Genomic DNA, 56,599 nt, shown 5'->3' on the forward strand with positions numbered 1-56,599 from the left:
GCTCGGCATCCCCGTCGCGATCGTCAATCAGGGCCCGACCAGGGGCGACGGCTACGCGGAACTCACCGTCGACGGCCCTTTGGGCACGGTCCTTCCCGAGCTGGTCCGCCTCGTCGACACCGAGATCGACACCGAGACGGTGCCCACCGGCTCACCCCGCTGATCCGCCCGTCCGGTCCGACACGCCCAGCACGGCTCGTACGACGGCGTCGGTGTCGGCGAGGTCCTCCAGCACCAGCTCAGGCCCCGCCTCGCTCAGGATGTTCACGTCGTTGAAGCCGGTGGCGACCGCGATCACCCTCGCTCCACCCTCATGACCCGCGCGGACGTCGTTCGGCGTGTCACCGATCAGCACGGTGTTGCGCACGCTGAAGGAGTCCCCGTACTTGTCGGCGGCGCGTCGCTGCGCGCCGGCCACCAGCGCGGCGCGGTCCTCGTGGTCGGTGCCGTACGCGCCCACCTCGAAGTCCACGAAACCGTCCAGTCCGAAGACGGTGAGCTTGCCGATCGAGACCGCCTCGGTGTTGCCGGTGAGCACCGACTGCACCACGTCCTCGCGTTCCGCCAGCGCCGCGAGCACCTCGCGTGCCCCCGACAGGGCCCGGCCACGCTCCCGCATGACGGCCTCGCGCACGACGAACGCCTCGGCGAGGGCGACATAGAAGGAGTCGAGGAGCTCGTCCGACACCTCGACGCCGTGCGCCTGGAGGATCTCGGAGATGATCGCCCGCTCGGTCCGCCCCGCCACGCTCACCGGGTGTTCCATCCTGCGGCCGGTGGTGGCGTGCAGCGCGTGGTCGTAGGTGTCGGCGGTGACACCGCCGGCGTCGATCAGCGTGTGGTCGATGTCCCACAGTACGAGCGTTCTCGGGGAGCTCACCGCCCGAGCATAACCAAGCCCGGATCCCCCGGCCCTTCGGAAGGGCTCCGCGGCCGGGGGTCAGAGGTCGACGCGGGCCAGGAGCGGCAGGTGGTCGCTGCCGGTGGCGGGCAGGGTCCAGGCGGCGACGGGGACCGCCGTACGGGTCATGACGTGGTCGATCCCGGCGAGGGGGAGGGCCGCGGGCCAGCTGAAACCGAACCCCCTCCGCGCCGAGACCAGCCGCGAGGTGAGCGGGGCCAGGCCACGGTCGTCGACGGTGCCGTTGAGGTCGCCCAGCAGAATGACCCTGCCCAGCGTCTCCGAGGCGACGGCCGCACCCAGCGCGGCGGCGCTCTCGTCCCTGCGACCGGACCCGAAACCGTCCGACGGCCGGATACGGATCGAGGGAAGATGCGCGACGTACACGGCCACGTCCCCGTGCGGCGTCCGCGCGGTGACCCGCATCCCGCGGTTCCAGTCGGGTCCGACGTCCGCGGGCCTGATGTCCACCGGCCGCGCGTCCGCCAGCGGGAACCTGGACCACAGGCCGACGGTGCCCACGACCGCACGGTGGGGGTGGCCGGAGGCGAGAACGTCCTCGTAGAAGGGCCGGACGACAGGCGTCAGCTCCTCCAGGGCGATGAGGTCGGCCCCGGCCCCCGCCAGGGCGAGTGCCGTCCCCTCGTGGTCGGGATTCTCCTCGCCCACGTTGTGCTGGAGCACGGTCAGGTCACCCGCCGCCTCCCGGTCGGCGGGCAGCACCCGCCCGCCGAAGACCACGCCCCATACCGCCGCGGGCAGCACCAGGGACACCGTCGCGAGGACCGAGCGGCGCAGCAGCGCCAAACAGAGCAGCGCGGGAACGGCCAGGCCCGCCCACGGCAGGAAGGTCTCCAGCAGGCTGCCGAGATTGCCCACGCCGTTGGGCACGACGGCGGGGAACGCGAGCAGCACCGCCACCAGCACGGCGACCGACGCGAGAACCCGTCCCCGCGACCGCGTTCCCGAAGCCCCTGAGTACCTTGAAGACCCTGAGGAACCCGAGGATTCCCCGGATGCTCCGTCCGGCGCGTCCCGCCCCCGTCTCCCTCCCCACACCCGGAGCCCGGCCCGGCGAGCGTCCTTCTTCCCGCCCTCCCCGCCACCGGCCTTTCGATCTTCGATGCTCATGCGTCCGACCGTACGATCATCGCGGCCCGGCCGGGCCTCCTATCGCGAAACGGACATCTAGTCGGCTGAGAGACGTCCGGCGAGCCGGTCCAGGCCCTGCCTGATCATCTGTCCGTACCCGTCGTCATCGAGTGCGCCGACGGCGGCGCGTCCGCGTTCGAGGTGGTCGCGTGCCCGGTCGAGGTCGCCGAGCCTGCGGTAGGCGTCACCCAGGTTGAGGTGCAGGGATGGGTAGAAGCCGCTCACGGAACCGGCGACGCCCACCTGCCGGGCCCGCTCGTCGGTGACCAGGTCGGCCGCCTCCAGGGCGCGCAGGTCCCAGAGCAACTCCTCCTTCACCTCGTCCTGCACATCGGCCATCCAGTGAGCGAGAGCGCACCGGTGCAGAGGATCGCCCGTCACCCCGATCTCCTCCCACAACTCGGAGAACAGCCTCCGAGCGGCCTTCCGCTCACCCCGCCTGCCCAGATCGGCGGCATGGCCGATCCTGGCCATCATCACATCGGGTGTCACATCGGGCTCGGTCATGCGGTCTCCTCAGCGGAAGGTCAACGGCCAACAGTGCGGCGACTGTAGCGACGGCCACCGACACAAACCGCCGTGAACGTCCGGCACCGTGGCGGCGGTTCACGGTGACACGCACCCGCCACCGGAGACGGGGGCCTGCCGAGCGATTCACGTGTCCGACGGCCGGTGCGGCACACCCCAGTTCCACAGTGCCTGGAGGACGGGGCCGAGATCGCGCCCGCGGGGGGTGAGGCTGTAGCGCACCCGGGGCGGCCAGTCGGGGCGGCGGTGGCGATCCAGCACACCGGCCTCGGCCAGGTGCGCGAGCCGGTCGGACAGCACCTTGTCCGACAGCGCGGGCAGTGCCTGGCGAAGCTCGCTGAACGTACGGTCGCCCCGCAGCAGTTCACGGATGATCAGGGTCGTCCAGCGTCCGTGCAGGGCCGCCAGGGTGATCTCCACCGGACATGACGGGGTGGGTTCTGTGACGTTCGCATGGGGATGGTCGGGCAGGCCCGAACAACCAACCGTTTGGTGAGCCACGAAGGCGCCTCCTAGCGTTGCCGCGTCCGAGTTGTTTCTACCGAAACGGAGCGATGATGCGACAGCTTGCCGAACATCCGGAGGATGTGCCCACCGTCTTCGCCGAGCGGTTCAACGCCGGTGACGTCGAGGCGGTGGCGGAGATCTACGAGAGCGACGCCGTGTTCGTCTCGGAATCCGGCGCGCCGTTGACCGGAGAGCAGATCAACGCCGCCAACGGCCGCTTCCTGGACCTGGGACTGCCGATCACCGTCCGTCCGCGACACGTCCACACCACGGGCGACCTCGCCCTGCTGATCGTCGACTGGGTGATCGACGGCACGGACCGCGGGGGCCGGCCCGTGCACCTCCAGGGCACCGCCACCGACGTCGCCCGACGGGGACAGGACGGGTACTGGAGGTACGCCATCGACAACCCCTTCGGCGCGGCGGAGAAGGGGTGAGGGTCTTCTCGGTCGCCGGAGCGACCGAGGGATCCACCGCGCCAAGGGAAGTCGGCGAAGAGTCCGTCTCAGCTCAGGAGATCTGAACTCCCGCTGCCTCGGTCGTCGAGGACGAGGGCGGACCGCCCGTTGACCGTGTAGCGGATGTGCGTGACCTCGGGGGTGTGGATCACCCTGGTGGGGATGAGCTCGATCGCCTCCTTCTCCGCGAGGCCGAGGCCGAGGTCGGCGCCCGGCCTCGCGCCCGCGCCCAGCCCCGCGTCCAGGTCGGCCCCCGGACCCGCGCCCAGGCCCGCGCCGATGTCGGCGCCGAACAGGCTCATCCCCCTGCCGAGCACCACCGGGACGATGTGCAGCTCCAGCTCGTCCAGCAGACCGGCCTGGAACACCTGGCGCAGCAGGGTGCCGCCTCCGGCGATCGCCACGTTCTTGCTCCCCGCGACGGCGCGTGCCTGCTCCACCGCACTGGCGACGCCGTCGGTCACGTACGTGAAGCTCGTCCCGCCCTGACGCATCAGGGTCTCGCGGGAGCGGTGGGTCACGACGAACACCGGCGCACGGAACGGCGGCTCGTCGCCCCAGGGAACCTCGCCTCCGTCCGCCATGTTCCGTCCCATGACGTAGGCCCCCGCGGCCTCGAACGACTCGGCGATGATGTCGGAGTTGACGTCCTTCTCACCGCCCGCGAAGCCCTGCCGCTCGCGCCAGGCCATGGCGTCGATCACCCACCGGGTGACCCGGAAGAAGCCCGCGGCCTCCTCCGAGTGCAACCAGCCCGACCGCTCACCGGTGTGTCGCGGACCGGCGTAGTAGCCGTCGAGGGACACCGACATCTGTGCCGTCACCTTTGTCATATCGCTTCGCTCCTGTTCCGGCGGCCCCCCGCTGAGGCCCGCTCGGTGAAGGATCGGAGCCGCGAACCGGATTTCTACCTGCCCGCGCGAATATTTTTTGCGCGGCCTCGGCTCGGCTCTCACAGCGGATGACGCGATCTCGCGACCGGTCGGTCCGGCTCGCGCGACGGGTGGCGCGACCGCTGCCCGGGCTGGTTACCGGTGCACGCCACCGGACGACGCGATCTCGCGTCCGGTCCGACTCTCACAACGGACGACACGACCTCGCGGCCGGTCGGCTCAGCGCGCGCAGCGGGCGGCACGCAGCAGGAGGAACCGCTGCTCAGGACGACTACCGGCCAGACGCGCCGCCTCTCGGTACGCCGAGGACGCGGCAGCGGTCTCCCCCGCCCGGTCGAGCAGGTAGGCGCGGACGGCGAGCAGCCGGTGATGACCGGCGAGCACCCCGGATTCCAGCTCGTCCAGCAGCGCCAGCCCGGCACGCGGTCCGCGCGCCATCCCCAGCGCGACCGCCCGGTTGAGGGTGGTGACGGGGTTGGGGTGCAGGCGCTCCAGAATCTCGTACAGCTCCAGGATCTGCTTCCAGTCCGTCGCCTCGGCCGACGGCGCCTCGTCGTGTATCGCCGCGATGGCGGCCTGGACCTGGTACGGGCCGAGCCGGCGGGTCGCGAGCGTACGGGTGAGGATCTCGGTCCCCTCCGCGATCGCCTCGGCGTCCCAGCGGGACCGGTCCTGCTCCTCCAGCGGCACGAGCACTCCGTCGGGGCCCGTACGCGCCGCGCCGCGTGCCTCGGTGAGCAGCATCAACGCCAGCAGGCCGGCGACCTCGCCGGAGTCGGGCAACCGCGCGTACAGCCGCCGTACCAGGTTGACGGCCTGTCCGGTGAGGTCGGGCCGACGCAGATCCGAGCCGGAGCTGGCGCTGTAGCCCTCGTTGAACATCAGGTACAGCACGTGCAGCACGACCCGCAGCCGAGGCCCGTGCTCGGGATCCGGAGGCAGCTCGAACCGCGCCCCGGCCTCCCGCAGGCGCTGCTTGGCCCGCGAGACGCGCTGTCCCATCGTCTTCTCCGGCACCAGGAAGGCCGCCGCTATCTCGCCGGTGGTCAGTCCGGCGACCGCCCGCAGTGTGAGCGCCAGCTGCGACGAGACGGTCAACGCCGGGTGGCAGCACAGGAACAGCAACTCCAGCAGGTCGTCACGGGCCACCTCGGCGTCCGGCGGCGGCGCGACCAGCGCGTCGCGCGGCGTGGCGTCGAGAGCGGCCCTCTCCCGACGCTCCCGTGCGCTGTCGGCCCGGACCCGGTCGATGTACCGATTCGCCGCGACCTTGTTGAGCCAGCCCAGCGGGCGGGCCGGGACACCGTCGCGCGACCAGGCTTCGGCCGCGGTGATCAGCGCCTCCTGTACGGCGTCCTCGCAACGGTCGAAGTCCCCGTACCGGCGCACCAGCGAACCGAGCACCCGGGACGCCGACGACCTCAGCAGCTCCTCGACCGACTCAACCGAGTCGACCGGCTCGACCGAGTCGTCCAGCTCAGCCGCCCCAACCGACTCAGCCGACTCGTCCGCTTCAACCGGCTCGACCGGCTCATCCGGCTTGACCGACCCAGCCGGCTCAGCCGACTCAGCCGACTCGTCCGCTTTGATCGGCTGAACCGGCTCATCCGGCTTGACCGGCTCGAAAGGCTCGTCAGACCTCGTCACTCGCCCAGTCACGTCCCATCAGCGGCCACACTTCCAGGCCACCGCCGTACAACGTCCCCGGATAGGCCCGCGCGATCTCCATCGCCCGCTCCTCGTCGTCCACCTCGACCACGAAGTAGGAGCCGACGAACTCCTTCGCCTCGACGTACGGGCCGTCGGTGACGACCGCGTCACCGCCCACCCACCGAACCGATCGCGGCCGGGGCATCAGCCCTTCGGCCTCAAGGAGCTCTCCCGACTCGCGCAGCGTCTCGTTGAACCCGTCGACCTTGGCGATCAGACTCGCCATGTCCTCCGGCGCGAGAGCGTTCCAGATCTCCTCGTTGCCGTAGATCAGCATCAGATACTTCATCGTGCCGTCCTCCTTGTTGATAGCGGACCGTATCGTGACAGCACGACGATCCTTGGGGAAGCCACTCCATGGTCCGGGAAAATGCCCGGCCTCCGACTCGATGTGCCGCCCGTCGTCGGATTACCAGGCACTCATGCGGCCGGGTAGGCCGTTCCCCGGATGAGGAAGGACATCGGTGTACGCACCGCGGGCAGCAAGAAGCGCTCCAGAGCGGTGATGGTGAACCCGGCCTGCTGGATCACCAGCGCGCTGTCGCGACCGGTGTGACAGCCACCGGCCAGGCGCGGCCAGACGGTGGCGTCCAGCAGGTCCTGCACCCACCTCATCCCTGCCGAGTCGGCGCGTACGTGCTCCAGGAACCGCAGCTGCCCACCCGGAGCCAGCACCCGGCGCATCTGGCTCAACGCCGCGTGCGGGTCGGGCAGCGAGCACAGCACCAGTGAGGCCACCGCGGCGTCGAAAGTGCCATCGGCGGCCGGAAGGTGCTCGGCCAGGCCCTCGCGGACCTCGACAGGGACCGGTGCCCGTACAGCCGCGGCACGGGCCAGGTGACGCAGCCGCGGCTCCGGCTCGATCGCGAGCACGCGCGTGACGGTGGACGGGTAGTGGGCGAAGTTCAGCCCGTTTCCCGCACCCACCTCGATCACCTGACCGGACAGGCCCTCCAGCAGCGCCTGGCGATGTCCGGCCAGCCCTCGCTTCTCCACGACCCGGCTGATGCGGGCATAACAGCGGGCGAAGAGCGGATGGTCGACACTCGTGGCAGCCATGCCGTTCTTCTTCCCGCTCGTCACCGTCTCACCGGGTGAGGGCGGGAGCAGACGGTGTCCCCGTGGGGGAGTGACCGGTCCGCCGTCGCGCTCGGTTACCGCGGTCGTACGGTCCGGAAGAAGTGCCGAATGTCGGAGATCAGCAGGTCCGGGGCCTGCAGCGAGGCGAAGTGGCCACCTCGGGGGTGATGGGACCAGTGGGTGATCGTGTTCGACGACTCCGCCAGCCCGCGGATCGCCCGGTCGCCGGGAAAGTTCGCCACACCCGTCGGGACCGGTGAACGCTCGGGAGGCCGGCCCCACGTCTCCCCGGCTTCCAGGTAGAACCGGGCCGCCGATCCGGCGGTCGCGGTCAGCCAGAAGATCGTGACATTGGTCAGGATGGCGTCACGGTCGACGGAGGTCTGCTCGGTTCCGGCGGGGTCCCAGTCCACGAACCACTCCAGGTTCCAGGCGAGCTGACCGACCGGGGAGTCGTTGAGCGCGTACGCCAGGGTCTGCGGCCGAGTACCCATCTGCGTGGCGTAGCCGGAGCGGCCGTACCACCACATCTCGTTCTGCTCGGCCTGCTCCCTCTCCGCCTCCGAGAGCATGTCCAGCATGCCGGGATCGGCCGGGGTCGCGGCGTTGGCCAGCGCGTTCACGTGGATGCCGATGACGCGCTCGGAGTCCACCCGGCCGATCTCCGGGGAGACGACGCTGCCCCAGTCGCCGCCCTGGGCGCCGTAGCGCCGGTATCCCAGGCGTCGCATCAGCTCGGCCCAGGCCCGCGCGACGCGGGTGACGCCCCAGCCGGTCTCCCGCGTCGGCCCGGAGAACGCGAAGCCCGGCAGCGACGGGATGACGACGTGGAAGGCGTCCGCCGGGTCCCCGCCGTGTGACCGCGGGTCGGTCAACGGCCCGATGAGGTCCAGGAAGTCGTACACCGTGCTCGGCCACCCGTGGGTGATGATCAGCGGAGTGGCGTCGGGCTCGGGCGAGCGTACGTGCAGGAAATGGATGTTCTGCCCGTCGATCGTCGTGGTGAACTGCGGGACCTTGTTGAGGCGGGCCTCGTGCTCCCGCCAGTCGTAGCCGGTACGCCAGTGCTCGACCAGTTCGACGAGGTAGTCCTTGTTCACGCCGTAGGACCAGCCGACGCCGGGAAGTTCGTCCGGCCAGCGGGTACCGGTCAGGCGGTCTCGCAGGTCGTCGAGTTCGGTCTGCGGAATGTCGATACGGAAGGGCGTTTCTGTGCTCATGCCGCCCACCCTGTGCCCCGTGTAGGACAGCTCCGTTCCTATACAGGGGCGATAGTGGAGGAATGTTGGAAACACCCGCTCGACTGCTGCGACTACTGTCGTTGCTGCAGACGCACCGCGACTGGTCCGGTACGGAACTCGCCGAGCGGCTGGGAGTCACCACCAGGACGGTGCGGCGCGATGTCGACAGGCTTCGTGAGCTGGGCTACTCGATTCGCGCCTCGATGGGCCCGGTCGGCGGTTACCGGCTCGGAGCCGGTTCCTCGCTACCCCCGCTGTTGCTGGACGACGAGGAGGCGGTCGCGGTCACGGTCGGCCTGCACAGCGTGGCAGAGGTCGAAGAGGCTTCGCTGCGTGCCCTGACCAAGATCGAGCAGATGCTGCCGTCCCGGTTGCGACACCAGGTCATCGCGCTGAGAAGCGCGGTGGTCGCGATGTCTCCCGAGAGCGGCCCGCCGGTGAAGGCGGCGGTGCTCACCGCGATCTCGGCCGCGATCCACGCTTCCGAGGGGCTGCGTTTCGACTACGTCAGCCATCACGGGGCCGGGTCCCGCCGCGGCGTCGAGCCACATCGCCTCGTCTGCTGGGGACGGAAGTGGTATCTGGTCGGCTGGGACGTCGAACGGACCGACTGGCGCACCTTCCGGGTCGACCGGATCTCGCTGCGAACGCCCAACGGCCCCCGGTTCACCCACCGAGAACCACCCGACGGCGACGTCACGACCTACCTGTGCAGAAAGATGGGCTTCGAGATGTGGCCACTCCGCGCCAGGCTGCGGATGCACGCCTCCGCGGCGGACATCGCCGGACGCGTCAGTGGAATCGTGACACCCGTCGACGACCACACCTGCCTGCTGGAAATCGCCACGGACTCGTTCGATCTCGTCGCGTTCACCGTAGGCATGCTCGGCGTCGACTTCGAGGTCGAATCTCCCCCGGAACTCGCCCGGCATCTCCGCGAACTGTCCCACCGCTTCGCCAACGCGACCGCCCTCCCGTGACGAGGATTCCGCCCGTCAAGAGAACGTCCTGGACAGCGGCGACGCGCCTGCTCCCCGAAGCCGTAACCTCATCTCACCAGACGCTGTGCGAGATCGACCAGCTCGGGCAGGCGCAGCACCCGCTCACCGGCCCCGGGCAGCGGGACGTGCAGGGGTTCGGTCCAGCGTACGGGGATCGCGTCGGCTCCGTAGACGGCACCCGCGAGACCGCCGGTGACCGCGGCGACGGTGTCGGTGTCACCGCCCAGGTCGATCGCGGCGCGTACCGCGTCCGCGTAGCCGGAGGTGGTACGCAGTGCCCAGAGTGCCGAGCCGAGGCAGGGCCAGACGGCACCGTTGGGCTCGGTGGCGTCGTCAGGGTGCCAGTGTGACGCGAGAACGACGGAGTATCGCTCGCGCTGGTCGGGATCGACGAGGGCGAGGCTGTCCGGCAGCGCGGCGACGGGGTCGCCGCCCTCCAGCGCCACACGCAGCAGATCGTGGAAGATGGCCGTTCCCTCCCACGCCGCGGGGTCGCCGTGGGTGAGCGCGGCGATGCGGCGGGCGGCGTCCATGGTGGCGGTCTGCCCGTGCCGGGCGAAGTAGACCGCCGAGGTGGTGGCCCGCATCAGCGAGCCGTTTCCCGCGGCGCGGTGGTTGATCTGGAAGTGGGTCGCGGCCGCGCGGTCCCAGGGCATGCCGTTGGTCAGGACATCCTCGGTCTGCAGCCCGATGTCCTTGGGATCGGAGGCCGCCCAGCGCTGAAACCTGGCGAAGACATCCGGCAGGTCCAGCCCTTCGCGCTCCAGCAGCGACTCCGCCAGGTGCAGGGCCATCTGCGTGTCGTCGGTCGCCTCCCCGACGTCCCAGCCGCCGCCCCCGCACATCTCGTTCTCCTTGCCGGGAACGTCGCCGGGAGTGTTACCGGGAACGCTGTCTGGAACGTCGCCGGGAGCACTGCCTGGAACGCCGCCTGGAACGGGAAACCGGGCGGAGAACGCCCCGGCGGGACCGAATTCGAAGGGAGCGCCCAGCGCGTCGCCCACCGCCGAGCCCACGACGGCACCGATGGCACGGTGAGTACGGTTCATCGCGGCAGCCTACAGAAAGACATCTCCGGCACCGAGCCTCGAATCCTCCGACTTCGACGGGAGCGGCGGCGCATCCGTCGAAGGCTGCGGCACTCACCACGATCTTCGACCGCGTTCCGAGCCTCCGAGGGGCCGCGAAATTCGCTTCGCGTCGCGTGGGAGAGGCTCTACTGTGGCCGGGTGGCGACTCAGATGATCATCATCAACGGCGGCTCCAGTTCGGGGAAGTCCGGGATCGTACGGTGCCTGCAGGCCGTTCTTCCGGATCCGTGGCCGGCGTTCGGCGTCGACTCGTTCATCGAGGCGATGCCCGCGAGGATGCGGGCGTCGACCGAGGGGCTCGAAATCGCGGCGGACGGCGGGGTGAGCGTCGGGGCGGACTTCATGGAGCTGCAGACGGCCTGGATGCGGGGCGTCGTGGCCATGGCCCACGCCGGCGCCAGGGTCATCGTCGATGACGTCTTCCTCGGTGGAGCCGCCACCCAGCAGCGGTGGCAGAGGCTTCTGGGCGAGCTGGACGTGCTGTGGGTCGGTGTGAGGTGCGAGGGTGCGGTCGCCGCAGGCCGTGAGATCGCACGCGGTGATCGGGTCCAGGGGATGGCCGCGTCGCAGGCGGAGGTGGTTCACGACGGCGTGATCTATGACGTGGAGGTGGACACCACGCATACCGAGTCCCTGGCGTGCGCGCGGATCATCGCCGCCCGGGTCGGCTGATCGACGAACCGGCCCCGTAGAGCGACCATCTCCAAGATCAGAATTTGACCACGACCACCGGCCCGCCGAGCCCTCCCCGCCAGACACACCGACACCCTAATGCGACATAACACCCAATAAGCGGACATATAGGACGATTCCGAAGCGTCCAGGAACACAAACCGGTAACGGCTCGTGCCCGTGCGATCACAACGCTTGACAGGAAGGCCCGTTTGCAATGTTATGCACTTAACCGACTTATTAAGTAGGAATTAAGGAGTAACCCATGAAGGCTCGCAGGCTCCGGGGGACGGCAGTGGCACTGGCCGCGGTCACGGTGACAGCCCTCGCGGCGGCCTGCGGAGGAGGCGGGGGGTCCTCCGGCAGTGACAGTGCCACGGCGAAGACAGAGGTCCGCCTCGGCTTCTTCCCCAACATCACGCACTCCACGGCCCTGGTCGGGGTGCAGAAGGGGCTGTTCGCCAAGGCGCTCGGCAACGACGCGACGCTGAAGATCTCGACCTTCAACGCCGGCCCCGCCGCGACCGAGGCGATCTTCTCCGACGCCATCGACGCCACCTACATCGGACCGAACCCGGCCATCAACGCCTGGTCGAAGTCCAAGGGCGAGGCGATCAAGATCGTCGCAGGCGCGGCGTCCGGCGGCGTGTTCCTCGTGGTCAAGCCCGAGATCAACGGCGTCGAAGACCTCAAGGGCAAGAAGATCGCCACACCTCAGCTCGGCAACACCCAGGACGTCGCGCTGCGCTACTGGCTCCAGGAGAAGGGCATCAAGACCGACACCAAGGGCGGCGGCGAGGTCTCCATCCTCCCCCAGGAGAACGCCCAGACCCTGCAGACCTTCGCCACCGGCGACATCGACGGCGCCTGGGTGCCCGAGCCCTTCGCGAGCCGTCTGGTCCAGGAGAGCAAGGGCAAGATCCTCCTCGACGAGACCGACCTCTGGCCGGACAAGAAGTTCGTGATCACGCACCTGATCGTGCGGCAGCAGTTCCTCAAGGAGCACCCCGACTTGGTGAAGAAGCTCGTCGAGGCGCACGTCGAGGCCAACGACCTCATCCAGTCCGACCCGGCGGGCGCCAAGGAGTCGATCAACGCGGAGCTGAAGGAGCTGAGCGGCAAGCCGATCGCCCAGGAGGTCCTGGACAGCGCCTTCGGCAACATCACCTTCACCAACGACCCGATCGCGTCCTCCCTCGTCGGCAGCGCCGAGCACGCCCAGAAGGTCGGCCTGCTCGACCCGGTGGACCTGAACGGCATCTACGACCTCACGATCCTCAACGAGGTCCTGAAAGCCAAGAACCAGCCTGCCGTGAGCGACAAGTGACCGGCCCGAGCGAGCACCACAGAACAGAAGAGTCGAGGCGGCACCCCCGGTCACCATCCGGCGAGCCGCTGGTCAGGGAGGCGAAGTGACAGCTCCGATCCAGGAGCTGCGCCCCGGCCGGACCGACGGGCACGAGCCCGCGGTCCGGCTGGACGCGGTTTCCAAGGTGTACGGCAGGGAACTCCTGGCCCTGGACCAGGTGACGCTCTCGGTGGACAGGGGCGAGTTCGTCTGCCTGCTGGGAGCGTCCGGCTGCGGCAAGAGCACGCTGCTCAATCTCGTCGCGGGTCTCGACCGTCCCACCGCCGGGGAGATCGACACCAGGGAAGCCCGAATCGCGATGATGTTCCAGGAGCCCGCCCTGTTCCCCTGGCTCACGGTCTCGGGGAACATCGAGCTGGCGCTCCGGGTGACGAGTTCGGGCAAGACCACGAAGAAGGAGCGCCAGGCGCGGGCGAAGGAACTCCTGGAGATCGTCCACCTCGCCGACTTCGGCCACAAGCGCCCGCACGAGCTCTCCGGCGGCATGCGCCAGCGGGTCGCGCTCGCCAGGGCCCTCGCCCAGGAGGCCGACGTACTCCTCATGGACGAGCCCTTCGGCGCCCTCGACGCCATGACCCGTGACCTGCTCCACGACGAGCTGGAGCGGATCTGGCGGGAGCGGGAACTGGCCGTCCTGTTCGTCACCCACAACGTGCGCGAGGCCGTACGGCTCGGCGACCGGGTCGTCCTGCTGAGCAGCAGGCCCGGCACGGTGATCGAGGACTTCCCCGTGACGCTGCCGCGGCCCCGCCGTACCGACTCCGCCGAAGTGGCCGAACTCGCCTCCACCATCACCGACCGGTTGCGCCAGGAGGTGTTGCGCCACGCCCAGCCGGCGGCGCAGCGGCCCGCCGGCACCGGGACCGAGAAGTAGCGGGTGACCAATGACTGCTGATCTCTCCCAGCACATCGCCGGCCTGGACGCGCTGGAACTGTCCCACCGGGAACGACAGAGCCTCGCCTCCAGGATCTGGGCCAGAACCTGGCCGATGCTCTCGGCGATCGCCCTCGTCCTCGCCGTCTGGGAACTGGTCGTGCTCAGCGGCTGGCGCCCGGAGTACGTCCTGCCCGGCCCCTTCACCGTCCTGGCGGATCTGTGGAACCGCCTCGGTGAGGCCGAGTTCTACCAGGCCGTGGCCGTGACGATGCGCCGCGCGGTCACCGGGTTCGCGGTCGCGGTGCTGGTCGGGCTCGTGGTCGGCGCGGCCGTGTCACGGGTCAAGCCGCTGCGGGCCGCGCTCGGCTCCCTCATCACCGGTCTGCAGACCATGCCCTCCATCGCGTGGTTCCCGCTCGCGATCCTGTTCTTCAAGCTCAGCGAGAGCGCGATCCTGTTCGTGGTCGTCCTCGGGGCGGCACCGTCGATCGCGAACGGACTCATCGCCGGCGTGGACTACACCCCGCCGATCCTGCTCCGCGCCGGGCACATCCTCGGCCTGCGGCGCCTCGCGCTCTACCGGCACGTCATCCTGCCCGCGTCACTGCCGTCGTTCCTGTCGGGACTCAAGCAGGGCTGGGCGTTCGCGTGGCGGTCCCTGATGGCGGGCGAGCTGCTCGTGATCATCGCCCATCAGGCGTCGATCGGCGAGCAGCTCGACAACGCCAGGGAACTCTCCGACGCCCCCGGCCTCCTCGCCACGATGATCGTGATCCTGGTCATCGGCATCGTGGTGGACATGTGCTTCGGCGCGGCGGACAACGCCCTGCGGCGTCGCTGGGGACTCGACCAGGGCGTCGGCTGAGAGCGCGGCGACAGCGGCGGCAGCGGCGACAGCGGCGACACGGTCACCCGCGTTCGACCGGTCGCCGCTGCCGGACCACGACGGCGTCCCGCAGCCGTGGCGGACCGTACCGACGAACCACCCACGCGCCCGGACGGCGTCGTCGGCGCCACCGGAAGACCATCGACGTCACGGGCGAAACCGGCGGCCATTCCCAAGATCAGAATTTGACGACGATCGGTCGAAGGTGTTGTTCCGCCCTCTCCAACCGGGCTAAACAGGTTCACATGACAGAGACACCAGCAGCCGGACGCCCCCTGCCGCGGCCACCGGTCGCCGATCGGCGGACCTGGCAGAAACGGATCGACGAACTCCGGGCCAAGGAGAAGGCCCACACCAGGGCCGGAGACGCACTCGCCGCCGAACGCCGTCGGCTGCCGATGGTCGAAGTCGATCCGCGGACTCCGCTGATCGGAGCCGACGGTCCGGTGCCGTTGATCGACATCTTCGGCGGCCGGTCCCAACTGATCGCCTACTTCCAGATGTGGCACACCGGTAGGCCCGCGGCGGAGCAGTGCATGGGCTGCACCTTCTCCACGTCCCACATCAACGAGTTGTCCTACCTGCACTCGCGGGACGTCGGCTACGCGACCTTCTGCCAGGGGCCGTACGAGGAGAGCTCGCGCTACCGCGACTTCATGGGCTGGACGATTCCCTGGTATTCGGTGCCGCAGGACGCCGTGGACCGGTTGGTCGCGGACCGGTACTTCGGCATCCTGGTCACCTATCTCCGCGACGACGACAAGGTCTACGAGACCTACTGGACCACCGGCCGCGGCAACGAACTGATGGCACCGTCGTACGGACTGCTGGATCTGACCGTCTACGGCCGACAGGAGTTCTGGGAGGACTCGCCGGAGGGCTGGCCTCAGCGTTGGGACAGCCGAGGCGACCAGTTTCTGCTGGACGGTCGCCCGACCGCCCAGTGGTCACGGATCAGGGCCGGATACGACGACGACCTCGGCGCCTCATCCGGTGATCATCACCAACCGCACTGCCACTGAACGGGCATCCGTCAGGGGGGAGAATCCACTGCTCGCCGCGCCAGGAGCGACCTGAGCCGATCCACCGCGAGCGCCGCCGCCCAGATCAAGCAACCCTTCCACTGCCTCCTTGCCGCACGCGGCACGGGCCGCGGCCGGCGATCGCTCGACGACCTCGGGGTCGTCGCGCAGGCTGTCGTGCGCGACCACGCGTGGCACGCCCAGCGGCGCCGGCCCTCGGATCACCGCCGCGGGCAGGCCGAGGAGGAGCCGCCTCACACGTCGTCTCGCGCGAGGGCGCCGGCGCGGAGCAGTCGCCACAGGCCGGCGAAGGCCAGCGTGGCCGTCACCGCGCTCATCCCGAGCCGTCCCCAGTGACCGGTCTCGAACTCGAACGCGGTCTGCCGCAGCACCTCCACGGAATGAACGGCGGCGCCCTGCTCGAACATGATGTCGTTGCGCGGCCAGAAGTACAGGACCGAGAACAGGAACTCGCCCAGCAGCAGTGACAGCAGGCTGCCACCGGCCCACAACCGCGTGTCCCGGATGGGCCACGCCAGGATCAGGGTCGCCACGGAGGCGATCACGGTCACCGCGCCCATCGGCGGGAAGAAGTCGGCGGGACCGCTCACCGCGAAGAACTCCACCGACTCGGCCAGGGAGGCCGGCACGTCGTGGAACACGTTGGGGTAGATGACGATCGTCTCTACCGCGATACCCCCGAACGCCACCATGGCGATCCAGACGTACGCGGTAAGGGCGGCAAGAGAAAGTCGATGTCGCATCAGCAGGCTCACTTAACGGATGGGAAGCTCGGACCTGATCACGCTACGAGTCCGCCCCTCGCCCCGTCTTCGGCCTGAAAGCCCGATGCGCGTACGCGTTTCGACGTACCTGCTCGCGGCCGACGCTTGATGGTGCGGGTAACTTCCAGTCCTGGAAACGGTCGCCTCTGAGGTATGACGGACGACGTCAGGGCTCCTCGTAGGCGAGGCTTCCGCAGCGACGGGGTGAAGGATCTGCAGCTCCTTCACCCCTCATGTGACGAGGTTCAGCTCAACCGGGCGTGTGCGTACGCGGCCATGGCGTCGCGCATGTACGCGGCCAGGCCCTCGGCGATCCGCTCGTAGTTCGCCCTGAACCGCTCATCGTCGACCTGCATCCGGCCCAGATGCACGTACTCCGCCGCGCTCGGCGTCCAGAATCGGGTCATGTGCCGGTAGTGAGCGTCGAGTTCGGCGAAAACCGCGGGGTCGTCGGCCGGTGTGCCGGCGGCCATGAGCTCGGCCATCCGGATCATTCCCGCCGTCGCCTCCCGTTGCGTGCGGTCGATCTCCTGCGGAGTCAGGGTGTCCAGGAGCTCCTGCTGCCCGGATCGCTCCCACTGCCCCGGCCACCGCTCGCGGGCCTCCGCGCCGTACCGCGCCCCGTCGAACCCCTCGAACAGATTCTCCGGCCTACTGATTTTGGACATGCCATCCTTCCCTTCGTTCTCCTCAAGGTCGGTGATGGTGCGAGCCACCATGCGGGCCACCGCGTCCAGCCGGTCGCGCTCCCCCAGCAGCCGCCGGTGGTGCTCACGCAGTGCCGCCACCGGATCGGTGTGCCGGTCGATGACTTCCCTGATCTCGGCGAGACCGAGGTCGAGCTCCCGCAGTACCAGGATCTGCTGCAACCGCAGCAGCTGGTCCTCCTCGTAGTGGCGATAGCCGTTCCCGCCGACCCAGGCAGGTGTCAGCAGCCCGATCTCGTCATAGTGCCGCAGAGTCCTCGACGTCACTCCGGACATCCGCGCCACCTGTGCGATCGACCACGACATGGCCCGCCCACCCGCTCTTCCCACCATCACCGAGCCGGTTTCTTCCGGCTCGTTCACGACGCTAGATGTTGACGTAACGGCAGAGTCAAGCCGAGAACGCACGGCCGTCGCGCAAAGAGAAAGAGCCGCGAACGGAACTTCGAGCTTCCAACCGGGCGTCACCGAACCCAGCCACAGCAGGGCCTGCTCATCCAGCCGGGCGAAGCTCACTCAAAGGTCCGGTGGGGAGCGCGATCCATCCCTCGGAGCGCGCCGAGTGAGCTTGGTCCTGTGTCGGAACGGTCACGAGACCCTGAGCTGCGGCTCGGGCGGTGAGCGCGGCGATGACGGCGTCCGTCGCATGGTCGGACGTCCGGCAGATTCGCTCGTGTTCCCCCAGGTCCAGCCATGGCGCCGCTTCCTGGAGTTCATCGACCAACCGAGCGAGTCCCCCACGATTCGCCGGGCTTTTATAGCGGCCGTGGGGCAGGCCCCAGCATCTGAGCGAGGCCGCGGGGTAGACCTCCGCCACGACGCCGGTGCCGCTACGGTCGACCGGCTGCCCCTGCCGGGCAAGCTCGGTGAGCAGGGCCGCGCAACGCAGGGCCGTGCTGCCGATGAGATTCGCGGAAACACTCAGAGGATAGAAGTCCAGGACTTCCTTCACCTCGTAGTCGGTGACCCGCATGGTGAACTGCCTGCGCCAGGCGACGTCCGTACTGCCCCCGGGCACAGCGACATGTCCCGTGCGGTGAGCCGTGATGAAATCAACGAACTTGTCCGGCCAGCCGAGCGGACAGTCGACACCGGCCTTGTCCGCACCTTTGATCGCTTCGACGATCAGATCATCGTCCGCCACAGTCTCCAGCCTGCGGACGCGGGCCCCGTCGGCAGACCAATCAAGCCAGGCCACCGCCGTCTCTTTCGCCTCTGTCGCCAGGTCAACACCAACCGTGAGCACCGTTTCACGATAAAACACCAGCTGATCAACGGACAGGCGGTACTTCTACGGAATCGGCTCATACCGCCGGTGTCCAGCTAAGGGGGAGGCTCACAACCAGTACGCCACCACCCGGCAGCGTGTCCAAGAGCCCGCTGCTGCCCCCGCCCGCCTGTACGCCGCTCTCACCTCACCAGGACTTCCATGATGACCGCTGCCTCCACCGCCGGTGCGGAGGGTCGGTCTGGACCAGGGGCGGGCCGGACGTCGAGCGGCGCGCGGCGCGCAATCTCCGTGACGACCTCGCATCCGGCCGGTGGGCCGAACGCGACCGCGACCTCGTCGATCTCGACGCGGCAGAGCTCGGCCTTCGCCTGCTGGTCGCCTGAACCCTCGCCGCGGTCCTGTGTCGCGCTCAGGCGGGACACCCGGGGGTTTGGTTCGCGGCGTCGCGGACACGACACCGGCTATGACTGCATGATGAGCCGGTGAGCACTTCCTCCAGCGAATCCGGCTCGGACCGGCCATGAGATTCCTCATCGTCGGCGGCAGCGGGTTTCTCGGCGGCGAACTCGTCCGGCAGTGTCTGGTGGCCGGGCATGAGGTGGCCGCGACCTACCTGACCCGACCGGGAAAGACCGCGGGTGTCGAGTGGTCGCCGCTCGATGTGCGCCGACGAGACGACGTCGACACGCTGATCGGCGCGTTCCGGCCGGAGGCCGTCGTCAACGCCGCGTACCTGCAGACAGACTGGGCGACCACGGCGACCGGAGCCGCGAACGTGGCCCTCGCCGTCGCTGCGGCAGGTGGACGCCTGGTCCATGTGTCCAGCGACACGGTCTTCTCCGGCGCCGCGATTCGCTACGACGAGACGTGCCTCCCCGACCCGATCTCCCCGTACGGTGCGGCCAAGGCCGCCGCCGAGACAGCGGTGAGCGCGATCGCGCCGACCTCGGTGACAGCCCGGACATCCCTGATCATCGGCGACGGCGGTTCTCCGCACGAGGCGCTGGTGCATTCACTCGCCACCGGCAGGGCGCGCGGAGCGCTGTTCACCGACGACGTGCGATGCCCCGTGCATGTCGTCGATCTCGCCGCGGCGCTCCTCGAACTCGCCGTGTCCGAGTATCACGGCGTCCACCATGTCGCCGGCACCGATGCGATCAGCCGGTACGAGCTGGGACTGCTCATCGCCCGACGCGACGGGCTCGACGCGGACCGATTGCCCACAGGTCGGAGAGCGGACACCAACGTGCCCGGCCCACTGGATGTGCGCCTGGAGTGTGAGATGACTCAGCGACGACTTCGGACCAGGCTGCGTGGCGCGCGGCGGTTTCTGGAGTGACGTTTCCGTCACCGACGTCCGGCGTCGCGGAGTACGCCGGACGTCGGTGACCCTGTTCTCCACACGTGACCGATCTTCAGCGGAGACCTGGCGCCACCGGCCGATCGGTCGCCGCTCAAGCGCCGAATAAGCTCAGGCGCGTCACTTCATTCCGAGCACATCAGGGAGCCCCATAAGTGGTGATCATCGCTCAGGAGACGTCGTTCGACGAGGCCGAGATGTTCGAGCTCTACGACTCGGTCGGCTGGGGCCCGTGGACGCACGACGTCACCCGGGTATGCCGGAGCCTGGCCAACTCGCACCTGGTCATCACCGCCAGGGACGAGTCGGGCAAGCTGCTCGGCCTGGCGCGGACGGTATCCGACGACGAGATCGTCTGCTACGTGCAGGAACTGCTGGTCAACGCCCGACACCACGGCAAGGGCGTCGGCCGCCGACTGCTGGAACACCTCAAGGACCGATACGCGCACTGCCGCTACTTCGTCCTCACCACCGACCACGAGTCCACCCCGGCAGGCCCCGCGAACCACGCCTTCTACCGACGCCTCGACCTGATCGAGCACCACGAGCAGGGCTTGTCGGCCTTCGGCCTGCGGGTGCGCGACCCGCAGAGCCTCTAGACGAGCAAGTCCGGAGTGCGGGAACCGTGTTTCGCCGAGCATCGACCCGCAGATCAGCTGTCGTGGATGGCGTCGAATTCACCGCGGGTGATCGCCAGGACCCGCACTGGCTGCCCGTAGGCCGGGACTACCGTCTCCCGCTCCTGGCGCATGCCCAGCTTCGTCATAACGCGGGCGGACGCGTGGTGATCGACGTGGCAGATACTAATGATCCGATCCAAGCCCGCTTCGGCGAATCCGAAGCGCAGTGCCTCTCCGGCTGCCTCAGTGGCGATACCCCGGCCCCAGAAACGCCGTCCCAGACGCCAACCGATCTCCACAGCCGGCAGAACTTCGGGAAGGTAGCCGGGGACCGTCAGCCCCACCCAGCCGACCAGTTCCCCGGTCTCGCGCAGCTCCACGGCGAACATTCCGAAGCCACGCTCGTCCCACTCCCGTTCCATGAACGCGAGCGCGGCGGCGGTCTGCTCCTTGCTGCGGATCGAGCCATCACCGATGAAGCGCATGACCTCCGGATCTCCGTCGATCGCGGCCAGCGGCTCCAGATCCTCCTCACACCAGCGACGCAGCACCAGCCGCTCGGTTCTCACTCCCATCACGATCGTTTTCCCCTCATTCGGGCTGCCTTCAGGCATCCGGTCCCGCAGACACAGCGAGGGCGCCCAGGATCCTGTTGTGTCGACACCGACTCGACCGCTTCCCGCCAGGCCGGGCCGTGCAGACATCCGGTCCGGACGAGCCGGTCCGCGAGGTCACGGCGAAGCCGGGCCGCCGACGCGGGCGTGCCATGAACGGTCACGGTCGTTCCTCCAGGAGTAGATCGGCGAGAGTCGCGACGATCGGCAGACCGGTGGCGGCTTCGATCGACGTGGCTGGCCGGTCAGGTGGAGCGGTGGTGCATCCATGCTCGCTCTGCCTTGCCTTGACGCCGGTGACAGGGTTCTAGTGTGGCCGCGACAGACGGGTGGGGACGTCGTCGACGCATGGTGAGGCCGTGACGCCGCCTCGGTACCGGCCATGCCGATCTGCGACCGCCCGTCCATCGCACCGACCGGCCGACCGAAGGAACGACGATGAAGTTCGCAGTCAGCTACAGCACGCCCTACCACGGCGTCGACCCCGACACGATCGTGGCCTACGCCCGGCACGCCGAGGACTGCGGCTTCGAGGCGCTGTATCTGCCCGAGCACATCGCGCTGTACCCCGGTGCGGCGGTCGGGCGCTTCGAGTTCCCGCCGTCGCTACCGTACTTCGATCCGCTCGATTGCCTGAGCTTCGTCGCCGCGGCCACGCGAAGGATCCTGCTCGGGACGGGTGTGCTGCTGCTGCCCTACCACCATCCGGTGGTCCTCGCCAAGCGCCTGGCGACTATCGACGTGCTGTCCAAGGGGCGGATGCGGCTGCTGACCGTGGGGCTCGGCACCCTGCCCGGTGAGGCCAGGGCGACGGGCGTCGACTTCGGCACCCGTGGGCGTCGCGCCGACGAGGCGATCGACGTGATGCGGCTGCTCTGGGCCGGTGGTGAAGAGGGGGTCGACTTCGACGGCGAGTTTTTCTCCTTCGACAAGCTGTGCCAGTTTCCGAAGCCATACGGGGTCACCCACCTGCCGATCCACGTCGGCGGATCGAGCCGGGCGGCCGCACGCCGCGCCGGACGACGCGGCGACGGCTACTTCCCGGGTGGCGCGCTCGCCCCGGACGAACGCGCCCTCCAGATGGACCTCGCCCGGGCCGCCGCCGCCGCCGAGGCGGGCCGCAGCCCGGAAACGCTGGAGTACACGCGATCGGGGGCGATCGACATGACCGCCGAACAGGTCGAGGCGTTCGCCGCGCAAGGCGTGACCCGCATCGTCGTGAGTGCCACCGCCACCGAACCGGAACGGCAACGCGAGGAGATGTCCGCGTTCGCCCAGCGGTTCGCCCTTCTCGACACCACCGAGGCGGGGGCACGCACCTGACGCCCGCCCCGCTTCTCGAACCGGGCCCGGCCGGTTCGCCGCTTGTCCGGCCTCGCACCGAGCCCGGCTGCCTGCCGCGCTAACCCGCCGGGCGCAGGACCCGCTGCCAGGAGGTGTGCGTGTCGTGCAGGGCGCGTTCGCGCCGGTCGACGGTCACACAGATGTTGTCACCGGCGAACGCCTCACGCCAGACGTAGCCCTGGATGCAGGAGCGCGGCCCGTCCGGACCGTTCGTCCAGCGACCGGCCCCCATCATGTTGTCGGCGATCACCTGGTCGCGGATCTCCTGGGTGACGCAGACCTGATCGAAGCTGTCGGCCCCCCGCCAGACGTAGCCCGGTTTGCAGGCGTTGGGACCCAGGACCAACCTGGCCGGGTTGGCCCGCGAGGTGGCGGCGGCGTTGTCGGCGATCACCTGCCGGCGCGCGACGGAGCTCACGCACACGGTGTCGGAGGGCGTGGCCAGCCGCCGCGTACGCTGGAGGAGGCATTTGCCGTTCTCCTCCCAGTTCGGCGCGTCCGCGGTGTCGGCCTGGGTCTCCTCGTGAACAGCCGGTGTCACGCACACCAGGTCGTTGGGCGTCGCCTTGCGGTGGACGTAGCCTGCCAGGCACTTCTGCGTGATGCCGGTGCTGACCGTGACGACCGCCTCGTCCTGGCCCACGGAGTCGATGGAGACGCTGACCCCGTTGGTGTTCAGCGACGTCACGGGATCACGCGTTATGCGGTCCCTCAGCAAATACGACCTGCCCTCCCTGACCTCGTGCAGGAGCACGATGTCGCCGGGGATTCCCTTACTCTGGCCGGTCTTCTTGCGGAACTCCACCGTGTAGTAGTTGAACGGGTCGGCGACGTTGAACGGGACGCGCACCAACAGCGTGCCCGTCGAGCCGGGCTGGTCCAGGGGTACGAGGCGCACCGTCCGGTCGGCCACGCCGTCCGCGCCGAGCGTGACGATCCGGTGGGGTTCCAGCCAGCCCATCTCGTCCCGGTTGGGACCGTTGAAGCCGACCGCGCTGGTGCCGAACCTCTGCGTCTCGTACGTGTGGATGTGCATGGCGCTCATGACGTCCCACTGGTCGTCGTACTCGCCGAACTGTGCCCAGTCGGCGTTGCGGTAGGTGGGGTCGTCGGAGAAGGAGTGGTCCCTGTCGTAGCCGTGCAGTATCTCGTGGGTGGTGAAGCCGAGGTTCCAGGCGAGCGGGTCCAGCAGTATCCGGCCCCCTCCCGCGGAGCCCGAGTCCCACGCGTAGTTGACCATGACGGCGACCCGGTGGTTGGACGGGACGGTGTAGCCCGCGGCGGCGGCCGTCCGGACGCAGTCCTCGGTCCGCTGCCACCGGTCCTTTGCCTTGGCCTGCGCGACCGTGACGGGCATCGTGTACCAGCCCTTCACCACCGATCCGGACACGCTCGTGCGCCCGTGCGACTGATCGGCGAGATAGTCGGCGAACCCGCCGAGTCCCTTGCCCGCGTCGGTGAACAGCTCCCGGAAGAACTGCGGGGGCCTGGGCTCCGTATCCGGATGGTCGGCGAACTTGCACAGCAGCACCGACCAGGGCAGGTCCCCCTGCACCGGGTACGCCTGTGCCGGTAGGACGGGCACGCAGACCAGGGTGAGCAGCGTGATCGCGGCGGTCAGGAACGATCTTCGTAAACGCATGGGTCCTCCATCGGGAACACCTGAGATCAGGCCGAAGATCTCAACCACCGGTTGTCGCTCACTTGTGTGCGAATGGGACCTCGCAGCCGGGTCCTGACCGGTGCCGTCACTCATGAGGTGACCGCCGGGTCACATGCCGGCCACCCGCCTGAAAGGGCTCCCCGGGGAGTGGTTCCAAGGCGCACGTCTCGGCCGCCGAGCCGTGCGCCCGGACGGCGCCGGGCCGCCTTGAACCGCGCATCCCGGGCCGGTTTCTCCACCATTGAGATGCAAGCCGTCTCCCATCACCGTTCGGCACCGTGGCATGAGCGTGAGACGGCGAGGTGTCGCTCAGGGCATCGGCCACCGCCGTCCACGGCATTCCATCGCGCCCATCGTGAAACGAAGGTGCTCATGAAACGTGTCACGACCCTGCTCGTCCTCGGCCTGCTCGCCGCGCTGATACCTGGGACCGCCCACGCGGACTACGAGTACGGCCAGGCGGTCGTCCAGAGCGTCCAGGTCGACAAGCCCACCTACGCGGGGCCGTGCCATGGAAGGGAGAACGATCTCAAGGTAACCGTGCAACTGACCTACACCGGTCCGGGTCGGGCCTATGTGTCCTACACGTTGAGCGGGATCAGCGACGAATACGTGCACCATGTCCATCAGCAGGAGCAGAACGGGCCGGGCACGTACGAGTTTCGGATTCCGTTGACCGAGTCGGGGACCAGGCAGCTCAAGGTGGTCGGCCTGGTGTGGAACGGCGGCGAGCCGATCGAGACCGGCACACCGGTACAGGTCACGATCGACCGAACCTGCCAGGACGCGAAGGCGACCGTCGAGCCCGTGGGCGACTACACCGGGCTGTGCGGATCGGAGACCACCACCCCGATCAAGGGAGTGATCACCTCACCGATCGCGCAGACGGTCCGCTACCAGTGGTACTACGCCATCACGTACGGCGGCTCCCCCGTGCCCGGCCACGAGATCCAGACACTCGTCTTCGACAGCCCCGGAGCCCGTGAGGTCACCGGCTTCCTGCCGCGCACTTCGTCGGGTTGGCCCAGGCGTTACTACATCAATATCATCGAGCCTTCGCCCAACCCCAGCCAGGCTGTGATCAACCAGACGACCTGCGCGACCCCGCCCGTGGACATCGCCGGCGCGAGCCGGTTGAACTACGACGGCCCGTGTGGTCCGGACTTCTCGACCCCGACACGCGCCATGATCACCAGCGGCAAGGGGGAGACGCGCTACCAGTGGGTCGACGAGAACGCGACCCCTCTGCCCGGGACCGGCGTGCAAACCGTGAACATCTCGGAGCACGGCGGCACGCGGTACGTGGACGGCCCGCGGCTGCCCAGACAGCGCCCGGGGAGCGGAAAGGTGGGAATCGTCTTCCCCGACCTGCGTACGGACGTGATCGGCCTGGCCTCCTGGTCCACGACCTGCCGCCCCCTCGCGACACCGAACCTGACCCAGGTCGAGTTCACCAGCGAGGAGGAGTCCTGCGAGCTGCGCCGGCCCGCCACCTTCACGCTGAAAGGCTCGATCACCGCGCTGGGGCCGGGTCCCATCCGCTACGCGTACGCACGCAAGAGCGCCCAGACGAACAACGCCTGGGTCCGCGACCCCTGGACCTCGCTGACGCTCACCTCGGCCGGCACGGTCGACGTGCCCAAGCAATGGACGGTGCCCTTCTCCCGGCAAGGGGAACAGGGATACTGGCGCCTTGAGATCGACGAGCCGTACACGGGCGTGTCCGGCCAGGCCCGCTACTGGTTCTTCTGTTCCAACTGGCCGTAAGTTTTTTTATCCCGGGCTTCCGAGCCCTTCTCCCGCCGAACAGGGCGTTCTGTCGCTCTGGCCGCTGAGGAGTGCTCGGGACCGGTGAATGACGTGGCCAACCGGTCAGGTGGAGCGATGGTGCACCCATGCTCGTCCTGCCTCAGCGGCCCGCGCACGGAAATCGCGCCCTTCCTCCGGGCCGAACCGCGCCTTGTACAGGCGGAACAGCGTCCACAGCGCGGCCAGGCCGGTGACCGCGTCCGCGGGTGCTGACTGCCAGGCCGGTACGCGGGCCAGAAGCGCCTCGGCCTGCTCCGGGGTGTGGCCCGCCTCGATGAGGCGGGGAGCGAGCATCACGGCGTCCACCCACACGGCACCGCGCACCGCGAACGCCCAGTCGATGACGTACGCTCGCCCGTCGCCGATCCGGAAGTTGCCGGGGTGCAGGTCGTAGTGGAGAAGGGTGTCCCCCTCCAGCGCGTCGAGGCTGAACGTGGTGAGGGCCGTCTCGTACATGGCCCGGTCCGGCAGCTCCCCGGCGAGCAGGCTCGCGGCCTTGGCCTGGAGTCCTGCGATGTTCACCGCGACCTCCGGAAGCCCGCCGGGGCACGGGGTGAGCGCCTCGTTCAGGACGACCAGGGTGTCCAGCACGAGCGGCACATCCGGCGAACCAGGCGACAGGTCGGCGTCCCGGCCGTCGACGTACTCGTGCAGCAGCACGACCCACCCGTCCACTTCGCCACTCCAGCGCAGGCGGGGCGCGGGCAGGCCGGGTGGCAGTACGGCACCGGCTCGTCGTTCCCGCTCGTACAGGGTCGCGGCCGGGTTGGCGGTGGGGACGGCCTTGAGGAAGACGATCCTGTAGTCATCGGTGTACAGGCGGGCAGTGAGCCCTGGCATGAGCCCCTTGGTCACGGGGTCGGCCTTGAGGACCTGGCCGACCTGCTGCTCGACGGTGGCGCGCACGTTGCTGGGGAGGTCGTCCCACTGGGGTTTCATGGTCAGCTCTCCCTCGGGTCGTCGGCGCAGCCCGCGTAGCACTGGCTGCATTCGCCGGTGGGGATCCACCTTCGAGAATGACTGTCAGGCCAGCGGCTTGTATGGCCTCGACGGTAGTCCCGCTCGCGGTTACGGGGTGGGAGGTCGTCTCAGCGTCAGCGGGTGCGGCGAATGAACCGGCCTGCAACCCTCGTGTAGAAGGCGAATGTACGTCAGAAAGGCATACCAGCCGGAATCACAACCTCCAGGTCCCGCCGAATCCCCTTCCCACATCCGGCCGCGCGAGCGCTCACCGTCCGCATCCTGGGCAGGACGGATCCGAAAGCACCGAGATTGGAGCACGGGGATTCGATACCTGGCTCAGGTAGTGCCAAGGCTTGCCTGCTGGAAGATGTCTGCGGGGAGGGGGTAGGCCAGCCGCCAGATGATCTGCATTGGTCGCTCGCCCTTGGACGACACGTATGTCATCGGTCCTGCGTAAAAGAACGGTGGGGCGCCGAGGGAGCCGTCCTCGTCCTTGGACTCGCGGAGGAAGAGGTGCACAGTTGAGCCGCCGTTGATGTAACGCTGGCCGGTTGGTGAGGATGCGCGGGTGGTGCTCTGCGACTCCCAGTGGAAGAGCGTTGTGCTGATCGCTCGGTCGTTGTACATGGTGCTCGGGGAGAAACCCTCGGTCTTGCGTAGGGTCACGAAGAAGACGTCGGCTTTCGCCTCGGGGATCCACTTGACGCCCTCGCGAACGTTCCCAGGACGGTCGACGCCAAAAGCTGCCAGTGCTTCGTTCTTGGAGTATCGAGCGTGTAGGCGCAGCGGCAGGCCGGCGATCTCCCGAGTGACCCGGTGCATGCGCTCTTCCAGGATTGACGCTATAGCCCGTAGCTCCTCGGCACGCTGAGGGTGATCAGCCAGCAGTTTCAGGACAGTGTCCCCTCCATCGAAGGACACGTTTCCACCGATCAGAGCAACGTGCAGCATCGCGCGTAGACGTTGATCTTCAACGGCGTCTCCGCGAAGCTGAGCCAGCCGCAGAGGATCGTCCACATGAAGAAGGCGGCCGATCGCCCGGCCAAGCTTGCGGTCGGCTTCCTCATCCGCGATGGGGCGATTCTCAGCTTGACGGCGCAGCCCAACCCAACCGCCTCGGCCGGAACGATAGAGGTCTTCGAGCTCATGACCCGTCTCGGCCAAAAACTCGGCGAGGGAAATCTCGGGCATTGAGCGAAGCTCAGCTATCAGGTCCTTCCAGGAGAGGCGAAGAGCTCGGCGTACGTTGTCGAGGACCATCTCGGTCACTACGTCGTCGAGCTGGAGGTGGCACCCAGCGGGGAGGGTGGGGTTGGGCAACACTCCGGGAAGCTTGCGCCGAGACACCCCCGTGAGCGCAGACAGCCGCAGGTCAAAGCGGAACTCGGCCCGCTGGTGCCCGACAAAATCCAGTGCGGTGAGACACGTCTTACCTGGATCAAGACGTAGGCCTCGACCGAGCTGCTGCAGAAAAACCGTGGCGCTCTCCGTGGGGCGCAGGAAGAGGACGGTATCCACCTCTGGGATATCCACGCCTTCGTTGAACAGGTCCACGGTGAACAGCATGTTGATCTCGCGCTTCCTCATGCGCTGTACGGCGGCACGACGCTCATCTCGTGGTGTGTCACCAGTCACGGCCAGGGAAGGGATGCCGTGCTTGGTGAACTGATCAGCCATGAATCTGGCGTGCTGAACGCTTACGCAGAAGCCCAAGGCACGCATCTCGCCAGGGTGAGCGATCTTGTTCTTGACAGCCTGCAGAATGAGACGGACCCGGGCGTGGTTCCCGGTGTAGAGATCGCTGAGAGCCTTCTCGTCGTAGTGTCCGCGGCGCCACGCTACGTCGGCTAGGGACACTTCATCGTGGATGCCAAAGTAGTGGAACGGAGCAAGAAGCTGCTGTTCAAGTGCCTGCCAGAGGCGTAGCTCGTAGGCGATCCGTCCATCAAAGAACGCTCCAACGTTGATGCCGTCGGTTCGCTCAGGAGTAGCAGTCAGGCCAAGGAGATAGCACGGCTTGAAATGCTCTAGCAGCCTCCGGTACGTGGGAGCCTCCGCATGGTGGAACTCATCCACGATCACCATGTCGAATCGGGCTGGATCGAGTTCTTCAAGGTTGACGTTCGCCAGCGACTGGACCGAAGCGAAGACATGTCGCCACTTCTTCGGTCGGTTCCCCGCGACGAACCTCTCCCCGAACTCCCCGTCGCGGAGCGTCTGCCGGAAGGTGGCCATGCTCTGGGTCAGAATGCTGTCTCGGTGAGCCACGAACAGCACGCTGTCGGCCTTGCCTGCCTCGACCAGCCTTCGGTAGTCGAGCGCGGCGACCACGGTCTTGCCCGTACCGGTCGCCATGACGACCAGGTTGTGCGTACGGCCATGCACCTCGCGCTCGGCTTCCAACTTTTCCAGCGCCTCGGCTTGATACCAACGCGGAAGCACATCCAGCGCGGCGATCTCCAGGGGCAGATCAACCGGGATCGCCCCACCCTCACGCTTGAGCGCTTCGGCCAACCGGGACCCGTCACGGGCCGGGTCATAGTCTTCGAACGCTGGATCGGCCCAGTACTGCTCGAAGGTAGCGGTGAACGTTGAAAGCAGATGGGCCTGCTCAACCTGGGTGAGCCGTACGTTCCACTCCAGGCCATCCAACTGCGCGGCCTTGGACAGGTTGGACGAGCCGACGTACGCGGTCGAGAAGCCGGTGTTCCTATGGAACATCCACGCTTTAGCGTGGAGCCTGGTGCTGAGCGTCTCGTACGAGATCTTGACCTTGGCACCGAGATCCACCAGGCGATCCAGCGCGGTCCTGTCCGTTGCCCCGATGTATGTCGTAGTGATCACCCTGAGCTCGCCGCCTCTGGCGATGAACTCCTTGATCGGCCCTTCAATGAGACGCAGGCCGTACCACTTGATGAAGGCGCAGATCAGATCCACCCGGTCGGCAGTCGCGAACTCCCGCATGACCTCGGTGCCGATGCTCGGCTGGCCTCGTCCGTTTACGAGGAGGGCGCTGGCAGAAAGCGGAGTCTCAGGCCGAACCAACGGTTCCGGCCGCCCAGGAACTCCCGATGGCTGCCGTACTTCGGTAAGCAACTGCCCAGGCTGAACGACCCGTTCCTCCGCGTCTTCACTGTCGAGAAACCCGTTGATGATCGCCTCAGCGATGTGGTTCGCCCGGTCAATCTGCTGCTCAGGAGACTTGGCAGCACGCAAGGCATGACGTGTCAGAGCGGCAATGTGCCGTACGAGGTAGTCCTCCGCTACCGCCTGTTCAACGGAGGTGACCTCTACCAACTCGTCCGGAAGCGCGCGCAGGCGCCTGTCCAGAGCGTGCGTGACGATCTGTTCGTATGCCCCAGGCGCGAGATCACTCATAAACCAGCAATCTAAGCAGCACCTGAGACCTCTTGCTGCGTAATCGTCAAACTCCTCGTCTTACGCAGCACCCCACTGCACACAAGACGCCATGATCGTTATTTTCGGATTCACGACTCGTCATTCAAAGAACACGACTATGACTGGACTGGATAGCCAACAAAATTATCGCCATCCCGGTAAACCAGGGCGATTTTCTCCAACTCCAAGAGATCCCGAAGATCTTCTTTCGGCTTTTCTGGTAGCAGAATAGCAACCGCCGGACAGGCAGGAGTGACATGACGACGGTAATCCAGCAATTGACCAATCGCCATGCGTACCGACTGTCGCGAGCTGTTACCTTTTACCTCGTACAGCACGTGAGCCGTGGCGTCGTACAGATCGGTGAGCAACACGGACGTGAGCCCTTTCACCCTGATCTGAAAGCGCTTCACCTGGTGGTGCTGAGTTTCCAAGAACGCCTGAAAATCAGCCGAAAGCTTTGCTTCTCGCCGCTCTGACGTTGTTTTTGGAACTGCCGATCGAGAGCTTAACGTCTTCTTACTAGTCTCCGGCTCAACCATCACACTTGTCGTGATATCGGCCGGGATAGCGATAGCTTCTGTTTTTTCCGCCGGAGGGATATCGTCCAGCTTATTTCGGGGAACTACTCCAACCGGACGCATCCTGAAGACAATCACCCGACGAAGCATATTCTCCTTGTTCGGCGCTTGTCGGATGACATAAGGCTCTTCGAGATCCAGCACAAACTCACCGATATACCGCTGCCGCTTGGTGCCGGACCCAGGAACTGTACCTACAGCCTTGAAGACGCGAAGCGCGCGGCCGTCGTCAATATGGTGGAGGACTGCTCGATTACTGTTGCCCGCCCGCCCTTCAAATGTTTGGTTAGCTTGGCCGTGGCCGGTGTACTCGAAGATAGCCCCCTGCTCGTCCTCTTGAGCCAGCCATCCATCGAAGTACCCCGACTGCTCCCCTTCCTGAGGGTCTGAGTAGAGCAGAACGTTTGATGTCGTGGCAGAGGGGACGATGCCGCCCTGCGGCCCACCACCGAAGACCCTCTTCATGTCAGCACGCGTAGTGATCAGCCCGGGGCTGATCGACATATCGGTCATATGGTGACTTTAGACGCCCCCACCGACAGTAAAGATCACAAGAATTTAGTTCTAATATTTCCGCATACTGGGGATAGGTACTGACCTGCGGACATGCTCGTCTCAGCAGCGTCGACCACAGTGCAGGAGGCGTCAGATGCCTCAGCAGCACCTTGTAGATCATGTAGGAAATCCGGCGGATGCCCCGCAGCACTCACAGAGAGCACCATCGCGCGCCTCCTCTGCCCGATTAGGTCGCCCGGCCATAGCCCTCCAGCTCACCAACCGCTTGGGCATCGTCGTACGAGACGGTGGACCTCAGGGAGGACAGGGCTAACTCTTGTAATGATCGGACGAAGTCACCCAGTTCGCGAGCAACCTCGGGCCGCTTTCAGCCCTCCACGCTGAGGCGAGGACTCACCAAGCGAACGAGGCAGGTGAACCGGCCAAGGCGTGTCAACTGCGCGGGAAAGCCTCCATGCGCACACCCAAACTAGGGCAGGACCTCACGGCCGCCCGCGTTGAAACAAAAATACCTCCTGCGAAATTAACCTCTACCGGATTTCGATAAATCTTGCAGTAGAGGTGCTTTCGCAGGAGGTCTAGCTGAGCTGCCGTTCGGTTAATCAGATCTCAAATGATCCGCTCTTGATGCCGCCGATGAAGGTCTGCCATTCGGCGCCGGCGAAGCGCAGCACCGGCCCATTCGGGTCCTTGCTGTCCCGTACGGCACGGCCACCGTCGGGGAGCTTTGCCGTCTCTACGCAGTTGTCCTGCTGAGCGCTCTGGCTGCTCTTGCGCCAGGTGAGTACGGGGGTGATTCGGTCCACAGTTGTACCTCTCCTACTGCTTTAGTTGATCAACCAGGGCAGTCACGTAGTGCACGGACTGCTCGACGGTCAGAGCAGCCGCCACCACGCGATTGAACATGAGCGCATATGCCTGGACCTCCTCTGGTCGCTCCAAAAAGAGATTGTCTGTTGGTGTCTCCAGATAGACAAGTGATGGATCCAGATCACCCATAAAGTCCAGGACAACGAACCCGCTGCCCATCGCCGCATGTGCACCGGTCGAGTCGGGCAGCACCTGCACGGTGATGTTGGGGTGCCTCGCCATGTTGACGAGGTGTGCGAGCTGTTCAGCCATGACGGCTGGACCGCCCACCATCTTCCTCAGTGCCGCCTCATCGATGACAGCCCAGAGCTGGGGCGGGTTATCGCGGTTGAGGATCGCCTGCCGAGCCAAGCGTGCCTCAACGCGCCGTCGCACAGCGGCCTGGTCAAGGACCTGTCCGGCTTGGAAGATCGCCGTGGCATAGGCGCTTGTTTGCAGCAAGCCCGGGATGGTCACGAGTTCGACGGTGCGGATCTGGGTTGCTTCCGCTTCGAAGCCGGGAAGGCTGCCACCGAACACGTCCTTGTACTTGGCCCACCAACCTTTTTCGCGGGACTGCCGAGCGAGGTCGAGTATCGCCTCGCGCACAGCGGGATCGATGACGTTGTAGAGGTCCAGCAGGAGACGAATGTTGCCGATATCAGGCAGAACCCACTTGTTCTGCTCCATATGGGTGAGGCGGCCTCGTGACCACTCCAAGCGCTTGGCAACTTCGTCATGAGTGAAACCGGCTTGCTCGCGTAGCCGAATGAGCTCAGCGCTCAGACGTCGTCGTTTGACGGTAGGACTGCCGATCATTGGACCTCTCTTCACGCCTTAAATGAGCCAATCACCCAATTTAACTGCTGAAACCAGACAATATCGGCGATGAAATCTTGGCCTTGAAAATTCTGCGGCCAGCCATCACTATGTGAAGAGTATCCATCACCGAGAGTGATGGAGGTGTGACTATTGCCTAGCGCACCTTTTGAACTCTTCGGAAGCTTTCGGAGCTTGTTCCCAAATGGGCCGATATGAGCTCAGCTGATTCGGCGCTACCAATAGGCCGAGGGCGCTGAAGAAAACGGTTCTGCCAGGCGAATGGCGTCGCCTGGCAGAACCTCGCCTGCACACCGGAGGTGCAAACTGTGCTCAACCCTAGTAGAGCCATAAAGATCATCCGAGTCCGTTGGCATGCCAAGCGTCCGCCCTCACCCCTGGGCTGTCGTTGGTGCGGTCATCCCCCGTACGCGCACGACGCCGCCAGCCTGCCGCACCGGCCCGGGCACCTGTGGGAGCAGCCCACCTCGGCCCAGGTCTGTACTCGTATGACGGCCCGGCGCCGCCTCGGCCTGTGCGGCCGACTGCCCGCGCCTCCCGCACCAGCCACCGTGACCCCGCGCCCGCCGAGCCACCCCCTCACCGGCTCTCCCACCATCCGGGGACGCCACGCGCGACCGGCCTCCCCGCCGTACGGACGCGAATCGCCGCCGGGTACGCGGCCCGGCAGGCGCGAGTCGCACCGGAAGTGGGTGACGGCATGAGCGCGCCTCCCATCGAGGCAGAGGCAGAGGCGGACGCGGAACATCTCCGGCACGAACCCGGCGACGACCCCCGCGCGCTGCGCACCCTGACGCTCCGCTTCCCCGACTGGCGCCCCTGGTACGGCCACGCCACCGGACGCTGGTGGGCACTCTCCCCCACCCGATACCGCCAACGCATCGGCCTCGTCGAAGCCGACACCCCCGCCGAACTCGCCGCCCGGATGCAACACATCGAGGACTTCCACCCCCACCCCGAACAGGCACACCGGACAACCGACAAGGACCTCGGGGTCACCGAAGGCGACCAGCACAACGAGACCATCAGCAAGGGAGGTGACCGGGATGACCGCACGACTGCTGTCCGTACTCGCCGGGGTGCTCACTGACCGACTCCGGCCAACGACCGACAACCCCAACGGACCGGCTGCCACCATCTGGCCGCCCTACCCCGGCCGGATCCCCGGCTGGTCGACGACGCCGAACCACACCCCCGTCATCTCCCAACGCTTCCCCACCACCCCCGACCAGGTCAGAAACGCCCGCGCCTTCGTCGCCGACATCCTCGGCGACGACCACCCACTCCGTGACGACGCCACCCTCCTCACCAGCGAACTCGCCACCAACGCCGTCGAACACTCCACCAGACCGACCGACACCCGGCCGGTCGGCACCGAACCAGTCGGCGCCAGAGCGACCGACAGCGGAACCGCGGACACCACAGCGGGCGACAACCGGCCATCGGAGTTCGTCGTCACGGTCGCCTTCACCCCGCACGGCGTCATCATCACCGTCCAAGACCCCGGCTCCGCACAGATCCCCAGCGTCAGGAACTCCGGCCCAGGCGCCACCAGCGGCCGAGGACTCCTCCTCGTCAACGAACTCGCCACCCGCTGGGGCTTCCACCGCGACCCCACAGGAACCGTCATCTGGTTCGAACTCACCTGACAGACCCGCATGGCGGCGCGAGCCTGGAGAAACAGCGCCGCCATGCCTGAGCAGGAACGATCCGACAACTCCTGTCCCGGTTTCGGGAGCTAGGGAACGTTGAATCAGTCGGCTACAGGGCGCCAACGGGAACTGGCTCGTATTGCTCCCGCGCCGCCGATGAGACCGACAGCGACGGCCAGCGCCAGCGCCCCTGCCATGCTCGTTGCGAGCAAGCTCCAGGAGAATACTCCGGCGTTTGTCATTGCTATGAAGAATGACCCCTGCCAGACAGCCACGAATACTCCGAAGACGACAGCAATCACCGTAGGTACGGTCAGGTTCCAGAGGGCGATTCCGACTAAGAATCTCCGCCGCTCACTGAGGATCGCCAACGGCGCGACCGCAGTCGTGAAGACAAGAAACTCAGCGGCCGAGCTAAAGCCTACGGCGAGAAATAGAATTCCCAGCATGAGGACGGTGAGCAACCTCACCCAGTCGGCCATACTTGCCAATCGATCGGCGCCAAGGAGCCAGCTGTCATAAGGCCGTTCCACTTGAGCCATTCCGAAAGCCTTGTGAGCCGTCTCCTTTACCTGCGCAACTAGGTCCGCCGAACCCAATGGAGAGATCACAGCAATTCCGTCGGCTGTTCTCGCACTTCTGAGCACGTCCTCTTCCTGGATCTCGACATCACCGCTGTAACCGATGTTTTGTCCAAGAATCGCAGCACGAACGTCTCCGTCCGCCATACGGAATGAAGCTGCGGGACATGTGATCCCGAGGGATCGAATAGCCTCACACGATCCGCGGAGGACGGACGTATCAGTAGGCTGCTTCCCGCGGGTCACTGAGAATATGTTTGCAGTCCTCGGGAGAGAGCGTCCAAACATGTCCAACGCTGCAGATGTGATCGATTGAGGGGTTACCAATAACACCGAATCCTGAAGCTGCCGCTGCATAATCTGGGCGTTCTGGCTTGATTCGCCCAAGCGACTCGACCAAACCTGGGATTGGGTGATCACACCAAGCCCGATGATGACCACCGCTACAAGTCGGACGACGACTCCGGGGCGGGCATGGGCCCAGCGGCCCGCGACCAGCGCATCACCACGGCCCGCCCATACGCCGAAAGATGCAGCGGATTTCCCCCACCGTCGGATCAACACACCAGCGGCGGAAGGCAACATGCCCCAGAGCAGAGCCGTACCACCGATATAGGCGAGAAAGCTCGAAACCTTGGAAAGGTAAGGAGTGCTCACGATCGCGATCAACCCCAGGAGGCCGACGTAGAGTCGCCACCGGGGAATCGCGTCGGCGAACATTCGAGGTCGTGTGCTCTTTCCGTCCACGGTGGTCTGATGAAGTCCTACGACTACGGACAACATCAATCCGCAAGCGACAAACGCAACCGGTGGCGCCATCCATACCCATGCACTCAAATCAGCAGAGTCGACGACTTGATCAATCATGGGTATACGTACATTCCATATTGACATGATCGCATATGGAATGATTCCCAGGATCGTGCCGATAAAGATAGGAACGAAAGCCTCGCCAAGATTGACCACCGACTGATGCCAGCGGTTCCCACCGAGTGTTGTCAGCAGATGGATGCGCCTGTCTCTGGCGGCCGAGCCACAACGGGCGGCAACGACAAGCAAAACGATTGCCGCGCCGCCAAGGGTGAGGCTGATCGTGCCAAGAAGCTGGCCGGCAGGTACACGATTTAGCGAGTCCCCCATAGGCGTAGACCGTGTCGAGCCGATCCGCGTGATTTTGAACCAGCCTTGATGGTGGGCGACGGTCGGTCGCACATAAGCGAATCGTTCTGAAGGAGTGGAGAGCCCGTCGGGGCTTATAACTCCTGAGAATTTTCCATATCGATGCGTGATTCCCTCTGACGCGCCGACACGTATCAGTTCCGGAGAGAGGAACACCTCACCTGGCTCTGGCCAGCGGGGAAGCCCTGGTGGTGGGGAGGTATCAGACGATCGTGGTTCTATGTACACAACCTGATAAGGGCTCGTGCCGATGGAGTCGTTAACCGGTTTGTAGAGAGCAATTACAGGGCTTTTTCCGGCTCTTGCTATCTCTGCGCCCCGCGCTATATTACGCTGATCCCATCCATCGTATGTCGCAATGACCGCAAGGCCTGACATGAAAACCAAGGTCAAGATGCCTGCGGCAGCGACAAGGGCAGAAAATCGTAATTTGCTTCCCGGCGAGCGCCCTCCCGCCGTAAGGCCTATCCACAGCAGTTGGTGCCACAGCGTGCGGCGTCTCATGCCCGGCCCCCGGTAAGGCAGCCGGCCACCAGGTCAAATCTGCGATCAGCCCGGCCGGCGATGGCCTGGTCATGCGTCACGATGAGCAGCGCACATCGCCGCCGTCTCGGCAGCTCGAAAAGAAGATCAGCGACAGAATCCCTACTGCCTTGGTCCAGCGCACCCGTGGGCTCGTCGGCGAGGATGAGTGGCGCTCCTGTGATCAGCGCCCGGGCTACAGCCGTTCGCTGCCTTTCGCCTCCGGAAAGATAGGCGGTCGGCGTTTCGCCGACTGGAACGCCAAGGTCGGCGAGGAGACCCTGGGCCGAATGATATGCCGATCTACGGTCAACCCCCGAGAGTAGGGCGGCAAGCGCAACATTCTCAACAGGGGATAACTCAGGAAGTAGCTCACCAAACTGGAATACCATTCCAATATACTTCCGACGACAAAAAGCAAGCTGCCTACGAGATAATTTAGTAATGTCTTCCCCGGCTACCCAGATGCTCCCATTTTTAGGCTTGACGAGGCCCAGGATACAGGATAGTAAAGTAGTCTTCCCTGACCCGCTGGGCCCACAAAGAACCACTGACTCACCTTCGCGGACGCTCAGGTCGAGTCCGTTGAAGATTTCTGCGCCTGCGGTCGAATAACTGAGGTTTTTGATGTGCAGCAACGGCGACCGCCGAGCGTTATCCAACTCGTACCACACTTTCATATAAATGTGATGCCGGGCAAGGATATCGATCACTTGCCCGGCATCTTCTCTCAGATACTAATTATCCCCAGGAACTACAGTCATCGGGCCAGGCAGGGATGGTCTCACATGCTCGAAGCTGGGTAACGGTAGAACCGGTGTTGCTGTCGACATAAGCACCATCCGAACCGTTCAGTTCGTATGACCGCAGGGTGCTGGGAGCAGCACTCCGGTAGTACTGGTTGTAGACATGGCACGGGTTGGTAGCCCAGCAGTGGTTCACGAGGCGCACAACGTTGGAGCCGTACGTGTATGACTGGGCGGATCCGCTGCTGTTCGTCACGTTGATTGCGTATGCGCTCGCGACGGGCGCCACGGCGAAACCGGCCAAGGCCATGCCCGCCAACGTGGCAAGCATCCTTACGGGTCGCTTGAACCTGCTCATCACAGGTATCCTCCTTCTTGCATCGATAGATGTGCTGTGGGCGGAGGCGTCCCAAGGCTTTCCGCCCACAGCTAGACGATTCGAAACTGATCTTTACATTTGATCAACTCGAAGTCAACACAACTTGTATAAACCCGGCCAAAACTGGCCTCATCAGGACATTTTCCATTGACTGGCAAATTAGCTCCGACATGAAGACCGTAACGCGGTGACCGAAATTCCAATCAGCTTTACTTTTTCAGCCGCTGGATGATCCTCTGTCCGAGTGGACCTTGACCAGTTCTTTGCGTTCGGACCCGAAGTGCCGTTCACCGCGAATCGGGTGTTCACCGACCGGGAGGAGTACATCCGGGCGTTTCAACAGCGGATTGCCGCGCACCTGGCCGAGGAGTGGCCCGTCGAGAGGCTGATGGATTTCCAGCGGCCCGCCCGGAACGTGATGGGACTGAGCGGGGAGGGCGGCATCGGGAAGTCCACGCTGATCCGTCACCTCGCAGATCTCGCCCAGAGCGGCGAGTTCGACGGGCTCCCGGATGACCGCTCGGTGGCCGTCATCGACTTCGCGGACCTGTCGAGCCAGAGCTTCGAGACCGTACTGCTCCGGGTACGTGCCGCGCTGGGACGTCTGGGCAGGTCGTGGCCCGCCTTCGACATCGCGCTCTCGGCGTACTGGGAGCGCAAGCATCCCGGTGAGTCCCTGGTCCGCTTTCTGGGGAAGTCCTCCTCGGTCGGCGCCGTCTCCGATTCGCTGCGCCTTTCCGAGCAGGTCGCGTCGAGCATCGACGGCCTGTTCGCGGGGCTCGGTGCCGTCACGACCGCTTACCGGGTGCTCGATCTGGTCGGCACATCCGCGCGGCAGTCGATCACCCTGCGGCGACTCCGGCGTGACCTCCCGGCGTTCGGCCCGATCCTTCAGGAGGAGAACCCGGACCGGATGCTCGGCTACCTGCCGATCCTGCTGAGCGCGGACCTGGAGCGGATCCGTCAGAAGAGCCCGGTGCTGGCTCTCTGCGTACTCGACACGTTCGAGAACGTCCAGGTTCTGCAGCCCGAGCGCGGTGGGTTAGAGGATCTGGTGGTCCGGATGACGTACCTGTTGCCCAACGTGTTCTTCACGGTCGGGAGCAGGCGCCCGCTGCGCTGGGATGACCCGGTACGCGGCGTCGGGCTGACGTACGGCGGGGCGCGACGATGGCCGGGGCTGGCCGATCTCACCGACCAGTTCCCGGTCGACGGCTTCGAGTCCTCGGACGCCGACCTGTTCCTACGGGAGCGGCTGCTTGTCGACGACGAGCCGGCCATGGATGCCGAGGTACGGGAGCGGATCGTGGCCGGTTCCGGAGGATCGCCGCTCTACCTGGAACTGTCGACGGGCCTGTTCGAACAGCACCTGGCCCGGGGAGAGACCCCGGACCCGAAGGTGTTCGGCGAGCCCTTTCCCGAGTTGGTCCTGCGGATGATGCGCGACCTGTCGCCCGAGGACCGGGACCTGCTCCGTGCCGCGGCGCTGCTGGAAGCGTTCGATGATCGGCTGCTGGCCGCGATCCTGCCCGAGGCACGCGGCAGAAGGATCGAGGACTTCATCGCTCGGCGGTTCGTACGGCACGATCCGACCGTGTGGCCACCTTGCCGCCTGCACGAGAACCTGCGTCGTGGGATCACCGGCTGCGACGCGCACACTCCGGATGGATGGACCGCCCGAGAGCGGCGAGACCGAGCCTCGCAGGCGCTTGCGTATCTGACGGACTTCACGCTGTCGGTCTGGGGTGACGATCCGCCGGACGAGCTGACCCCGGCCGACCACAGCCGCCGTACCGTCGCTGCCTTTCTTCTCGCCCTGTACGGCGCCGCCGAGCATGAGGTCCTGCCACCGGGGTTGGGGCAGATGGCCTACACCATGCGCTATCTGGGGCACTGGCAGGTGCTGACGTCACTGCCCAAGTTCAGCGCGTTTCCGCAGCTGGCCGCGCTCGCAGAGGTGGCCAGGTTGACGGTCCAGGTGGACCAGGAGGCGACGGAGCGCCACACGGCCATGAAAGCGGCGCTCGAGAACGCCGGCGCGAGTCCGTACGCCGACTACTTTCACTTCGAACTCGGCAGTCTGGCCCAGTTCACCGGTGACCTGACCGGCTCCGACCGCCATCTCGGCATGGTCGCCGACCAGCTCTCGCCGCTCGGCGTCGCCGCCCGGTTCGATCTGGCGGGCAACGCCTTCCGGCGCAGTCGTTACACGGAGGTCGTACGGCAGATCGAGAGAAGGTCTGCAGGGACGAGGCTGGAACGGATCGGCACCGGTGACCTGATGGGTCATGTGTACCTGCACAACGCCCGGTTCCAGGAAGCGGCGGAGCTGTTCACTCAGGTCCTGGCCGAGGCACGGCAGGCGGACGCGCCGCTCTGGGCGGCGCGGGCCGCACGCCACCAGGCACTCGCCTCCATGTGGTTCGATCCGGAGCTGACCCTCCGGACGGTTCCGGAGGCGCGTGAGCTCAACCAGTCGGTCGGGGAGGTCGTGGGGCTGGCCCAGTGCGACATGGCGGAGTCGATGGCCCACGCCATGCGAGGAGAGTGGGCCGTCGCCACCCGTCTGCTCGGCGAGGCTCGCCGGACCTTCGAGGCCGTCGGTGCCTCCGCCGAGTTGCTGCCCATCGACGTGGTCGAGGTCCTGCAGCTCATCGCACGAGGTGAGGATGAGCGGGCCCTGGCCATCACGGTCCGCCTCGCGGAGACGGCCGGAGCCGAGGAGGCTTTCCTGCCCGTGTGGTCGGCGGTCACCGCACTCTGGACCGGGCAGCCGGAGCTGCACGACTTCACCCGGACGAGGTGGTTGGATCTTCCTGAGACGACACGGGAGCGGTGGATACAACCGCTCCATCGGCTGCGAGCGGGAGGCGGGTCATGAAAGTCTGCGGCCCGCTCGATGTCGGTGACAAACGAGGACTCATCCCGACCGGCCGCGTTCCGGAGATCGAGATCGCCAAGGCGCGTGACGTGGCGCTCAAGAGTGCGGCGTTCGACGGCGTGGCGGGGCTGTACGAGCCGGGGGCCACGGTGGTCTACGGTCGTCGAACGGCCGTCAAGGTCCAGCACCGCCTGCACGAACGCCTTGGCACCGCGCTGCGGATGGAGTCGATGCGTAAGGCCGCGGGGATCAGGGTTCCGGCCCTGCTGGACGCGGGCACCGTCCGGACCGCGTCCGGACCACGATGGTGGCTCGTGCTGGAAAGGATCGGCGGCTCACCCGGCGAACATCCGACTCCCGCCCAGCAACGCGGCCTGGGCGAGCAACTTCGCCGCTGGCACAGCGCCACGGACCAGGGCGGCCTGCGCCTGGACGAACCCGGTGCTCTCGGAGTGATGCTCGGCTCCGCACGCCACCTCGCGACTCGCGATTACCGGGCCATCTCAGACCTGTTCGACCAGGCGTGCGCGAGACAGCCGATGACGGCCATCCACGGGGACGCCGCCGTGGGGCACAACGTCCTCTTCGCGGGCGACGATCTGCTCGCCGTCCTCGACCCGGGTGCGGTCGAGATCGGGCCTCCCATGCTCGATCTTGCCTGGTGCCTCGCCGTCGACCTGCCACGTGGCGCTCATCCGCGATGGCTGCTGGAAGGGTACGGCACCGACGCGGTCGACCAGGAGGCACTCGATGCCCTGCTGCCGCTCATGATCCTGCGCAGGTTGATCGACACCCAGGCGGAGGGAAGCGCCGAGGACTCTCGATGGCTCGCGGCCTGGCTGTCCGCAAACGCCCCCAATCTACTGCCTCTGGCTTCGGTGCCGTGATCAGATTCCTGGTAGAAGCACGTGCTCCAATTCCACGCGGAGAACATGGCGAACATCAGCAGGTCTTCGCAGCGTGTGACCCGCTCCGGGGATGACGATCAGACGAGCATTGAGGCTCCTGGCCTGCCCCAGTGGGGTTACCCGATCCTCGTCTCCATGGATCAGAAGCAACGGACGCCGAATCGCGGATTCTGCTCCACCGGAGAACTCACCGCGGAGCATATCCGCGTGATGGGCCTGGAACTTCGGTGCGGCTCTGCTCCAACTCTCCAGATCGACCACGGCTGACCTGGCGATCCCGGCCGCGAACACATCGGTGATCGCCAAGGCCCGCAGAACGGTGTACCCGCCGGCACTGGCCCCCCAGATCGCCACCCACCCGGGATCCGCTCGACCGGCGGAAACCAGATGACGAGCCGCATCAGCGCAATCGGTGGCGTCAACCATCCCCCACCGATGACGAAGACCTGACGATACGCGCGACCGTACCCAGTACTCCCCCGGTAGTCGACATCAGCGACGGCGAAACCCCTGCTTGTGAAGTACTGCGCGTGCAGGTCCAGCCGTAGCGGCCAGTTCGCTGTCGGCCCTGGGTGAGCCCGTACAAGCAGTGGCGGAGTCCCGTCGCTTCCTCCCAAGGGCGGGTAGTAGAGGCCGTACGCCTCACCCCCGTCGCGGGTGCCGAAAGTGAAAGGCTCCGGCCGGACGAGCGATGCCTGGTCAAGGGTGACGTCGGCCGGTGTGAGCTCATGAACGGCACCGCCGGTTTCGGCCAACACCACCGTAGGCAACTGAGTGGGACTAGAGCCGATAAAGACGACTTTCCCGCCTACCACCGCCAGGTAGGGCTTGATCGAGGTGTACGGCAACGCGAGCCGTTCCACATCACCGTCGGAGCGCTTCACAACTAAGGAGTGCAGCGGCCCCTGCTGGATGACGGCTATGACCTGGTCACCCTGAAAAACATAAGTGCGATACCCGAACTCCCAGGGAGCCGCCGCGACCTCGAACTCCCCCGTGATGACCGGCCCGGCATGGCCGTCGCGCCAGGCGTACAGGTTCCACCAGCCCGACCGGTCGGAGACGAAGTGCAGCACCCCGTCGTCGCTCCACCGCGGCTGGCAGACCGACTCCTCGTCCCCGCCCGCGACCAACCTCGTACCGGTAAGCGCACCATCAGGACCGATGTCGGCCAGCCAGAGCCGGGAACCGTCCCACGGCATGAGCGGCGCGTTCCATGAGACCCAGGCGAGCTGCTTCCCATCGGGACTGGGTTCCGGGGACATGTAGAAGTCCTCGCCGGAGGCGATGATCGACGGCTCGGCCGACAGAACGACCAGCTCGTTGTGGATGCCGTTCTCTTCGTGACGTTCCCGTACACAGACCAGCTCGCCGGTGCCCGGAAGAAGACGAAGGTCGGCATAGCGCCAGGTTCCCGACGACGCGGGTGTCACCGGCACAGGGTGACCGCCGTCGCGTACGTGATGGACCCGCTGGTCATCCGCGTTGCAGAACCACAGCTCCCGCTCGGTGGCCAGGTAGGCACCTCCGCCGTACTCATGCACGTAGGAAGCGACGTGGACCCCCTCCGGCAGCACGTCCTGCCGGCCCTCGGCAGCGGTCCAGCGCACGAGCACATCCCCGTCCGGCCGTCCCTCGATCCAGTAGACGGTCTCACCGACCGCTTGGACCGCGTCGTACGAGACGGTGGCACGGGCGATGACCTCAGCGGAGATGGGGCTCACTCTTGCAATGATCGGACGAAGTCATCCAGTTCGCGAGCGACCCCGGGTTGCCGGGGTGCCACCCGGTCGCGGAAGCGGTGGACCCGGGACATCCCGGCGACCGATCCTCGCCGGGCGAACACGGCGATCGCCTCCTGGGCCAGCCGTACGGCCTCGGCGGGTTCGCCTTCTCCGAGGCGTGCCTGCGCCAGGTCCACGGTGAGTTCCGCTTTGCGGCGCACGCACATGGTGGGAACCCCGCCGATGGCCTGCTCGAAGGAATGGGCGGCCTGGGTGTAGTCACCGAGTTCGAGGAGGCAGTTGCCCTGGTAGCACTCGGTCGCCCCCCACCGGGAGGTTCGCACAGGTCAGGACCCGCTTCTCACTCACATTGCAGCCATCCACAAGACGGCCCTTTCACAATCCGTTCTGTGAGCAGGGAGGCGTTCCACGATGATGCGCATCGACGATCCGAGCGAGGCCGCCAGCCGGCTCCATCGGATCCTCCCGCGGGCCCTCTGTCCTGCTCTGTTCTGTTCACGAACGCGGACGGGCGAACGTCCGCAACACGATGAGGAGTTGAGATTGACCATTCGAATCGCTGATCTGGAGCACGACGCCGAGCTGCCGGACGACGTGCTGGACACGGTCATCGGCGGTCGCGAGCCGATGACCCCGCCGAGCCCGAAGGTCTGTACCTCGATCAACAACGGTCAGCCGGACACCTGCTGGGACTTCGGCGGCTAACGATCGAGCAGAACGGCGCTCTGCGGAGCGGCGCTCCGCGGAGCGCCGTTCTCCTTCTAGGAGCATTCGATGATCCTGATACTCAGCAGCAAGGACGATCTGGGCGTCAACCTCGTCCTGCCCAAGCTCGTCGAGCGTGGCGTCGAGGTGTACTGGTGGGACCCCGGCGACTATCCCGCCACCGCCCGGATCACCTCCCGCCTGGTCGGCGGCGCCTGGCGGCACACGCTGATCACGGACGACGCCGAGATCGACTCCTCGGACGTCAGCACCGTCTGGGTGCGCCGCCCGCAGCCGCCGAAGGCGGCGCCCACGGTGACGGACCCCGGACACCGTGACCACGTGGCGAAGCTCGGACGGATCTTCGTGGACGGCTGGAGCGACACTTTCGACGCCCGTTGGTTCCCCGCCCGCCTGAACACGCTGCGGCGTACTCAGAACAAGCTGGTCAATCTCGCGGCCGGCGCCGAACTGGGCTTCACTGTGCCGGCGACGACCATCACCAGCGATTCCGAGGAGCTGGCCGACGCCTGGGCGGCGACGGGTGGCCGGTTGATCGCCAAGGAGGTCGAGTTGGTGCCCTACGAACTCCACGGGGAGGAGCACGGCTTCTACACCACCTCGGTGACCCGGCGGCACCTCACCAGCCGTCACCGCCTGGCGCACGCCCCGGTGATCCTCCAGCCCAAGATCGAAAAGGCGGTCGAACTGCGTATCACCGTCGTCGGTGATCAGGTGTTCACCGCCGAGATGCATTCCCAGGCGTCGCGGATGACCCGCGACGATTTCCGCCACTACGAAGGCACCTTCATCAGCTATGCCGTTCACCACCTGCCCGAGGACGTGGAACGGCGCTGTGTCGAACTGGTCAGGTCGCTGGGCCTGGTCTTCGGCTGCATCGATGTGATCCTCACCCCGGAAGGCGAGTACGTGTACCTGGAGTTGAACCCCAACGGTCAGTGGGGATGGCTGGAGGAGTTCACCGACCTGCCCATCTCCGAGGCGATCGCCGACTGGCTGGCGGCCGGAGAGCGCCCGGCCGGCCAGGAGGTGCCCGCGTGACCGGCTACCCGCAGACGCTCGCCGCGGCGGTCGAGGTGCTGCGCGGGCTGCCGCGGCACCGCGACGCCGTGCCCGATGCGCGCAGGACCGTGGCGGCCTGGCGTACCGCCAACCCCGGCTGCCGCGCCCAGCTCGTCGTGGACGAACGGCCGGGCACCCCGCTGGTCGACTACGACCTGCTCATCGACCACCCGGACGGGGGCACCGTCGCGCTCACCGCCTCCGCCGAGGACGGCGTGCCATGGACGGTCGACCACTCCACGCACTGGGCCGCGAGCAAGGTGCTGCGCGTGGACGGCGTGGACCTGTCCGTGCAGACAGCGCTGCTTTCGATGCGGGCCTACGGTGAGCGGAACAGGGCCCTGCACGATGATCTGATCGACTACTGCATCCTCTCCCTGGAGACCTGGGAGGACGAGGAGCCGTCGGAGGACGAGCTGCAGCGGGCCTCCGACGACTTCCGGCGGCGGCGCGGGCTGCACAGCCGCGCCGACACGATGCGCTGGCTGGACCAGGTAGGTCTCACCCCGGAGGCGTACCAGAACCATCTGTTCGCCCTGGCCAGGATGAACAGGTTCACACGACGCACACAGGCCGAATCGGCCACGGCCTACTTCACCGACCACGCGGCGGACTTCGACCGGGTGTCGGCCGTGTGGGCCATCGGGCCGGAAGCCGTCCTCGGTGAACTGGCCGGCCAGAATGACACCATCGCGGCGCTGGGCGCGGCGGTGACGCGTGCCGACGGAGATCTCACCGTCCAGGTGGCCGACCGGGTGGCTGCCGAGCTGCCCGAGCCGTTGCGTGGTGCCGCCGAGGGGATGACGGTCGGCCCGGTGGCCTACCGTGATGCCTTTCTCTTCGGTGCGGTACGCCGTCGCCGTCCCGCTCAGCCCGACGATGCCACGCTCGCCGCCGCGGGACGGGCCGCCTTCTCCGCCTTCATGGCGGAGCGGCGGGCCAAGGCGAAGATCGAGTGGTTTTGGCTCTGATCTCGGCTGCCTCGTTGACGGCGTGGGCGCGTGCGGCCGATAGAAATCATCCTCGGCCCGGAAACGCTAGAAACGGTCCGCGTGCTCGTCCACCCACTGCGTGTACGTACGTGCGGGACGACCGGTCACCCTGACGACCGTGTCGTCCACGGTCTTGGAGGAATCACTGGACTCGGCGTACCAGCCAACGACGTACTCGGCGTCCTTCCGCGACACTCCGGTGGCCGTCAGCCTGTCGATCGCCTGTTCGTGCGTCATCGGCTCGAAGGCGATGTCGCGGCGGAGCGTCCGCGACAGGATCGCGACCCGCTCACTCGGGGTGAGCGGGTCGGGACCGGTGAGGTTGTATGCCTGCCCCGTGTGGCCGTCGTCGAGCAGTGCGACGGCCGCCACGGCCGCGATGTCGGCCTCGTGCACCAGCGCGCTGGGAAGGTCGTACGGTTCTCGGACCACTCCTTCGGCTCGGATCGATTCGGCCCAGGTCAACGTGTTGGACATGAACTCCTGTGCTTCCAGACGTGTCCATTCCACGCCCGAGTCCGCCACCGCCTGCTCGACCGGACCCACCCAGCCGCCCCACAGCACGGTGAGGCGCTGAACACCGGCGGCGACCGCCCGTCGGACCAGCTCGGGACCGACCTCGGCGAGTCCGTTCGTCACCGTGATGTGCAGCCGGTCGACGCCGTGGAGTGCGGCGTCCAGCTTCTCCGGTGTGTTGTGCGTGCCGGCCACCAGCTCCACCTCCGCCGGAAACCTTCCCGCGTTCGCCGCCGGGTCCCGCGTCAGGGCCCGAACCCGCTCTCCTCGGCGGACCAGCTCCGCCACAACGTGCCGGCCGGTGTTCCCGGTGGCACCTGTCACCAAGGTCGTCACAGTCGCACTCCTTACATCGTCTTTGTCCGGATGCGTCGTTGACGAACCTAGAAACTCAACCGCGCTTGAGGTCAAAGCGCCCGTCCGCCCCTGTCGTTGCGAGGCGCGTCACCGGGTACGCGCGAAGCGACACTCCGATTGCCGCATCCGGCCTCCTCTGAGGCAAACAAGCCGACAGATCGGCAGGGCGACAGATCGACGGCCTCGCGTTCTCGCCGCGGAGACCCCCAATGGTCTTAGGTCCAAGGTCCCAGGCCATGCAGACCGGACGTCCGATGCCGTCGGCCGCAGCGAGCGGCATAGTCGTCCCGAAGACAGCGCGGAACACGCGAAGACGGCGCGGAACACGCGAAGACGGCGCGGAACACGCGAGGGAGGGGAGGGGTGATGATCGGACCGGACGGGCCGAGCGCGGGGGCCGCCCATCCCAGTGCCCTCAGGGGGTGTGCCAACAAATGTCCGCCGGTCCCGGTGCAGCCATGACAGGCCACCGGACCACATACGGACGAAAGGCACACCCATGTCCACAACCCAGTCCCCGGCGCGTAGTCGACGGCCGGGGTGGAGCCTCGCGCTGCTCGCGCTCGGGCATCTGATCATCAGTCTCGACTTCACCATCATCTACGTCGCTCTTCCCGACATCGCGGCCGATGTCGGCTTCACCCCGCACACCCTGCAATGGGTGGTCACCGCGTACGTCGTCCTGTACGGAGGCTTCCTGCTGCTCGGCGGCCGGCTATCCGACCTGGTGGGACGCCGGCGGATGTTCGTGCTCGGCATGGTGTTGTACGGGGTGGCCTCCGTGCTGGGCGGCCTGGCCACGGCGCCGGCGGTGCTGCTCACCGCACGCGCTCTGCAGGGGCTCGCCGGTGCGGTCCTCTTCCCTGCGGTGCTCACCCTGGTCAACACCACCTTCGCCGAGGGCAGGGAGCGTAACCGCGCGCTGACGGTCTGGGCGATGGCGGGCGCCGGTGGGCTCACGGTGGGCGCGCTCGCGGGCGGGGTGCTCACCCAGGCCCTGGGTTGGCAGGCCGTGTTCTACGTCAACGTCCCGCTCGCCGCCGCGGGGGCCGCCGCCGCCTTCGCCCTGCTGCCCCGCGACGGTCGTGTCACCTCCGGGAGCGTCGACGTGCTCGGAACGCTCACCGGTACGGCGGGCATCACGCTGCTGATCTTCGCGGTCGCGCACGGCTCCGAGGTCGGCTGGACGCGGGCCGAGGTGGTCGCCTCGGCCGTTCTCGCGGTGGTCCTGCTCGCCACGTTCCTGCGTGTCCAGGCTCGGGGGCGGACGCCGCTGATGCCGCTGCGGCTGTTCGGCAACCGCGCGTTCAGCGGAGCGGTCGTGGTCATCCTCGTCTTCGGGCTGACGATGCAGGCCGTGCCGTACTTCCTCACCCTGTATTTCCAGGATGTCCTTGGCTTCAGCGCTCTGGAGACCGGGCTCGCGTTCCTCGGACCGACCCTCTCGATCACGGCGGGAAACTTCCTCAGTGAGCGACTCGTCCATCGTTTCGGCACCCGGAGCACGCTGATCACCGGCATCGTCGTCAACGCCGTGGGCGCCGCGTTCCTCGCCCCCGGCATGCACACGGACGGATCCTTCCTCACCGTCCTGGCCGGGATCGTCGTCATCGGTCTGGGCATGGGCATCACGTACGAGGCGATGTGGATCGCCGCGGGCACCGGTGTCTCGGCGGACGAGCAGGGGCTCGCCTCCGGGGTGGCCTCCACCGCGCTGCAGGTGGGAACCGCCGCGGGTCTGGCGGTCCTGGTGGCCGTCGCCAACCACGGCATCGAGGGGCTGTCCGGGCAGGCGTTGCGCGTCGCCTCCGCCGAGGGGATGCGCGTCGCCGTCTACGTCCTGGGCGCCGTCATGCTGACGGCCGTCCTCGCCGCCCTCAGGCTCCCCGGTCCGGGTGCCCGGGGCGCCGCCGCGTCCCAGTCCGTCCCCGACCCGGACACCGCCGACCTGCACCCCACCGGCTGACACCGGCTGGCAGCGTCTGCGGCTCCAACACCCGGCCGCCGCCGTATCTCACCTCTCGGCGGCCGGTCCGGGTCGACCCCGTCCCCGTCTCCCGGTCACGCGTCCCAGGTGACCGGGAGGCTCTTCACCCCGTAGATGTCCGCGGTCTCCGGGCGCAGGCCGATCTCCTCGGCCGGTACGGCGAGGCGCAGGGTGGGGAAGCGGTCGAGCAGGGCGGGGAAGGCGACTCGCATCTCGACGCGGGCGAGTTGCTGGCCCAGGCACTGGTGGATGCCGTGGCCGAAGGCCAGATGCCCGCCGTCCTGCCTGCGCAGGTCGAGACGGTGGGGGTCGGCGAAGCGCTCGGGGTCACGGTTGGCGGTGTTGTACGACAGGATCATCATCGAGCCGGCCCTGATGGTGTGGCCGCCCAGCTCGACGTCCTCCAAGGCGACCCTGAAGAACTGCTTGGCGACGCTCAGATACCTCAGCAGCTCCTCCACGGCCCGGTCGACGAGCGCGGGGTCGGCGCGCAGGGCGGCGAGCTGCTCCGGGTTCTGCAGCAGCGCGAAGGTGCCCAGCGCGAGCATGTTGGCGGTGGTGTCGAACCCGGCCGAGAGCAGGATCAGGGCCATGCCCTTGAGCTCCTCGTCGGTCAGGTCGCTGTCGAGCAGGTCGCTGAGCACGTCGTCGGTGGGGTCGGCGCGCTTGGCGGCCACCAGTTCGGCGAGGTAGTCCTGGGTGGCGGTGTAGGCCGCGATGAGTTCTTCGTCGGCGACCTCCCCGCCGAGGAACTTGTCGATGTTCTCCTGGAAGCGGTCCCGGTCCTCGTACGGCACGCCCAGCAGTTCGCAGATGATGACGGAGGGGATGGGCTTGGCGAACGCGGTCACCAGGTCGACCGTCGGCCCGGCCTGCTCCATCGCGTCTAGGTGCTCGGCGGTGACCTGCTCGACGCGCTCGGTGAGCTGCCGCATCCGCCGTACGGTGAATTTGCCGACCAGCGGTTTGCGGTAGCGGCCGTGTTGCGGCTCGTCCATCAGCAGGAACTCGCCGGGCGGCGCCGGGGGCACCTCGATGTCGCCGAGGTCGACCAGCGGGTGGTGGCGCATGAGCTCTCTGCGTGAGCTGAACCGGGGGTCGGCCAGGACCGCCCTGACCAGGTCGTATCCGGTGACCAGCCAACCCTCGTGCCCGTCGGGGAAGGTGAAGCGGCTGATCGGGCCGTGCTCGCGCGCGTCGAGCAGCTCCTTGGGCGGGTCGAAGGGACAGCCGGACGGGCGCGCGGCCGGCAGTGTGGTGACGATGTGTTCCACGGTCGTTCCTCTTCTCTGCTCGGGGGTCACTTGCGATGGCGCGTGTTCTTCGCGGCTCGACATTCCTGTCAGCCGTGGGAAGCGCATGAGCCGAACCGGGTGTCCGCGAATTGAGGCGCGGCTTGGCGGGTGGACTCGCGGCTACCTGATTCAGCGGGTGGACTCGCGGTTGAAGAGCCTCTTCGACCAGAGGTAGCCGCCGAGGCCGATGACGAGGCACCAGCCGACCGCGATGGCGGCGCTGTTGCCGATCGGGGTGCCCATCAGCAGGCCGCGCAGGGTCTCGATGAGCGGTGTGAACGGCTGGTACTCGGCGAACCAGCGCAGCACGGTCGGCATCGAGTCGGTCGGGACGAACCCGCTGCCCAGGAACGGGAGCAGCACCAGCGGCAGACCGACGTTGCTGGAGGACTCGACGGACTTGCTGGCCAGACCGAGCGCGACCGCCAGCCAGATGAAGGCGAAGGCCATCATCACCAGGACACCGGCGAGGGCGAGCCAGTCGCCGGGCCCCGCCGACGGCCGGAAGCCGATGAGCAGCGCGACGCCGAGCACCGCCGCGATGCTGAGCATCGTCTGGATGAGGCTGCCGATAACGTGTCCGGTCAGGACGGACACGCGGGCGATCGCCATGGTGCGGAACCGGTCGACGATGCCCTCGGTCATGTCCATCGCGATCGAGATGGTGGTGCCCTGGATCGCGGCGGTGATCGTCATCAGGATGATCGCGGGGGTGACGTAGTTGACGTATTCGGCGCGTCCGCCGGTGACCCCGCCGATCCCGGCGCCGAGCGTGCCGCCGAAGACGTAGACGAACAGCAGCAGGAAGACGATCGGCATGCCGATGAGCTGCAGTGTCATGGACGGGTAGCGCACCATGCGTCTGAGGTTGCGGCGGAGCATCGTCGCCGAGTCGGTCAGGGCGTGCGACATGGTGCTCATCGGGGGGCCACCTTCTCCTTGTTGCCGGTGAGAGCGAGGAAGACGTCGTCGAGGTCGGGGGTGTGCACGCTCAGCGAGCCGACCTCGACCGCGTCGCGGTCGAGCCGGTCGAGCAGCGCCTTCAGCGATGTGAGGCTGCCGTCGTGCGGTACGCGCAGGACGAGCGTGTCGCTGTCGCGGGACACCTCGCCCATGGCGCGTGCGGCGGATTCGAGGTCGCGTTCGTCGGTGAACCGCAGCAGGACGTGGCCGCCGGGGACGCGCCGCTTGAGCTCGTCCGCGGTGCCCTCGGCGACGATCTTCCCGTGGTCGAGCACCGCGATCCGGTCGGCGAGCTCGTCGGCCTCCTCCAGGTACTGGGTGGTGAGGAAGATGGTGACGCCATCGGCCACGAGCTCCCGCACGATCTGCCACATGGCGCGGCGGCTGCGCGGGTCGAGCCCGGTGGTCGGCTCGTCGAGGAAGATCACCTGCGGTGAGCCGACCAGCGTCATCGCGAGGTCGAGCCGTCGCCGCATCCCGCCGGAGTAGGTCGCCGCCGTCTTCTTCGCCGCGTCGGCGAGGTCGAACCGGTCGAGCAGCCGGGCGATCCTGCGCCTGCCCGTCTTGCGGTCGAGGTGGTGCAGGTCCGCCATGAGAGCGAGGTTCTCCTCGCCGGTGAGCAGGTTGTCGACCGCGGAGAACTGGCCGGTGACGCCGATCGCGGCACGCACCGCGTCCGGCTCGGCGGATAAGTCGTGGCCCGCGACGCGCGCGCTGCCTCCGTCCGCCCGGATGAGGGTGGACAAGATCTTGACCGTGGTGGTCTTGCCGGCGCCGTTCGCGCCGAGCAGCGAGAAGACGGTGCCGCGCGGGACGTCCAGGTCGACGCCGTCGAGCACGACGTGGTCACCGTACGAGCGGCGCAGCCCGGTCGCCGTGATCGCGGAGGGGGACGGCATGTTCATGGGAGACCCTTCTGATGTCTGGTCAGGAGCGACGGACGGTGATGTCGCCGAACGACGTGTGCGCGCGGACCTCGACGGTCTGCTCGGACTCCTCGGGTGCCTCGCCGAGGTCGTCCAGCGAGTTGGACACCCGCCCGTAGGAGGTGTCCAGGTCGAGCCATGCGGCGGTGCCGGAGGCGACGCCGATGTCGAGGTGGCCGGTCGAGGTGTGCAGCGTGACGGTGTCGCGCGCGACCCGGCCGACGCGAATGGCTCCGTTGGAGGTCTTGGCGTCCACCAGCGCGTCGGCCCGGTCGACGGAGATGTCGCCGTTGGCCGAGCGCACCCGCAGCTCACCGGTGACGGTGCCGAGGTCGGTGTTGCCGTTGGAGTTCTTGACGACGGCGGCGCCGTCGATGTCGCCGATGCGCACGCGTCCGGTGCCGGTGGAGACGTCGACGTCGCCCGTGACCGCCTCGACGATGATGTCGCCGCCGGAGGTGCTCAGTCGAAGCGGCCCGGTCCGGTCGAGGTGGAAGTGCCCGGTCGACGCCTTGAACCGGCACTCTCCCAGCGTGCCGACGCCGCGCAGGTCGGCCATCGACAGGTCCGCCTGCACGTGTGAGCCGGTGGGGAGCTCGATGAGCAGGTCGACCGACCTGGTCTTCTTGGAGAAGTCGAGCATGCGGGCCTTCGGCCCTCGCACCGTCAAGATGCCGTTGGCGTATTCGACGCGGGTCTTCTGCGCGGCGTCCACATCGGACTCGTCGGACGCGTCGCTCGGCCGCACCTCGACGACGGTGTCGGTCCGGTCGCTCGCGATGATCTGGACGTCGCCGACGAAGAGCTCGATCGTGGCGGAGATCGGTTCGGGCGTGGCGAAAATTGGCATGACTGTCCCCTCGGAGTGAGTCAGAAGAGCGTTTCCGCTGGTCGGAGGTGTGTGAGGAAAGTGGCTCTGGATGTCGGGGTGGGCCGGTGAGCCCGGCCGGTGAAACGCCGTACGCCGCGTTCGCCGCGTCGGCCGGGTGGGCCGGGTGGGCCGGGTGGGCCGGTGAGCCCGGCCCGTGGGACGCCGCGCGACGCGTCGGTCGGGTGGGTCAGCGGGCCCAGCCGGTGGAACGCTGTGCGCCGCGTTTACCGCGTCGGTCGGAGTCGTGGTCGCGCTCCGAGGCGCGCAGCGCGGTCGAGGCGGCCCGCACCAACCAGGCGTTGAGCGAACGCCCCTCCTTGGCGGCCGCCTCCTCGATCGCGGCCTTGAGCTGCTCGGGGAGGCGGACGTTGATCCGTGTCACCGGCCCGTCCTCGAAGCTCGCCGCGGCGTCGTCGGCCGACGGCGCGCTCGGAGCCGGGGTGTCGGCGGCGAGGTGCTCCATCTGCCGAACCGCCACGACGAAGCTCGGGTCACGCCCACGCAGGTGAACCTGGACCGAACCGGGAGCCAGATCCCGGGTGATCTCGTCGGCGGCCGCCGACAACGCCTCAAGCAGGGTGAGCCGGATCGCCGACTCCATCGAAACGGTCAACCGCTCGATCAGCACACCGGCGTCGCCTTCACCGGTCTCGGCGGCGGTCAGCAACTCGCGACCGAGCGAGGCCACATACGGGGTCAAGTCCATGGCATCACTATGGCACACCGTGATGCCACGGACAAGCCATTTTGGCTCAGCTTGGCATCACTCTGGCTCAGGATGACCGTTCGGGTGATGTCGACCTCGCGGGCGACGTGGTGTTCGACGGCCTCCTCATCACCGCCGATCGCCGCAGGGGGAGGCAGACGCTCGTTTCCGCCGTCGGCGGTCCAGCGTCCAAAGGGAAAGAAGACCCTGGTCAGCGGGCTATATATGTGATCATCGCCGGGTGGTCGACCGGGACGTTGCCGTTGTAGCAGCTGACGTACCGGATGCTCACATACGTCGAGTACGTCTCCCAGGGGGCGTACAGATTGCAGAACTCCGGGCCGTAGCCGAACGCGGTCACCTGGACGTTGTCCGCATATCCGCTGACCCCGCCGAACATCACCTGTTTCCTGGCGACCCCGAAATTGTTGAGCTGCAGGCCCCCGGACTGCGAGTTGTAGCTGACCGGGTACGGCGTCGGTACGTAGGGGCCCTGGGTCGTGGGGGCGTTGTCGAAGGTGTAGGCGAAGCGGTACCCCGAAGGTGTCCAGGTGATGGCCCGCTCGCGGTGGTAGGTCAGGCTCCATCCGGTGTTCAGTGATGTGCCGGTGGCGTCGTAGCAGCGCACCACGATGTTCTGCGCGGCCGTCGTCGCGCTCCATCCGCCCAGCTTGCAGTGTGCCGGTACGGTCGACTCGACCGCGGTGACCTGGATGTTCCCAGCCTGGCCCGCCGAGCCGAGTCCCGGCAGGGTGACCCGCCACGTTCCGGGGGCCGTCAGCGGCACGACGGTGTTCACCGCGGCCGGCCCTGAGGAGTTGAACCCCGTGGCCACGGCGGAGCCGTCCCAGTGCACGTACCCGAACGCCTGGCGCGCGGGCAGGTACTGGTCGCTGGAGCCGAAGGTGACCGAGAACCGCGAGGCGATCGGCCCGACGCCGTACCGGTGACACCGCACCGCCACGATCTCGTCGGCGCCCGACTGCCACCAGCCCTCGACCTGGCACCAGTCGGCGGACTGGGAGATCGCCGTGACGTGGGCGACTCCCCCCGAGGCCCTACCGATCTGCGGGAACCTCACGAACACCTGACCGGGCTCGCCCTGGGTGGCCTCGACCTTGAGCCCTTGCGGCCACGAGCCCGCCTGGTGCAGGGTCTCCACCACCGCACTGCTTCTGACGACGGCGAATCCCCAGCGGGGAGGCTCGGCCGCGGTGGCGGTCACAGTGGCTGCGGCGGTCGCGACGGTCCCGGTGAGCCCGGTCGCGGCGAGGGCCGCGATGCAGAGCGTTCTTACGATCACTGCCCATAGCCGGCGCATGTCATCCCTCGTCCGCATCGGAGTGGTGGTCATGAGCGGGGATGGCGCGCGGGCGCCCCCGGACTCTTGATAACCCGCCGACCGGGAGGCTGAGAAGGCCCAATTTGACCGCTGAACTTGACTACTTTTCGACAGTCGAAGTCGAGAATGGTCCGCCTTCTCGGCGCGGGGGTCACAGACCGATGACCACCGACCGCCGTCGCACCTTCCGAGCCGCGCCTTCCGAGCCGCGCCTTCCGAGCCGCGCCTTCCGAGCCGCGCCTTCCGAGCCGCGCCTTCCGCGGTGGCCCGGCGAGTTTCTCGCCGGGCCACCGCGGTCGGATCATGGGATGCGGGCCGATCGAGCGAGGCGATCAGGCGATCAGATGAGCGGTCGAGAGACGGGCGGTGACGCCGGTCAGGTTTTCGGCTTCAGCAGGTGGTGCCGCAGCCACACGTAGCCGTACCCGCCGGGGAGGTTGAGCTCCGCCACCTTCGGCGTGACCCAGGAGAAGGTGCCGTCATCATTGTGATCCCGGAAGTCGATCTTCACCCAGGCGTGGGTGTCGGCCACCTCGACCACCTCTCCCTGCTCGAAGTGGAGCCGGCCGTTGATGGCCGGCATGTCCACCACCCACCGCTCCGTCTTGAGATCGGGAACGGTGTGGACGGTCTGCTCCGCGATGGAGAGCCCCAGCGGATAGTCCTCGAACAACCGGCCGTCGGCGACGACATCGGACCACACGACCACGGTGCCGACCTTCAGTCCCGCACCGGCCACCACGGGAGGCCGGGAGACGGCGGCCTTCTTCGCCTGGAGGTACTCCTCGTAGCTCGCGGCGGTGAACACCGGGGAGATCTCCCCGGGAATCACGACCTCCTCACTGGAATGTCTCGGGCCGAAGGCGAAACGCACGGTGATGGTCTTTTCGTGCACCGTGAACCGGTATTCGGTCGGCGAGTGATGGCCTTTGTCGTCGCGTTTGTAGGAGTGGGCGCACAGGGCCTTGTAGACGGCGAGGACGCGGGGACCCCAGTTGGCCAGGTCACCGGGGTCGGCCGGGATAACGTACGCCGCTCCCATCTCGATCAGATGGGTGACCAGTGCCCTGATCGCCCCTTCCGTCGAGTCGGCGGAGCACTTGGGCGCCAGACCGGCGACCAGCCCGAAGGAGCAGTCCCAGGCGCGCTGGAAATCCTCGATGTGCTCCCGTTCGGAGACGCGAACCTCGGCGGCGTCCTCGGCGGTTATCTCCGCCACCAGGTTGAAGGTGCCCTCCTTCGGCTCCCCGGGCTTCCACACACAAGGCTTGCCCGACTGGAGATAACGGACGATGCCGCCGCCCCATCCCTTGGAGGTGCGGGTCGTCATGTCGAACTGGAACGTGCCAACCCCGATCCCGGAGGAGTCGTGCTGGGAGGAGTCGTACGGCGGGCTGCTGACCAGGGCCAGGTCGCCGGGTTTCCCCTGTGTGGCCAGGGTGATCGTCCCCGGCGTCCAGTAGTCGCTTATCCCCAGCGCCTTGGGGAATCCGCGCAGCTGGTCGGGTGCCACAACTCGGTAGTTGTGAGGGGGGTGATAGGAGGTGCTCATGCTGGTCAACCTAACCCGCATGGGACTCGCCGACCAGCGCTA

At 67.0% G+C, this 56,599-nt stretch carries 54 protein-coding genes and 1 pseudogene (1 of these 55 cut by a window edge); 22 read left to right on the top strand and 33 right to left on the bottom strand.

From position 1 onward, the window contains the following. On the top strand, positions 1 to 163 hold the final stretch of the coding sequence (locus ACFY3D_RS15465) for an NAD-dependent protein deacetylase (RefSeq protein WP_389979795.1). The gene continues 722 nt to the left of window position 1, outside the view; the window shows 163 of its 885 coding nt (coding positions 723-885); its start codon lies beyond the left edge, outside the window; the stop codon is at positions 161 to 163. Here ACFY3D_RS15465 and ACFY3D_RS15470 read toward each other — a convergent pair. The 4 genes from ACFY3D_RS15470 to ACFY3D_RS15485 form a co-directional block, all read right to left on the bottom strand. After that, positions 152 to 880, bottom strand: coding sequence for an HAD family hydrolase (locus tag ACFY3D_RS15470; RefSeq protein ID WP_389979798.1), 729 nt, complete (start codon positions 878 to 880; stop codon positions 152 to 154). The genes ACFY3D_RS15465 and ACFY3D_RS15470 overlap by 12 nt on opposite strands. Before the next feature lie 60 nt (positions 881 to 940). Further along, the gene (locus tag ACFY3D_RS15475; RefSeq protein WP_389979801.1) at positions 941 to 1,828 is read right to left on the bottom strand and encodes an endonuclease/exonuclease/phosphatase family protein; all 888 of its coding nucleotides are present in this window, start codon (positions 1,826 to 1,828) and stop codon (positions 941 to 943) included. A gap of 261 nt (positions 1,829 to 2,089) precedes the next feature. After that, positions 2,090 to 2,560 (bottom strand): hypothetical protein, encoded by a 471-nt coding sequence (locus tag ACFY3D_RS15480; RefSeq protein ID WP_350945618.1) that lies wholly within the window; start codon positions 2,558 to 2,560, stop codon positions 2,090 to 2,092. Positions 2,561 to 2,707: 147 nt separating this feature from the next. After that, positions 2,708 to 3,001, bottom strand: a complete 294-nt coding sequence (locus tag ACFY3D_RS15485) for a winged helix-turn-helix transcriptional regulator (protein WP_389979804.1) — start codon at positions 2,999 to 3,001, stop codon at positions 2,708 to 2,710. A gap of 134 nt (positions 3,002 to 3,135) precedes the next feature. On the opposite strand from ACFY3D_RS15485, the gene ACFY3D_RS15490 reads away from it, so the two are divergent. Next, entirely contained in the window at positions 3,136 to 3,525 is a 390-nt protein-coding gene (locus ACFY3D_RS15490; RefSeq protein ID WP_389979807.1) for a YybH family protein, read from the top strand. 68 nt (positions 3,526 to 3,593) lie between these two features. Here ACFY3D_RS15490 and ACFY3D_RS15495 read toward each other — a convergent pair whose 3' ends face one another. From ACFY3D_RS15495 to ACFY3D_RS15515, 5 genes are all read right to left on the bottom strand, one after another. Beyond that, entirely contained in the window at positions 3,594 to 4,379 is a 786-nt protein-coding gene (locus tag ACFY3D_RS15495) for a dihydrofolate reductase family protein (protein WP_389979810.1), read from the bottom strand. A gap of 279 nt (positions 4,380 to 4,658) precedes the next feature. Continuing rightward, complete coding sequence (locus ACFY3D_RS15500) at positions 4,659 to 6,086, bottom strand: RNA polymerase sigma factor (RefSeq protein ID WP_389979813.1); 1,428 nt, start codon at positions 6,084 to 6,086, stop codon at positions 4,659 to 4,661. After that, positions 6,073 to 6,438 (bottom strand): YciI family protein, encoded by a 366-nt coding sequence (locus ACFY3D_RS15505; protein ID WP_389979816.1) that lies wholly within the window; start codon positions 6,436 to 6,438, stop codon positions 6,073 to 6,075. Before ACFY3D_RS15505 ends, ACFY3D_RS15500 begins: the two co-directional genes overlap by 14 nt. A 131-nt stretch (positions 6,439 to 6,569) precedes the next feature. Continuing rightward, positions 6,570 to 7,208 (bottom strand): class I SAM-dependent methyltransferase, encoded by a 639-nt coding sequence (locus tag ACFY3D_RS15510; RefSeq protein ID WP_389979819.1) that lies wholly within the window; start codon positions 7,206 to 7,208, stop codon positions 6,570 to 6,572. 95 nt (positions 7,209 to 7,303) lie between these two features. Further along, on the bottom strand, positions 7,304 to 8,449 hold the full coding sequence (locus ACFY3D_RS15515) for an epoxide hydrolase family protein (protein WP_389979822.1): 1,146 nt from the start codon (positions 8,447 to 8,449) through the stop codon (positions 7,304 to 7,306). A 62-nt stretch (positions 8,450 to 8,511) separates the two neighbouring features. Between ACFY3D_RS15515 and ACFY3D_RS15520 the strand changes: the two genes are divergently transcribed. After that, positions 8,512 to 9,450 carry a helix-turn-helix transcriptional regulator gene (locus ACFY3D_RS15520; RefSeq protein WP_389979825.1) on the top strand — a complete coding sequence of 313 codons (939 nt, stop codon included), beginning with the start codon at positions 8,512 to 8,514 and terminating at the stop codon, positions 9,448 to 9,450. Between the two features lie 68 nt (positions 9,451 to 9,518). Here the strand turns inward: ACFY3D_RS15520 and ACFY3D_RS15525 are convergent, their stop codons facing one another. After that, entirely contained in the window at positions 9,519 to 10,520 is a 1,002-nt protein-coding gene (locus ACFY3D_RS15525; RefSeq protein WP_389979828.1) for an ADP-ribosylglycohydrolase family protein, read from the bottom strand. Positions 10,521 to 10,700: 180 nt separating this feature from the next. Between ACFY3D_RS15525 and cpt the strand changes: the two genes are divergently transcribed. The 5 genes from cpt to ACFY3D_RS15550 all read left to right on the top strand — a co-directional run bounded on the left by cpt (position 10,701) and on the right by ACFY3D_RS15550 (position 15,388). Then, complete coding sequence (gene cpt, locus ACFY3D_RS15530) at positions 10,701 to 11,234, top strand: chloramphenicol phosphotransferase CPT (protein WP_389979831.1); 534 nt, start codon at positions 10,701 to 10,703, stop codon at positions 11,232 to 11,234. 265 nt (positions 11,235 to 11,499) lie between these two features. Next, the gene (locus ACFY3D_RS15535; protein ID WP_389979834.1) at positions 11,500 to 12,561 is read left to right on the top strand and encodes an ABC transporter substrate-binding protein; all 1,062 of its coding nucleotides are present in this window, start codon (positions 11,500 to 11,502) and stop codon (positions 12,559 to 12,561) included. A gap of 85 nt (positions 12,562 to 12,646) precedes the next feature. Continuing rightward, positions 12,647 to 13,477, top strand: a complete 831-nt coding sequence (locus ACFY3D_RS15540) for an ABC transporter ATP-binding protein (RefSeq protein ID WP_389778768.1) — start codon at positions 12,647 to 12,649, stop codon at positions 13,475 to 13,477. Positions 13,478 to 13,487: 10 nt separating this feature from the next. Further along, positions 13,488 to 14,345, top strand: a complete 858-nt coding sequence (locus ACFY3D_RS15545) for an ABC transporter permease (RefSeq protein ID WP_350945636.1) — start codon at positions 13,488 to 13,490, stop codon at positions 14,343 to 14,345. Between the two features lie 266 nt (positions 14,346 to 14,611). Further along, positions 14,612 to 15,388: a DUF899 family protein gene (locus tag ACFY3D_RS15550; protein WP_389979837.1), complete on the top strand. Its 777-nt coding sequence runs from the start codon at positions 14,612 to 14,614 to the stop codon at positions 15,386 to 15,388. A 254-nt stretch (positions 15,389 to 15,642) separates the two neighbouring features. Here the strand turns inward: ACFY3D_RS15550 and ACFY3D_RS15555 are convergent, their stop codons facing one another. The 3 genes from ACFY3D_RS15555 to ACFY3D_RS15565 form a co-directional block, all read right to left on the bottom strand. Next, positions 15,643 to 16,152 (bottom strand): hypothetical protein, encoded by a 510-nt coding sequence (locus tag ACFY3D_RS15555; protein ID WP_389979840.1) that lies wholly within the window; start codon positions 16,150 to 16,152, stop codon positions 15,643 to 15,645. A 266-nt stretch (positions 16,153 to 16,418) separates the two neighbouring features. Further along, positions 16,419 to 17,243, bottom strand: a complete 825-nt coding sequence (locus tag ACFY3D_RS15560; RefSeq protein ID WP_389979843.1) for a MerR family transcriptional regulator — start codon at positions 17,241 to 17,243, stop codon at positions 16,419 to 16,421. 130 nt (positions 17,244 to 17,373) lie between these two features. Continuing rightward, entirely contained in the window at positions 17,374 to 18,126 is a 753-nt protein-coding gene (locus tag ACFY3D_RS15565) for a DUF429 domain-containing protein (RefSeq protein ID WP_389979846.1), read from the bottom strand. Positions 18,127 to 18,245: 119 nt separating this feature from the next. On the opposite strand from ACFY3D_RS15565, the gene ACFY3D_RS15570 reads away from it, so the two are divergent. The 3 genes from ACFY3D_RS15570 (at position 18,246) to ACFY3D_RS15580 (ending at position 20,070) form a co-directional block, all read left to right on the top strand. Continuing rightward, a complete protein-coding gene (locus tag ACFY3D_RS15570) occupies positions 18,246 to 18,494 on the top strand; it encodes a hypothetical protein (protein WP_389979849.1) in 249 nt (82 codons plus the stop codon). Positions 18,495 to 18,631: 137 nt separating this feature from the next. Further along, positions 18,632 to 19,450 (top strand): sugar nucleotide-binding protein, encoded by an 819-nt coding sequence (locus ACFY3D_RS15575; protein ID WP_389979852.1) that lies wholly within the window; start codon positions 18,632 to 18,634, stop codon positions 19,448 to 19,450. Between the two features lie 176 nt (positions 19,451 to 19,626). Further along, on the top strand, positions 19,627 to 20,070 hold the full coding sequence (locus tag ACFY3D_RS15580; protein WP_389979855.1) for a GNAT family N-acetyltransferase: 444 nt from the start codon (positions 19,627 to 19,629) through the stop codon (positions 20,068 to 20,070). 53 nt (positions 20,071 to 20,123) lie between these two features. Here the strand turns inward: ACFY3D_RS15580 and ACFY3D_RS15585 are convergent, their stop codons facing one another. Beyond that, positions 20,124 to 20,705, bottom strand: a complete 582-nt coding sequence (locus ACFY3D_RS15585; protein WP_389979858.1) for a GNAT family N-acetyltransferase — start codon at positions 20,703 to 20,705, stop codon at positions 20,124 to 20,126. Positions 20,706 to 21,143: 438 nt separating this feature from the next. Here ACFY3D_RS15585 and ACFY3D_RS15590 point away from each other — a divergent pair, with 438 nt between their 5' ends. Next, positions 21,144 to 22,028 (top strand): TIGR03619 family F420-dependent LLM class oxidoreductase, encoded by an 885-nt coding sequence (locus ACFY3D_RS15590; RefSeq protein WP_389979861.1) that lies wholly within the window; start codon positions 21,144 to 21,146, stop codon positions 22,026 to 22,028. 79 nt (positions 22,029 to 22,107) lie between these two features. Here ACFY3D_RS15590 and ACFY3D_RS15595 read toward each other — a convergent pair whose 3' ends face one another. Further along, positions 22,108 to 23,691, bottom strand: coding sequence for a hypothetical protein (locus ACFY3D_RS15595; RefSeq protein ID WP_389979864.1), 1,584 nt, complete (start codon positions 23,689 to 23,691; stop codon positions 22,108 to 22,110). 393 nt (positions 23,692 to 24,084) lie between these two features. Between ACFY3D_RS15595 and ACFY3D_RS15600 the strand changes: the two genes are divergently transcribed. Then, entirely contained in the window at positions 24,085 to 25,479 is a 1,395-nt protein-coding gene (locus ACFY3D_RS15600; protein ID WP_389979867.1) for a hypothetical protein, read from the top strand. Between the two features lie 105 nt (positions 25,480 to 25,584). Here the strand turns inward: ACFY3D_RS15600 and ACFY3D_RS15605 are convergent, their stop codons facing one another. From ACFY3D_RS15605 to ACFY3D_RS15625, 5 genes are all read right to left on the bottom strand, one after another. Next, complete coding sequence (locus ACFY3D_RS15605; protein WP_389979870.1) at positions 25,585 to 26,460, bottom strand: phosphotransferase family protein; 876 nt, start codon at positions 26,458 to 26,460, stop codon at positions 25,585 to 25,587. Positions 26,461 to 26,820: 360 nt separating this feature from the next. Then, positions 26,821 to 29,862, bottom strand: coding sequence for a DUF3427 domain-containing protein (locus ACFY3D_RS15610; protein WP_389979872.1), 3,042 nt, complete (start codon positions 29,860 to 29,862; stop codon positions 26,821 to 26,823). Positions 29,863 to 29,999: 137 nt separating this feature from the next. Next, positions 30,000 to 30,977, bottom strand: coding sequence for a hypothetical protein (locus tag ACFY3D_RS15615; protein ID WP_389979874.1), 978 nt, complete (start codon positions 30,975 to 30,977; stop codon positions 30,000 to 30,002). Positions 30,978 to 31,582: 605 nt separating this feature from the next. After that, positions 31,583 to 31,786: a DUF397 domain-containing protein gene (locus ACFY3D_RS15620; RefSeq protein WP_389979877.1), complete on the bottom strand. Its 204-nt coding sequence runs from the start codon at positions 31,784 to 31,786 to the stop codon at positions 31,583 to 31,585. 13 nt (positions 31,787 to 31,799) lie between these two features. Then, positions 31,800 to 32,648, bottom strand: coding sequence for a helix-turn-helix domain-containing protein (locus ACFY3D_RS15625; protein WP_389979880.1), 849 nt, complete (start codon positions 32,646 to 32,648; stop codon positions 31,800 to 31,802). Positions 32,649 to 33,369: 721 nt separating this feature from the next. On the opposite strand from ACFY3D_RS15625, the gene ACFY3D_RS15630 reads away from it, so the two are divergent. Next, positions 33,370 to 33,759 (top strand): hypothetical protein, encoded by a 390-nt coding sequence (locus ACFY3D_RS15630; RefSeq protein WP_389979883.1) that lies wholly within the window; start codon positions 33,370 to 33,372, stop codon positions 33,757 to 33,759. Beyond that, positions 33,716 to 34,318: an ATP-binding protein gene (locus ACFY3D_RS15635; RefSeq protein ID WP_389979886.1), complete on the top strand. Its 603-nt coding sequence runs from the start codon at positions 33,716 to 33,718 to the stop codon at positions 34,316 to 34,318. Before ACFY3D_RS15630 ends, ACFY3D_RS15635 begins: the two co-directional genes overlap by 44 nt. 104 nt (positions 34,319 to 34,422) lie before the next feature. Here ACFY3D_RS15635 and ACFY3D_RS15640 read toward each other — a convergent pair whose 3' ends face one another. Together ACFY3D_RS15640 and ACFY3D_RS15645 are read right to left on the bottom strand one after the other, a co-directional pair. Next, positions 34,423 to 36,042 carry a hypothetical protein gene (locus tag ACFY3D_RS15640; protein WP_389979889.1) on the bottom strand — a complete coding sequence of 540 codons (1,620 nt, stop codon included), beginning with the start codon at positions 36,040 to 36,042 and terminating at the stop codon, positions 34,423 to 34,425. Between the two features lie 539 nt (positions 36,043 to 36,581). Next, a complete protein-coding gene (locus ACFY3D_RS15645) occupies positions 36,582 to 37,316 on the bottom strand; it encodes an ABC transporter ATP-binding protein (RefSeq protein WP_389979892.1) in 735 nt (244 codons plus the stop codon). A 254-nt stretch (positions 37,317 to 37,570) separates the two neighbouring features. Between ACFY3D_RS15645 and ACFY3D_RS15650 the strand changes: the two genes are divergently transcribed. The 3 genes from ACFY3D_RS15650 (at position 37,571) to ACFY3D_RS15660 (ending at position 41,496) form a co-directional block, all read left to right on the top strand. Beyond that, positions 37,571 to 37,810 carry a hypothetical protein gene (locus tag ACFY3D_RS15650; protein ID WP_389979895.1) on the top strand — a complete coding sequence of 80 codons (240 nt, stop codon included), beginning with the start codon at positions 37,571 to 37,573 and terminating at the stop codon, positions 37,808 to 37,810. A 219-nt stretch (positions 37,811 to 38,029) separates the two neighbouring features. Then, positions 38,030 to 40,609: a hypothetical protein gene (locus ACFY3D_RS15655; protein WP_389979898.1), complete on the top strand. Its 2,580-nt coding sequence runs from the start codon at positions 38,030 to 38,032 to the stop codon at positions 40,607 to 40,609. After that, the gene (locus ACFY3D_RS15660) at positions 40,606 to 41,496 is read left to right on the top strand and encodes a phosphotransferase enzyme family protein (RefSeq protein WP_389979901.1); all 891 of its coding nucleotides are present in this window, start codon (positions 40,606 to 40,608) and stop codon (positions 41,494 to 41,496) included. Before ACFY3D_RS15655 ends, ACFY3D_RS15660 begins: the two co-directional genes overlap by 4 nt. Here the strand turns inward: ACFY3D_RS15660 and ACFY3D_RS15665 are convergent, their stop codons facing one another. From ACFY3D_RS15665 to ACFY3D_RS15675, 3 genes and pseudogenes are all read right to left on the bottom strand, one after another. Beyond that, positions 41,497 to 41,943, bottom strand: a complete 447-nt coding sequence (locus tag ACFY3D_RS15665; protein ID WP_389979904.1) for an alpha/beta hydrolase family protein — start codon at positions 41,941 to 41,943, stop codon at positions 41,497 to 41,499. Between the two features lie 32 nt (positions 41,944 to 41,975). Continuing rightward, positions 41,976 to 42,782: pseudogene (locus ACFY3D_RS15670) on the bottom strand (S9 family peptidase); the annotation flags it as partial. A gap of 455 nt (positions 42,783 to 43,237) precedes the next feature. Next, on the bottom strand, positions 43,238 to 43,585 hold the full coding sequence (locus tag ACFY3D_RS15675) for a hypothetical protein (protein ID WP_389979907.1): 348 nt from the start codon (positions 43,583 to 43,585) through the stop codon (positions 43,238 to 43,240). A gap of 220 nt (positions 43,586 to 43,805) precedes the next feature. Between ACFY3D_RS15675 and ACFY3D_RS15680 the strand changes: the two genes are divergently transcribed. The 3 genes from ACFY3D_RS15680 to ACFY3D_RS15690 all read left to right on the top strand — a co-directional run bounded on the left by ACFY3D_RS15680 (position 43,806) and on the right by ACFY3D_RS15690 (position 46,021). Beyond that, entirely contained in the window at positions 43,806 to 43,967 is a 162-nt protein-coding gene (locus tag ACFY3D_RS15680) for a hypothetical protein (RefSeq protein WP_389979909.1), read from the top strand. A 69-nt stretch (positions 43,968 to 44,036) separates the two neighbouring features. Then, entirely contained in the window at positions 44,037 to 45,029 is a 993-nt protein-coding gene (locus ACFY3D_RS15685; protein WP_389979912.1) for an MvdC/MvdD family ATP grasp protein, read from the top strand. Continuing rightward, positions 45,026 to 46,021: a TIGR04500 family putative peptide maturation system protein gene (locus tag ACFY3D_RS15690; RefSeq protein WP_389979915.1), complete on the top strand. Its 996-nt coding sequence runs from the start codon at positions 45,026 to 45,028 to the stop codon at positions 46,019 to 46,021. Before ACFY3D_RS15685 ends, ACFY3D_RS15690 begins: the two co-directional genes overlap by 4 nt. A 66-nt stretch (positions 46,022 to 46,087) precedes the next feature. Here the strand turns inward: ACFY3D_RS15690 and ACFY3D_RS15695 are convergent, their stop codons facing one another. After that, entirely contained in the window at positions 46,088 to 46,894 is an 807-nt protein-coding gene (locus tag ACFY3D_RS15695; protein WP_389979918.1) for an NmrA family NAD(P)-binding protein, read from the bottom strand. Positions 46,895 to 47,414: 520 nt separating this feature from the next. Here ACFY3D_RS15695 and ACFY3D_RS15700 point away from each other — a divergent pair. After that, positions 47,415 to 48,881 carry an MFS transporter gene (locus tag ACFY3D_RS15700; RefSeq protein WP_389979921.1) on the top strand — a complete coding sequence of 489 codons (1,467 nt, stop codon included), beginning with the start codon at positions 47,415 to 47,417 and terminating at the stop codon, positions 48,879 to 48,881. A 95-nt stretch (positions 48,882 to 48,976) separates the two neighbouring features. Here ACFY3D_RS15700 and ACFY3D_RS15705 read toward each other — a convergent pair whose 3' ends face one another. The 7 genes from ACFY3D_RS15705 to ACFY3D_RS15735 form a co-directional block, all read right to left on the bottom strand. Continuing rightward, positions 48,977 to 50,176, bottom strand: coding sequence for a cytochrome P450 (locus ACFY3D_RS15705; protein WP_389979924.1), 1,200 nt, complete (start codon positions 50,174 to 50,176; stop codon positions 48,977 to 48,979). A 150-nt stretch (positions 50,177 to 50,326) separates the two neighbouring features. After that, positions 50,327 to 51,118, bottom strand: a complete 792-nt coding sequence (locus ACFY3D_RS15710; protein ID WP_389778681.1) for an ABC transporter permease — start codon at positions 51,116 to 51,118, stop codon at positions 50,327 to 50,329. Beyond that, positions 51,115 to 52,065, bottom strand: coding sequence for an ATP-binding cassette domain-containing protein (locus ACFY3D_RS15715; RefSeq protein ID WP_389979928.1), 951 nt, complete (start codon positions 52,063 to 52,065; stop codon positions 51,115 to 51,117). Before ACFY3D_RS15715 ends, ACFY3D_RS15710 begins: the two co-directional genes overlap by 4 nt. A 22-nt stretch (positions 52,066 to 52,087) precedes the next feature. Next, complete coding sequence (locus ACFY3D_RS15720; protein WP_389979931.1) at positions 52,088 to 52,936, bottom strand: DUF4097 domain-containing protein; 849 nt, start codon at positions 52,934 to 52,936, stop codon at positions 52,088 to 52,090. Positions 52,937 to 53,144: 208 nt separating this feature from the next. Beyond that, positions 53,145 to 53,663 (bottom strand): YlcI/YnfO family protein, encoded by a 519-nt coding sequence (locus tag ACFY3D_RS15725; protein ID WP_389979934.1) that lies wholly within the window; start codon positions 53,661 to 53,663, stop codon positions 53,145 to 53,147. 211 nt (positions 53,664 to 53,874) lie between these two features. Then, positions 53,875 to 54,966, bottom strand: a complete 1,092-nt coding sequence (locus tag ACFY3D_RS15730; RefSeq protein ID WP_389979937.1) for a hypothetical protein — start codon at positions 54,964 to 54,966, stop codon at positions 53,875 to 53,877. Between the two features lie 415 nt (positions 54,967 to 55,381). Then, complete coding sequence (locus ACFY3D_RS15735) at positions 55,382 to 56,557, bottom strand: hypothetical protein (protein ID WP_389979940.1); 1,176 nt, start codon at positions 56,555 to 56,557, stop codon at positions 55,382 to 55,384. Positions 56,558 to 56,599 lie beyond the last annotated feature (42 nt).

This window comes from Streptosporangium sp. NPDC000509 (genome assembly GCF_042898365.1).
Taxonomy (GTDB): Bacteria; Actinomycetota; Actinomycetes; order Streptosporangiales; family Streptosporangiaceae; genus Streptosporangium.

Bases quoted from the DNA above. Each gene is read 5' to 3' on its own strand.
- ACFY3D_RS15545 (WP_350945636.1), top strand. From the start codon at position 13,488: ATGACTGCTGATCTCTCCCAGCACATCGCCGGCCTGGACGCGCTGGAA.
- ACFY3D_RS15490 (WP_389979807.1), top strand. From the start codon at position 3,136: ATGATGCGACAGCTTGCCGAACATCCGGAGGATGTGCCCACCGTCTTC.
- ACFY3D_RS15575 (WP_389979852.1), top strand. From the start codon at position 18,632: ATGAGATTCCTCATCGTCGGCGGCAGCGGGTTTCTCGGCGGCGAACTC.
- ACFY3D_RS15555 (WP_389979840.1), bottom strand. From the start codon at position 16,152: ATGCGACATCGACTTTCTCTTGCCGCCCTTACCGCGTACGTCTGGATC.
- ACFY3D_RS15520 (WP_389979825.1), top strand. From the start codon at position 8,512: ATGTTGGAAACACCCGCTCGACTGCTGCGACTACTGTCGTTGCTGCAG.
- ACFY3D_RS15600 (WP_389979867.1), top strand. From the start codon at position 24,085: ATGAAACGTGTCACGACCCTGCTCGTCCTCGGCCTGCTCGCCGCGCTG.
- ACFY3D_RS15615 (WP_389979874.1), bottom strand. From the start codon at position 30,977: ATGACCGATATGTCGATCAGCCCCGGGCTGATCACTACGCGTGCTGAC.
- ACFY3D_RS15605 (WP_389979870.1), bottom strand. From the start codon at position 26,460: ATGAAACCCCAGTGGGACGACCTCCCCAGCAACGTGCGCGCCACCGTC.
- ACFY3D_RS15630 (WP_389979883.1), top strand. From the start codon at position 33,370: ATGAGCGCGCCTCCCATCGAGGCAGAGGCAGAGGCGGACGCGGAACAT.
- ACFY3D_RS15525 (WP_389979828.1), bottom strand. From the start codon at position 10,520: ATGAACCGTACTCACCGTGCCATCGGTGCCGTCGTGGGCTCGGCGGTG.
- ACFY3D_RS15735 (WP_389979940.1), bottom strand. From the start codon at position 56,557: ATGAGCACCTCCTATCACCCCCCTCACAACTACCGAGTTGTGGCACCC.
- ACFY3D_RS15720 (WP_389979931.1), bottom strand. From the start codon at position 52,936: ATGCCAATTTTCGCCACGCCCGAACCGATCTCCGCCACGATCGAGCTC.
- ACFY3D_RS15625 (WP_389979880.1), bottom strand. From the start codon at position 32,648: ATGATCGGCAGTCCTACCGTCAAACGACGACGTCTGAGCGCTGAGCTC.
- ACFY3D_RS15660 (WP_389979901.1), top strand. From the start codon at position 40,606: ATGAAAGTCTGCGGCCCGCTCGATGTCGGTGACAAACGAGGACTCATC.
- ACFY3D_RS15495 (WP_389979810.1), bottom strand. From the start codon at position 4,379: ATGACAAAGGTGACGGCACAGATGTCGGTGTCCCTCGACGGCTACTAC.
- ACFY3D_RS15535 (WP_389979834.1), top strand. From the start codon at position 11,500: ATGAAGGCTCGCAGGCTCCGGGGGACGGCAGTGGCACTGGCCGCGGTC.
- ACFY3D_RS15715 (WP_389979928.1), bottom strand. From the start codon at position 52,065: ATGAACATGCCGTCCCCCTCCGCGATCACGGCGACCGGGCTGCGCCGC.
- ACFY3D_RS15685 (WP_389979912.1), top strand. From the start codon at position 44,037: ATGATCCTGATACTCAGCAGCAAGGACGATCTGGGCGTCAACCTCGTC.
- ACFY3D_RS15725 (WP_389979934.1), bottom strand. From the start codon at position 53,663: ATGGACTTGACCCCGTATGTGGCCTCGCTCGGTCGCGAGTTGCTGACC.
- ACFY3D_RS15590 (WP_389979861.1), top strand. From the start codon at position 21,144: ATGAAGTTCGCAGTCAGCTACAGCACGCCCTACCACGGCGTCGACCCC.
- ACFY3D_RS15700 (WP_389979921.1), top strand. From the start codon at position 47,415: ATGTCCACAACCCAGTCCCCGGCGCGTAGTCGACGGCCGGGGTGGAGC.
- ACFY3D_RS15610 (WP_389979872.1), bottom strand. From the start codon at position 29,862: ATGAGTGATCTCGCGCCTGGGGCATACGAACAGATCGTCACGCACGCT.
- ACFY3D_RS15585 (WP_389979858.1), bottom strand. From the start codon at position 20,705: ATGCCTGAAGGCAGCCCGAATGAGGGGAAAACGATCGTGATGGGAGTG.
- ACFY3D_RS15515 (WP_389979822.1), bottom strand. From the start codon at position 8,449: ATGAGCACAGAAACGCCCTTCCGTATCGACATTCCGCAGACCGAACTC.
- ACFY3D_RS15640 (WP_389979889.1), bottom strand. From the start codon at position 36,042: ATGGGGGACTCGCTAAATCGTGTACCTGCCGGCCAGCTTCTTGGCACG.
- ACFY3D_RS15550 (WP_389979837.1), top strand. From the start codon at position 14,612: ATGACAGAGACACCAGCAGCCGGACGCCCCCTGCCGCGGCCACCGGTC.
- ACFY3D_RS15710 (WP_389778681.1), bottom strand. From the start codon at position 51,118: ATGAGCACCATGTCGCACGCCCTGACCGACTCGGCGACGATGCTCCGC.
- ACFY3D_RS15665 (WP_389979904.1), bottom strand. From the start codon at position 41,943: ATGGTTGACGCCACCGATTGCGCTGATGCGGCTCGTCATCTGGTTTCC.
- ACFY3D_RS15595 (WP_389979864.1), bottom strand. From the start codon at position 23,691: ATGCGTTTACGAAGATCGTTCCTGACCGCCGCGATCACGCTGCTCACC.
- ACFY3D_RS15505 (WP_389979816.1), bottom strand. From the start codon at position 6,438: ATGAAGTATCTGATGCTGATCTACGGCAACGAGGAGATCTGGAACGCT.
- ACFY3D_RS15480 (WP_350945618.1), bottom strand. From the start codon at position 2,560: ATGACCGAGCCCGATGTGACACCCGATGTGATGATGGCCAGGATCGGC.
- ACFY3D_RS15635 (WP_389979886.1), top strand. From the start codon at position 33,716: ATGACCGCACGACTGCTGTCCGTACTCGCCGGGGTGCTCACTGACCGA.
- ACFY3D_RS15510 (WP_389979819.1), bottom strand. From the start codon at position 7,208: ATGGCTGCCACGAGTGTCGACCATCCGCTCTTCGCCCGCTGTTATGCC.